This window comes from Alteromonas sp., from assembly GCF_984505615.1.
On sequence record NZ_CFHOXV010000014.1, the window covers coordinates 1 to 42671 of the forward strand.

Genomic DNA, 42671 nt, shown 5'->3' on the forward strand with positions numbered 1-42671 from the left:
ATTGCCTAACTCTAAGACTAGCTTAGAGGTGAGGCGGACCATCTAATTAAGCCCGCTCAGTGGCGGGCCTTATGTGATCAGGTTTAATCGCTATTGCGATTCAAAGTTTTTCAGCAGAATTTCAGCGTTATCGATGTGTTTCAGGATGTCCTGAATCATCTGGCATTTGCCCTGCTGACGAAAAATCTGTGTTGTCTCGGTAGCGGTACGCAGCGCCTGACTTTCTTCTTCAAGCCGGTGTCGCAGATACTCTGCTACTTTTGCAGCGTAGAGGCTCTGACCGCGCTTGATGCCGTCGAAGGCCTGCAGCACCTGCTTCATATTGATGTCATTTTGCATTGGCCGGCATCGCTTGTGCGGCAGCCTGTTGCTGCATCATCATTTGTTGTTGAATACGCGCTTTGAGTTCTTCTTTTTCAGGTAGCGTGCGGTCTGTCGGTAAATCCAGATTGCGCAGATATTGCTTGTAAATTTCGTAGCGCTCATCGGTACCGAAAATTTGCTGGTCTACCTGGTTACCGGTCAGTTGCAGCAGCTCCTGCTGGCGCATTGCGATAGCTTCTTTATACATCAGAGAATCAGAGCCGCGGGCTTTGACGCAGGCATCGCCTTTGATGTCATCCGGCACGGACGGGTCAAGCATCAAGGTGTTGTACAGCGTTTCAATAACCGGTTCGATAACGCCAAGGTCGATGTTCCTTACCATGCCCTTCATGGTCTTACTGGCTGCATTCATCAGCATAGAGAGACCGGAAGCGGTTTTCGCTGCGCCTGCACCACCGTCAGAGCCGAATGCATATTGCGGGATCCCCGACTGTTCGTCGGCATAACGGGCAGCACGTTCGTAAACATTCAGCAATTCATTGGCTTTGGTTTCCGGCATGAAGAACGATACACCGGGACCGGGTGCCCCGCCCTTATTCGAATCATAGGCGAACATTTGCCATGGTCTGATTTTAGGGGGAGATACCTGCCCTGTAGGTAATTTTGAGACGTCGTATGCCACCATGGGACCGGAGGCCATTGCCATATTGTTAATAAGGCTCCGTGCTGTGGCATTACACCAGTCTTGTGTATCGGCAATCATTTCCGGCAGCGCTTCACCCCAGAACGAACCGGGTACACTACGCAGGCTTGCCCAGTAGTAATTGATTTTGCCGGCGGGATCCGGATTGATGATGGCGCGGATGGTGTAAGGACCAATACAAATCACCGATACGGGATATTCTTCCATGGGGTCAGGTACACTTTGGGGATTCATACCCCAGTCAATGAGCATTTTGCCCTGCACCGTGCCTGAGAATTTGATGCCGTCAATCAGGTCGTAATTCTGTATCAGGTAGCTTTCACGGCCCTCAAGTCGGTCCCGTTCGCCTTCATTAAACAACCACTCACGACGCCCGCCGTTACGGAACTGGTTTAACACCTCGTAGATAGCCTGTTTGTCATAGCCGGGCGCTTTACGTAAACCGGCAAGGGCTTCAGGTGTATAGCGTACATGCTGAATAAACCATGTCTGACGACTGTTATCTGTCGTTGGTGACGGATAAGCATCAAACGGGCTTACACGCTCAAACTCGCGGCTGATAGTATACTCTTTTCGTGGTTCGTGTTTGCCGCCGATGCTTACCCACTTTATCTTTTTGCGCTGACGGAAATTGATGCCACCGATGATTGCTGTGGGGTAAGTCACGAAGTCATCAAGAAAATCATCAAATACCTGACGCCATTTTCCTTCAACCAGAACATCATCGATATGCTTGCTCATCCCGTCCATGCGTTCTTCAGCAATCTGGAAAAGCTTCGACTTGATTTGCTTTTCGTGCTTCTTCATCAGCCCGAACGCTTGTTGTTCTGACACAGCCAAATTCGGGTTACCCTGCTGCTGCGCCATCATGTTCAACTGCTGCATCCCCTGCATAGCGGTCATGATGAGTTCTTCATGGATTTCAGGGGGCAAATCAGGAATAGGAGTCGGAGATATTGAGAACGGCCGGTCAGAAGAGAATATATCACCCAGCCAGGCTTTAGCACCCACACATTTATTGCCGGTGATATTCATATAGATATCTGAACCACCGACTGACTCAATGTCAGCTTTCTTTTGCGGGTCGTAAATACCACGCCGGCGGCGCAGGCAGTCTGTCAGGCGGTCAGTGATGTCATAACGATGTGTTTTCGCTATCTCCCACTTGCTTTGTACATAGCGGGCCAGATTATCAATGACCGGTGATTGCTGACGCTCACGCATCTCAACGTCTTTTGCTATCTGCGCCTGCTTTTCATCTTCGAGCTGTTGCGCTGACTTAAACGTGATCATACAAATCCTGATGCGTTGACATCGTCCTGATAGACGACGGCGGTTTCATAGAGATTGGAAAGCCGGTGTTCCAGTTTCCGTAATGCGGTGGCAAATGTTCTGAATCCGTCTGCGGTGTGGCTGGCTTCATCGTGCGCCGGGTGATTCTTCCAGACGCCAAATTTGTCATCCCACTCTTTGCGGTATGCCTGCAATTTGCTCACGCCTGCTTCACAGCGTGACTCATCAAACCAGCACATTGGCAATACCGCCCGGCATGCCTCAATGCCGTCTATCACAGACAGCTTAGGCGCGACTTCGAAATTGATACCGAGTGTTTTGGCCTGCTCTAACCGGGATAAGCCGGTACCGAGCTCACGGTGACTAATATCGTGCGGCGCTACGTGTAATCCGTAGCGGTAACCCAGTTCAGCGGCCTTTTCATCCAGCATGCGCTTGTAGAACGGCAGGCCTTCACCGTGGTTTTCATAGTAATCGATAACACGATATTCACGACCAACCTGCTGTATGAACCAGCAGGTCATCATGTCGTTAACGCCGAGATCCCAGAATGTGTGAACCAGTGCGCTTGATTCATGCGGCACACTGGTTATCTGGTTGCGCTGATGTAACTGAGTAAACTGGCGGGCAAAGTAAGCACCGGCAATGGTCTGCTCAAACGCCTCTTTCGGTGACGACGGGTATTCCCGCTTCATATCATCGCCGAGGGTCTTTTCTTTTACCGCGTACCAGGCTTTCTGCCCGTTGGTGAGCGTGATATCCAGTTCAGCGCAAATCTTCTCGAAATACTCGAGTAATCGCTGCGGTATCACGCCGTTGTAATCATCGAGCGTATAATTCGGATCTTCAAACCATGGGAAGAAAAAGAATTCCCACTCAAGCCGGGATAACTCTTTACCTGAAAGCAGGTTCGCTTCAGCATCCTGGCAGTAGTTGAAGAAGTAGCCCTGCTTACCTTCGGCTGTGGACTCAATGGTAATTACGCAGTTTTTACCTACCGCCTCAAACGCACCGGTGACAATCTCACGGGCTTTGTGCGGGTACTTAGCGCATATCTTTCCGAATTCACTCACATGCAAATAAACCAGCGTACCGCCCCGAAATGAGGTACCGACACTGATAGATGAGTCATTCGCAAAGACCAGCTCCCCGCCAGTGTCTTTTACCGCCGGCATTTGTGCCCGGATGGTTTCTGGCAGGTTGTCATAAGCGAACTTTATCTTTTCCCTGAACAGTCGTTCTGCATCGAACTTCGTGTGCGCAATCACACCGCATTTGGTGTTGTTGTTGAACAGGGCCGCGTCAAGCATGAAAATCATCTTGAACGTGGTAAAACCCAACTGGCGGGCTTTTAAGATAATGTTCCGGTAGTGCATCCATCGGAAATAGAAAGCCTGGGCGCGATTCAGTTTGAACAGCACCTTGTTGCCATCTTTATCGATGATGTAATACAGGTTGTTAATTCGCCAGAACCAGTCGCGCAGCAACTCTACCCCGACCCCATCCACTTTCTGCGGGTCGATGGCTGCTGTTGTCATTTACTGATCTTTCGGGAAATTAATGTTGTCTTTAGGTAGTGGACTCACGCGTTCTTCTGCGTTGCGCTTGGCGATGTCGTTCATGGTGTCGGCCAGGCTTACCGTTGCATCCAGTAAGCGCTGTTCACGGAATGCCTGAACGTCGATGTGCTTACCGAGCAGTTCAAGGTTTTTCACCTTGTCGGGCCATTTGATTTTGCGCAGGACCGTTTCAACGTCACCCGACATGATTTCCTGAATATCCAGCCCGGAAATGGTTCTGCGCCATGCTTTGGGCCAATCTCTGATAGGGAGCATATTGCCGGTGTTATCCAGAATATCGATAACGTCCATTTCGTCGATTTCAACCAGGCGTTTTAGTACATAGTCGGCGTCGACTTTTGTGCGTTCGAGGCGTTTTTCTTTGCCTTCGGAGATGGCTTTTTGGATTTCAGGTTTTTTCAGTAACTTAAAACCTTCTGCGCCAGCCGTCTTTTCGCTTTTGCAGGAATACTTTGAACGCATGTAAGCCTGCGTTGCATTCAAGTCGATAAGATACTCCGCAACAAACGATTCCTGCTTGTCGGTGAGAGTCTTATTCATGTGATTATTCAGTTTATGAAGTATAACCCCCTAGATTTTGACACTCCGTGAATAGTTATTCACAGATTCAGTGTTTTATTCAGGGCGTTATTCAGTTTATATGTTCTTCCGACACTTCGTTAACGCTATCTTCCAGTAGGCGTTGCACTGTAAGTTTATGCAGTTCCTGCTGGCGTTTGTCTTCGCGTCGTTTGTAGTCGAGTTCTTTACGTTTAAAGTAGTAATTGACGGCTAAGCCTGCGACACCTATCACCACACCGGCGACAATGCCAAATGCCTGGGTGGTAACGAATCCCCACCCTGCTGTTAGCACGCTGCTGATGAAAGTCACAGCTGAAGCTTTATCTGTCATGGCGTGGTAATCGTTCTGTTGTGGGAGTGTGTGCATAAATTTGCCTGAGGCGAGATATCTATACCAGCAAACTACTGTATAAATAAACAGGCTTAAATTATCAATTAGTCGAAGTTTTCTTTTCTGCCTTGCGGTCCATCATCTTTTCAACGACAGGCCAGGCGTTTGTCAGAGCGCGTTCACCGAAGAGAAAACCAAGCACTAATGCGTTAATCAAATAAATGGCTGATTCCTGCTGCGCTGTGAATTCTCCCCATTTGCCTGAGAAGTAACAAGCATCCATGTAGAGTGTAGCGAATCCCCATACCGGGCGCTGACAACCACGAAAAAACAGGATTATCCGGCCAAGCCATCCAGCCTGAAGTAGATCAGATGCTGTCCCTTCCAGACTTTTGATTCTGTCAGTCAGCTGCTGGCGTTCTTCTGCCCATGCTTTATTCGCTGCTTCAGTGGCTTTCCGTGTCTCTTCTTTGATAGCCAGTTCCATCGTAGCTTTCTCAGTGTCTGTCATCGATGGCGGAAAGTAGGCTTTCACTCCATCCAGAATGGTTTCACCGATACCGCCGGTAAAGAAGTCAGCAACTTTGGTAAGTACATTCATTGCCATTCCCCTGTGAGCATCTGATCGTGCATGAGTTGCGCCCGTTCTGGTGTGTCCGTACGGGCGTATTTGGAATCCATCAACTCTTCAGCTGCGTCAGGGTAGTTTTCTGACTCATAGAATGCGATGGTCTTTTTGAATTTGAGCAGGCCTGTAATGCCGAACTGGAACGCCATATTGATGATGACAGCGCGGCGGGCATCGTTACCGGTCATTTTAATATTGCGGTAACAGGCCTCTTCCACTTTCGTCAGGTCGTTCATGAACAGGGTTTCAGACTGGTGTGGCGTGATTTTCTTTGTCTTCAGTCGCGCAATGACAACGTCAGGCGTTAATATCTCGCCGAAGATCATGTGACATTCTGCGTCACTGAGTCCGTTGGTTTCCAGATTACGGCCGATACCGATGGTCCAGAAGCCTTCAGTACACAGGTATGCGGTGAGCTTTTCGCCTTCGCACTGTTTAAGTTGCTGAATGAGCTTCTGGTAATCCATGATTTTCGGGCACAAAAAAAGCCCCGAGGCGTGAACCTTGGGGCTTGAAGTAGACTTTGGGAAGTATGGGGAAATAGTACGTAAAAGTGGCTGGTTAGTCAATAGTCTATTATTCGTTCGTATGCCCCCAGATGTGCGCCATGACTTCTGAGTTCAGATTGCAGATTTCCTGATACAGTCTGGCGTAGGTTTCCCGGTGAATTTCTTTCACGCTGCTGCGATTTACCCCGATACGGTCAGCGAACTGGCGGGCGGATAATGGCTTGATAACCGGGTCGCCCTGCTCATTGGTGATGAGTCCGCCGTACCGGTCTTTCTTATGCTCGGGCTTGGTGTATTCCCGTATTGCGGCGTTTACCATCTTCAGAAGCGTGACATCATTAATACCCTGAGCGTCCTCTTCGCGTAGTGCGGCCAGTAGTGCTGATTTAACCCTTACTTTGCACATAGCGTCACCACAGTAGAGGAATCGGGCGAGATAATAAGCCTTTTTGCTCAGCTTTTCTTTTGTGTCCGGATGCGGCAGAGCGAGTATGCCGGCAATTTCCAGATTATCCGGTGCCTGCCCGCCGAACCCCATACCGTCGATTTGTTTTGACTTAGTTGTCAGCTTTGCCAACTCTTTGATTGGATGCGCCATTGGATACCCTCAGTTATTGTTATTAATTATGCGAGGCCAGGCCTTTAATCGCTGGTCACGTTGTAGCTGCTTAAGAATCGAACTTACTGCCTCGTACATTTCAACGGGTACTTTCACGAATTTGTCTTCGTCATCGTTTTTAATGGTTTCGACAGTCTTGAACTTCGCTTTACAGGTTAAACACCTGCGCCACCTGTAAGTATCGCGCGATTCGAGAACCTGCGTATTACCGCCACACTCTGGGCAATGTAGCATTCTGTTTCCTCTGATTTAGCGCACGGCTTACGCCGCCTTTTGTTTTTCCAGTCCCCGGGTCTTCGCCCGATACCTGGCCTTTAATTCTATTATTTCGGACACCTGGTAATGTTTTGCCGGATGATTACCTTCCAACCATTCTACTTTTTCGGTTCCAATCTTCTTTATCAGGTTGATCCTGTACTTCACCAGGTTGCCTGAAAGGTGGTTATTGCATGCCGAACACTGCTTATGGCAATTTAGCTCCTCAAATCGCAATTCAGGGTTCGCCCCGACCGTTCGGTAATGTCCTGCATGGTACTGCCCAGTATGAAAGCGACCGCAACTGATACACGGCTCATTTGCATCCCTCGCTCTGATGAATGCGTTGAACGCCGTTTGTGCGTCCCGTAGGTGCTCGTTACGGGTTTTAAGCTTCTGCTTTTTCTCTTTGATGCGCTTTCTTTCAATCTTCCGTCCTTCCTTAGCCAGTGCCTTTCTGTTTGTGGCCGCAAATTCAATGAAGTGGTCCCGATTGCAGAACGCTTTCAGGCCATTAAGATACATCCCCTCTGCTGGTCCACGTTTCTTGCAGTGGGCGCACTGGCGGCGTTTCAAAGAAGTTCTTCCCTGACAATGATGCGCGTACTTTTTCTAAACGGTGGGTAGCCCCAAATTAAAGCTGTCCTTATATATTCCGGGATCGTTTTCCAGCTTCCATCCAGCATACGGACATAACAAACCGTCTTTGTCGGTGTAATCACGCTGCCATCCTCTCGTTCATGGTGGCTTCAAAATACAAATCGTCACCGGTGGTTAGTTTGTAGCTGCGTTCTGTGAAGTGCAGTTCGACTTTATTCAGGTAGCGGGCAAACTCTTTGACAGTGAACAAGCTGGTTACCGGCATATCGAATGGTGCAGTCATGAGTTTTAACCGGGTTTCGTAGTCCAGTGGCTTGAACACGGTTTCTATTTTGGCGCGGCACTGCTCATCTTCGATGAGAATAGGAATACCAAAGTGGTATTTGCAGAATGCCCGGTAATAGTCAGGTTCATTTCCGCTTTGTTCTGCCAGTTCGCGGTACCAGTGGAAGGCAAGCCGGTTTTGCTTTTCTTTCCGGCCTTCTTCATGGTTGCGCATTTGTATTTGCACCATGCCATGTTGAAGCAAGTCCTCAGCACCCCGAAAGATGCTGATAAGCTGTTGCTTGCTGGTAGCGGTTGCTGTTTGCCAGCTCATGACCCGCCCTTACGCTTACGATTGGGCCCGATGGCTTTACAGAAACTTTTACCGATAAATGCACCGAGTAACCCAATGAGCAGCATGAATAAGAGCTGCTCTGGTGCGAACAGCCTGGTTAGGGACAACAAGCCGGCAAACGTCATAAAGATAACGGCGAAGATTAATATGATTGCTAAATCTGCCCTCATCACGCCACCACTGCTTTGTAAGTTTTAGGCAGAGCATCAAAGGCTTTAATCGCCTCGTCTACGTCAGCATCTGCACTGATGCTGAATGGCACGCCATTAAAATTGAATGTCACAAACGCCAAGTGAAAAAAGCTGGCTTTCTGCTTTGCTTCTATAATCGCGTCCCGAAGACTGGTTCCCGCTAGGAACTCAACAGCCATACTGGCATTGCGATATGGCTCGATGGTGCCTGAAATAATTTTCGAGCCGTCCAGTTTGACGATCCATTCAGAAGGCTTAACTTCAGCCTGACGCTCAATAAACAGATGCTTGAACTCATGGATATTGTCAGACTTGTTCCACTTGCCCTCATCCCAGTAGCAGTAGTCGGCCTGCTTAACCTTATAAAATAGAGCTCTGAAATCATCGTTCCCAGGAAACCACAAAGTTGCTGAAGCCGGAGCCTTTGACCAATCTGGTTGATTCATAACACGTTTCCCCAAGCCAAACCGTGAAGAACACCGGCAACATAGCCACCGAATACAATACAAAAGGCAGTTGCTGCCCGTTTCCAGTCGATTTTTCTCACGCTACATCTCCTAATTCTTCCCATAGTTGCTGAAATGCTGATTCATCACCGTCTGCCATGTCTTTTGCCATCTGGCGGCGTTCGTGCTCATCTGCCGCCTGTTTCTTTAATTTCTGGCGCTGGCTTTGGCTGGCTAACATGTCCTGCCGAAAGCGCTCTTTTTTTCGTTGTTCCGGTCTCACGCTGCTTGCTCCTTACTGTCGATAGCGATGCTGTTATCAATCTGGTTGCCGAAAACATCCCAGCCCGGCGCTGATGTTCTGGCGAACATTTCGAGGCGTGGGACATCACCGCATAGTTGCTCAATGTCATTGCGGAAAATGGCCGGCTTCTCGCTGTGAATGCCGACCTTGGCCTCACGAACTGAGCGAACACCGTGGCTTTCGATTAAGTTGCTGAGCTTTCCGCGACTGGCAATTAACGCGCATTCTGCTCCGGCACGCGTGGTGTAACCCATTCCGAATACCGGATTGCCTTTAGTGGTAAGCTTGCGCCATACAAAACCTGTCATGGTGTTAAGTTTGAATCCCCAGGCATTAACCAGATCAAGTGCTTCCTGTGGCTGGCTGCCCACCCACCACATAACGAGCAGGCAATCTGGTGCCGCAAGTGATTGCACATCCATGCCTTTCATTTCTTCAAGGGACATAACGTCATACTTCTGTGCAGCCCCTGATTTCATTGAGCCGCCAGACTTTTTGCTGTTAAAGGACCAGGGCGGATCTGCGTAGATAACTTTGTACTGGTTCATAATCCCTTACCCCTCAAACTTCTCAGCAAATGCCTTTTTCGGCTTTGCTTCTTCGCCCACTATCCATTCGTTTTCACCCAGCGGGGTAAACTCGCTGAACAAACCACGAAACTTTGAACCGGCCATGCCGATTTCACCCATACGTGCCTTGCCGACAATCAACTCTGCTTTTCCCTTGTCCGCAGAATTCTCGTTGTAGACTTCATCGCGGTAGATAAAGAGGATTTTGTCTGCGTCCTGCTCAATTTGGCCGGACTCGCGCAGGTCTGAATTGCGCGGGCGTTTGTTGTTTCGGGTTTCCAGTGAGCGGGATAACTGCGATAACACAACCACCGGGCAATTGAACTCTTTCGCCAGCGCTTTAATGCCGCGGCTGATTTCGCTTATCTCGTTGGTGCGGTTGTCGGTCTTTGTGGTACCGCGAATGAGCTGAAGGTAATCCACCATGATCAGCGTAGGCTTGCCGTGTTTCTTCTGGTACCGGCGGATCTCAAGACGCATGCGCGGGATGGTCATGTATGCGTCGTCGATGATTTCCAGCTTCGTCTGCTTCAACTGGGCCATAACCTGAGAGGTTTTAGACCAGTAATGGTCTGTCATGCCCTCTTTGCCGTTCGGGCGCTGCAGAGAACTGATAGGGATTTGCCCCAGGCTGGACATCATTTTGTACATGAGCTGTTCGCGGGGCATTTCCAGGCTGAACACCACAGGGCGGCCGCCTTCACGGATAGTTTCTTTCGTCACCATGTTCATGGCAAAGGTGGTTTTCCCCATCGATGGACGGGCAGCGACAACGACCATGTCAGCGTCTTCAAGACCGTTTATCATTTTGTCCAGATCGGGAATGCCCGTAGACAAACCGGCGATTTCCCTTTCAGACTCTACACGCTTTTCAATCTGCGCGATGGTTGCCGCCATAGCTTCGTGAATTGAGTAATCCTGCTCTTTGGTCAGTAGTCGTTCAGATACTTCACCGATTAGCTTTTCAGCGTTACCCAAAATTTCAATCGCGTCGCTACCGTCAGAGTGATAGCACTGCTCAGTCACATCACTGGCCGCGCCGATTGCCTGGCGAAGCATGGAACGGTTACGGACCACGTTTGCATAGGTCTGTAAACCAGCCTGAGAGCCCGAAGCCATTGCGAGCTGATACACAGTCGATTCCCCGCCGATTTCATCCAGTTGGCCTTTGGTGCGAAGGTGATCAGGCAGTGTGGTCATGTCAGCTACCATTGCCATGCCGGCCATTTCCAGAATGCCTGCAAAAATAATTCTGTTGGTCGCTGTGTAAAAATCATCTGCCGTGATGATGGGCGCTACCAGATCCAGTCGCTGGTTGTCTGCCAGAACCGCAGCGATAACGGCTTGCTCTGCCTGCAGGCTGTGCGGTGGTACACGCAGTTGCTCAACGTTTTGGCTGAATGGGTTTTGTTTATGCATCATCGCCATCCTCCGACACTTCCCATTCGTTGTTTTTGATGAATCGCGCCATTTCCATTCGGCGATACTTGTCGAAGCTTGAACGTTTCCCCTCAGTATCTTTTTCGTGAAGATCAGCAAATGCTTTCTGAATGAGCTCGCCCATTGCTGAAATTTCTCTACGGATGAAATCGACACCCTTCTCGTTGATGTACTTGTTGCTGAATCGAGGAACAAACCGGTCTGTGAAGACAGCAGCTTTTGGTCCGGTCACGCCATCAGATGTGAGTTTCTTTCCTGCAAGCCAATGCTTCCAAAGATACGCGTATGCTTTCTCTCGAATTTCTTGACACTCACGCTGGGTCAACGACCCTGCATTAAGATCATTATTACTAGAAACATTATTGTTTTCTTGGTCACTTGATTGGTCAGGGCATTGGTCGCAACCGCCATTAGACCCCTTTGAATTCGCGGCCTGTGGTTGGTCACTTGATTGGTCACTTGATTGGTCGGTTTTTTGCCATTTTTGCCAGTTAGCGAAGGTTACGCGCTGTCCTATGCTGCGCTTACCTTTCTTGATTGTCTCCCGCCGGATAATGCCAAGATCTTCGAATTGTTGCAGAACACGCTTAACTTTAGAGTCGTTTACACCCTGGTCGACAAAGTGCTTACGTTTAGTAAAAAGTTGTCCTGGGTTCAAGAAAATGGTTACGCCATCCACTTCAATGCGTCTGCTTTTGTGTTGCGCGTCCAGAAGCATGTCTGTGAACATTCCACGGGCTATAAAGTCCTTGTAGAAGGGCTGCTTCTTAATGTCCCGCCACAGGCTTATGTAGCCGTTTTTACTGGGCATAGCTTGCTGCCCCTTGTTGAATTGATAGACGTTCTCTGCATTGCTAGCCATTGCGCTGCTCCTTAATGTTTGCCAGATAATCAATACAGCTATCCAGCGCATGCATGAGCGCTAATGCTTCACCGGCATCCATGACCAGAGAACGGCCTGTAATGTGGTCTTTGACAATGATGGTGTCTTTACCATGCACAGCGGTTATCTGGTGCCGCTTATTGCCTATTCTTTTAATATCGTTCATACTGAACCTCGCAATTGGAACCCCGTAGCCCTGCCAGGCGATGACCGGGGTTTTCTTTCGTCTAAAATTCGCGGCCCGTAACGTGGGCCATTCGAAAGCGTTGCCGGTACTGAACTCCGGCTTTCTGAGCACTCCCGCTTATTACACGGCTCTACCCGCCACTACAGGGGTTTTCGCTCAGCGTGGTTTTCCTGTCAGCCCAGGTGTTAACGCTTTGGTGAAAGGTGCTATAAGCGCACAGTGCACTCATTCATCGGAATGCGCTGGCTCCTATAAACGCTCAACAACACCCTTCCCAAAACGCCCCACAGATTACGCACTGTGGGCTGCGTGGTTGGCACCCCTAATTACTTTTCAGCATGTCCACGTTTGCGCCTACAGTCGTTAGCGCTTCAATTGGCAGGAACACCTTGCTTGATTCATTTGAATTAGCAGCAAGCGCCTGAGCCACTTCCAGACGTTTTAATTCCAGCAATTCTTTGGTGACACCTTCACCAACAATCAGGTTTTCATCACGAACAGCTTTGGCCTTGGTAATGCGCACCTGGTAATCAGCTTCTGCCAGTAAGCGTTCGTTTTCTTTTTTGGTCATTTCGATTTCTGCCTGTGCCTGCTCTTTCGCTATTGCAAGGCGGCGCTCTTCAGCTTGCTCGATGGCCTGAGTGACTACATTGGGGTATTGAATATTGCCGACTGCTACGTCAGAGATTTCTAGCGGTGTATTTGCCAGTGCCGGAATGAGCGCTTTACTGATCTCACCGGACAGGCGGGCGTAATTTTTATGAACTTCATCAACGTTATATTTACTGACGATTTCACGGGTCTTGTTCTGCACAGCCATACGGCCATAGACGCCATAAACATCATTGAAAACTATGCGATCATCAGAGCCGGCCAAAATGTCATTAAACATGGCATTAATAACCGCCTCGCTACCGTCGATTCGCCCACGGAATCGCACCTCAACATGTAGTGTTAATTTATCCTGCAGAATAACTTTCACGTTTTCGGTGTAAGTGCCGGTTTGCGTCTCAATAAGCACAAGATTCTCACGCATGCCTTCCCAGTACTTGCCTGCTTCCAGTACTTCCGGCTGGTAGCCTGACGACGTTAAAAACTTACCTTTGTGAGCAGGCGGCACCGTAACAGGCGCGCAGGCGCTGACAGTTAGTAAAACCAATACAACGCTAATTAATTTCTTCATTTCTCAAATCCTGTGATTGTTGTTTCAGTTGTTTAAATTTATTGGCTTGGTGAGCCTGGAAACTAACCTGCTCCACCGTCTGCTTCTCACTTTCAACTGGCGCCGTGACAAACCGCGATGATGCGTTTTTGCTCGTCAGATTCACCGGCACTAAGAAAATCATCAGCCCCATCAAGCCAGCGGGCGCGAGGAACATCTTTTTCTTAGTTCCAACCCACTTCCACACACCCCATACTGCGGCTAGGAAGGCGACGAACTGGAGCGCGTCAAAGTAGTAAAAATTCACACATCACCTCGTTGTTATTATTCAAAAACACTCTGATGCAGATGGCTGGTTACCGGTCCAGCGCCCCGCTATGGGCAGATACACTGATAGAACACGACATTAAAATTCGGCGTTTCATCTGCTCAGAATGTTCTTAGTTCCCGCTATGTCGCCACCGTCGCGGTATTCGGCTAATGAGGGTGAAAACACACAAAACCCTGGCTTGTTCTTTGATGTTGCCCGCTGTCCAACTGCAAAGCGCGGTAAGGACTCCCCGCTTTTCGGTACACCGGCATCGTGCAGAACCACACACGTTCAGGGCTTACACCCTGCTTCCAGGAATATGCTTTTAAAAAATGCCAGCTGACTCTCTGGTCTGGTTTTACCGGCAATCCTCTGAACCACCTGTTTTTACCGGGTCAGACTCCCGCTTATGGCTTTACTGGACGGTTAAGCCTTAATTCTGTAATTGCTTTAAGTCACCGATGATTGACTGAAATAAATCATCGATGGTCGGATCTAAAATTTTGCCGAGGAAGTTGAGCGCATAAACCTTGTCGTCAAAGTTCACGACTTCGCCTTTGCTCAATTTATGCTGCACACGCAGAAGCGCATCGTTCAGTGAGCCTGCCAGTTTGGGGTCGTCCAGCTTATTCACCGCTTCGCGTTGTTTTTTCGTTGGCTCACTAAACACCGGTGACTCTTCTTTCTTTTTCGTTACCTTCGGAGCTGCCTTTGAAACCTTCGGAGCTTCTGGCTTAGTGTTCGCAGGTAATTCAGAACCGCCGGCCAGTTTCCAGTCTCGCGAATCAGGCACTTTCACAATCAGGCCGTCATCGCGCATTCTGTTCAGATGCTTGCCAAGCTCAGTCTTGCTGCTGATGTCATAAGCGTTCAGGCTCTTCGCAATGGTTTCGCGGGAAACACTCTCGCTAAGCCTGAATAAGTCCAGAATTTCGGAATCGTTGAACATCAGTTAAATCCTCTTGCTACCGGATAGCTGTATCCCTTTCGAAGCGGATACGTCGTACCGAAATTAGTTTGAACAGCCAGCACCAACAGCACCGCCCTTAATTCAGCCCACATGGCTGCCACTTTGATAAAGAGAAAGCAGAACCGGCATCAGCATGAAAATGGCAATTGAGAAGCCTGCCACTAATGATGCAAATGACTTGGTTTTGTCACTGACTTTGCCCCACTGCTCTCTGTAATAAACTGATAACGCTGTATCGGTATGACGTTGGTTCATGCTGCTCTCCTTTGCGGCTGGGGTGCCGGCTGTGTTTTGCGTTTGGGAAATGGGATTACTTTGCTCATGGATTGCTCTCCCCGTTGTTGGGTCACCCCGCTGTCTGTACACTGAAATCGGACAAAACCAGATAACAAACAACGGAGTGAAAATGGAATCGTCTGACAAAGACTTTCTCGAAAAAGCAGGTGACAAACTCGCATCAATCCTCCCCTCCATGCTTAAGCAGGCGATTAAAACAAGAGACGCACTTAAACTTGGCGAGATCGAGCTGGCGTTTAACCGCGAAGTAAATGCCCTGCTCGCTGCCGTTCGGCAGGCTCAGCAAGACGGGATTAAGATGAATAATCAGGTTGTTGAGCTTGAGCGCGAGATTGAATCCCTTAGAGAGCAACTTAAACGCAAAAAGCCATACGCGTTGGTGCAACCGGCTCCGGGATTCTTTTGCTTTATTGATAGTGAATTCACTGGCCTTTATGAGGACGCTCGAAAACTTTGTTGCGATTGCTTCGAGAGTGGTACTTATTCCACGCTTCAGCAGGATCGTTACAAAGACCCGGAAACCAACGGCGTAGTCTTTGACCTGATTTGCAACTCGTGCAAGACGCAGCACAGAAGAATTAATTACGTTGCGAAGGGTGATGGCTTTGCATGAACGACGAGATAAAGGAATATGCTTCACGATTCTTCCCCCACTTGCCCGAAGAACTGATCAGTGATTTTGTTTACCCGCTGCTTGCCGATTCTTGTTACCCCGTCACGGATGAACCCGCTTTCAGTAAGTGGCGAGCTATAGTTGCCCCCTTCACTATCAGCGAATTCCGCGAATTCAGATGGAGAAAATGTTTCGTTGCTTATGGCGATCTTCGCATGCACCCGATCACGCAGAACGACATCGACATTGTTGTCGTGTGCCACACGCCAGATGTTGGGACAGTGATGAGCTGGAGTCGCGAGTTCGTGATCGATAACGTCATGAGAACGAAATTTCAGGTAGAGTGTATTGAGTCCACAGGTAACGTTTATGCATCTATCGCAGCAGCGGTCACGCCAGAAGGCTTCGTTAAAGTCTTTGATGGTATTCATCGACTCGCTGCTCTGCGCCTCCTGCAAATGCCGGTGAGTTTCAAAATCCCCGTATGGATAGGCAGCCCCGCCTAACATCATGTTCAGGCGAAATGGGAATACGAAGTGATAGCTGGATGTATCGCGTCCGTATGGGTCTGCTGGGATTTCGAAATATCGGCTCATGCCGCCTTGTCCTGTTCTGCGAAACTACTATTAACAAATCCGGCACTCTGATACTTCTGAAGCGGAATGCTCCGGCAAGGCTTTGTACCAACCTCGCCAGAGCTATTTCCCGAAGCGTTGCATAGGCGCTTCACTTTTCGTGGTAGCTGCGTGACTTGCCGGGTTACTCCACCGCCTGTAGACTGAAATCCGTCAAGAACAGCCAGCAGGCAGCGGAGTGAAAAATGGAAACCATAAGCATTTCTGGCGATGCGAACCGCATTGCCCATAAGGAACAAAACCTCATTCGTCTTAACTACCGGCGAGTAAACAAGAGAGCTGAAGAACTGCTTAAAAATGAATACTGTATTCATAGTGAACCTACCAACCCTTTCTCGTTTGAAGGAGGAAGTACAATCCGGCTAACTTGGACTTTGGGAAGTAATCAGTATTAGATATCTCTGTAGCCAATCCCGGAGTGCCTTTTTGGCTGAAAACCAAATAAATGCCGATACCATCATCACTTGCAGCTTTCTTAATCTGGCCGATGATCTGGTTCACCTTGGCATCTGGCTCCAGAGATGGGAATAATGCTGTTTTATTAGCGACCGTTACGGTTTTCCGCGCACGCTGAAGGTCAAGTTCGTATAACTCACCGGATAACTTAGCCAGAAATGCGGGAGAAGCGCCTGGCTTAACACCGACGCAATTAACGCCAAAAGCACTCCACAATGTGTAGTTATCAATCGCCCCTGTGTACGAAGTGATTACCTGGCTTTTGTTTGAATTGCGTTTCGTGAATACAGCAACAACCTCATGGTCGAACTTGGCTGCTTCATGAAAGAGGTTCTTGCACAGTAAGCCCACTTCTCCAGCCGGGTTTATCAAGCCATCAGTCAGCGTAATCGCGTTAGCCTTCTCAGCATTATCAATCATCGGCTGAATGAGCTTTCTTTCCTGACGCCATGCGAGTTTTTTAACGGTAAACGACAGACCCGTTGCGCGGATAAGCTTTGCCAGTGTTCTCATGCGGCTTTGTCCTGCTCGGAGAAATGCCCGTAGGTAGTTAGCTTCATGAGTTTTGAAAACGGCATCCTCAACCAGCTCTACAGGTATGCCGTTCTTCTTAACAATATCCCCTGCTTTTAATGTGAAGATCTTCATGCGGCTTTACCCTGTTCTAATTCTTATTCTGGCCTTTTGAGGCCCTCAATATGCCCTTTAAAGCCATGGTTGTAGGAGATATCTCCCCTAAGAGCTTTTGCAGCCCTTCATTAAAAATGACCTGTCCGGCTTCTTCGAAACTGATATTTCTATCTTCAGCAACTCGGCTAATAATTTGGCGTTCCTCTTCTGAGAGGGTTATCGTTTCTTGCATTTCTTAGCCCCTGAATAGTCTGGGTTTAGAACCTCTTTGGGCTCTTCTTATTGCGCTTGCGCTGAAGTAAGCTTGCTGCAAGTTTTAACCACAGACTCTTCTAGACCACGCATGAAAATATCTCTAACGATCACAGCCTTTTGTCCGCCAGTTGTTTTTACCAGCGCTTCAAGAAGCTCATTGACGTCATCATCCAACCTGACCTTCACTTCGTTCTTCTTCACTTTCCTTGGGTCTGCGTACATTAATAAAATCTCCTTATTAACTGGCTTGTTTGTATTCTTTTGGCGGATAAATATCAGGGCGAAGCTCATAACGAGGAACTCCAGTGAGCTTTTCCAGCTCAAGAACTCTGTTTACAGGCACTTGCGTCCTAAACCACAGGTACACTGCTTGCTTGGATATGTTGAAGTGTTTTGCAATTTCAGCGGTATTCATTTCCCACCCTTAGATAAAGCTAAGCTTTATAAAGTATCGCTTTATTCAAAACATCAGTCAAGTTCTTTATGATTAAAGAAATACTTTACAGGCGAAGATTGATGAGCGAAGAGCTTGCCAAGAGAATAGATAAAGCAATTGCTGAGTCTGGATTAAGCAAGGCAGAAATTGCCAGAAAGCTTGATGTAACACCTCAGGCGGTAAATGGCTGGGTAAAGAAAGGAAAGATTACAAAAGAGTATTTGGCAGAGCTCTCCGGCTTGATAGGTACTACACCTAACAAACTACTGTTCGGTTACGAAAGCCCTGGAATGGAAATTGGAGAAGGAAAAGGAGAGCCCTATCTATTTTTAAGCCAGATACAGAAAGACAAAATCGAAAGAATAGCCCAAGAAACTGGGGAAACTTTTCAGGAGGCGACACAGCGACTTTTTAACTTGGCGTCTCAACATTTGAGTAATATGGCCGATCATTTAAGCAGTGATTCTTCTGAATATATCGGCCACATTGACGCATGGGATAGCAATACTCCGCTGGATGAGGATGAAGTTGAATTGCCTTATTTTATGGATGTTGAGTTAGCGGCAGGAATTGGCGCTGATGCAGTAACGGAATCAAACGGCCCTAAGCTTAGATTTTCAAAGTCCACACTGAGACGATGCGGCGTTGACGAGAGTTCGGCAGCTTGCGTTAAGGTATCGGGTAACAGCATGGAACCTCGGCTTTATGATGGTGACGTTGTGGGCGTCAACACGGCTGACACGTCGATAATAGATGGTAAAACTTACGCCATAAATCATGACGGCCTGCTACGTGTGAAGAGACTTTACCGGCTACCCGGTGGTGGCGTTCGTGTTAACTCAATGAACTCTTCAGAATATCCCGACGAAACCTACTCTTCCTATGACACGGCTCGCATCAAGGTGATTGGGCGAGTTTTCTGGCATTCGAGTATTTGGTAATAATTAAAGGATTGACGTGATCTATTTTCTTTCATTTACTATAATTAACCTATAGGTTAACATCTTGCGCCTTTTCCTACTTGAAGAGAAAAATTGGTCGGTCCTTTCTGCATCAACAAAAACTGATGAGAACTTGATTATTGATTACATATGCAACTGTAATGATAGCGCTGCAGCCGGTCTCTTCGCGATGTTTAGGCGGTTTGCAGAGCTTGGCCATGCTGGCTTTAACAGCAGTCAACTGCATGAGGTTGATAAAAGTGAAAGTATTTATCAGTTAAGTAAAGGTAGGCATCGTATACTTTTTTTTAATATGAATGGTAGAGCAATATTATTATCCTGTCCTCATATTAAGAAAGGCGCAAAAGTTGATAGCTCTGAAGTAAAAAAAGCTATCAAAATGAAGAAAGAGTACGAGCATGCTCTGCAAAGGAATACTGTGGAAGTTGTCAGGGGGTAAACATGAATTTTAAAGAGATTAGAGAAAAACTTCTATCAACTTGGAGTGGTAAAGCAGAAAATGCGAAGATGGATTTCGCATTTCAAATGACTGATCTGATGAAAGCAAAGTGCATCAGCAACAAAACGCTCGCTGACAAATTAAAAACTTCAGCTGCGTATATAACAAAAGTATTAAGGGGAGATCAAAACCTCTCAATTGAAAGCATTTACAAGATTGCAGACGCATTAGACGCAGACGTACATTTAAAGATGGTCGATAAGCACAGTCAAAGCCTGCACACCCTGAATGCAAGAACTGGACAATGGATCGAATCGATTTCAAATCAAAAAAGTCATGTTTCTAGAAACATAAACTTACGCCATAAAGGGCGTGTAATAGACATTCGCGAATTCGCTTGCAATGGCGATAGAAAATATGCGTAAAATTGAATACGTAAATAGCTACTTCCCTACCCTTTCGGTCAAGGCAAATGACATCGAACAGTCGGAACTAATTGCAGAGCGCGAGCTTGATGTCAGAGCGCAAATCAGAAAGTCTACGGAAGAAAATTGCTATATAGTACTGGTTGACGTTGAAGAAACCTCTGAAGAAGCACCTTACCAATTTCAAATTTTAGCCGTAGGAACATTTGAAGTTAGATATGAAGATGATGCGAAATCTGAGGTTCCAGAGGCGCAGGAAGTAGCATTCAATGGAGCGCAAATATTATATGGTCAAATAAGAGAGCAATTAGCTGTGATGACCAGCCGCAGCGTTTATGGAACATTGTTTTTACCTGCATATTATTTTTCAAATGAAAATTTTATTGCAGGCCAAGAGTTAGATGAATAAATATAGTTGATAGTCTCAAGGTTTGAGATAAAGGCGAAGAAAAGGAACACTCTTATTATACTATCATTCAACTTGTAGCCTTTTCCAAAAGTTAATACTTAGCAACCAAACCGCCTACATGGCGGTTTTTTTGCGCCACAAAAATAAAGTAAAACTTTACTTGACTAGTAATTAAAGCAGTGCTTTAATTTAAGTATAAAGCAAAACTTTATAAGGCGCAAATAGATGGCTGACATAATCCCATTTAAATTCGACAGAAATGAGATCCGCACGGTTCAGATAGGTGATGAGCCTATGTTTGTTGCAAGGGATGTTGCTGATATTCTCGGCTACTCCAATTCTCGCAAAGCAATTAGTGATCATTGCAAGGGGGTAACAAAATGTTACATCCCCACTTCAAGCGGCAAACAAAATGTTTCTCTGATTCCTGAGCGAGATGTTTACCGCTTAATCATGCGATCAAAAATGCCTGAGGCTGAGAAGTTCGAAGAATGGGTTGTATCTGAAGTTCTTCCGTCCATCCGTAAAACAGGGGCTTATAAAGGCACCCAGCCTCAAGTGCCTCAAACTCTACCTGAAGCGCTGCGCTTAGCTGCCGATCTCGCTGAAAAGCTGGAATCTGCCAAACCCAAGATTCAGTTTGCAGACGCTGTGAACGACTCGATTAACTGCGTGACCTTCCAGGACTATGCGAAAGCTGTTGGTACAGGCCAGAACAGACTTTTTAAAACTCTCCGCGAACACGGTTTTCTTCAGATTAGAGATGGGCAGCGAAATAAGCCATACCAGCAATATGTAGATCAAGGTTTATTCAAGCTCGTCGAGGGAACTTACAGGTGAAGTTCAAACCTATTTCAGGACGGTAATTACCCCCAAGGGCCAGATCTACATTCAGCAACGATTTTTCAGTGAGAGTGCAGCTTAATGAAGAGGCCCTCAAAAGTCCCGAACTCTAGTTTTTAAAATCACAACCGGAGCAACCCCATGATCAACATATTCCTGAAGAAAGGCCGCACAGCGCAGGCAAACGGCCAGACCTACACAGACACAGATTGTATCTGTACCGGGTTAAGTGAATCAGAAGCGCGGGCAATTTTAGGTGATGCAGTGGAATCGGTAATTGATGACCGTCAATTTCACCCGCAAGCCCATGCGCACCGGTTCAGCGGATATAAACATTTAAAGAAGGAAGCAGCTTAATTGCAGCAAAACAAGCTGGCTAAAGAGAAGAATTGTTAGAACCGGCCCCCGAAAGGGCCATAACCAACCAGCTGGCGAAAGTTTGGCGACCGAACCAGCTGATCAACCTCAAGGATATTACGTGATGAAAATATTCAAGACAAGTACACCGGGTTTATTTAGCCTGGTTCTGGAAGATAAGCAGGGTTATGACTCTGGCAGTATCTTCGATTCTGTGAGCTTTATCGGTACCAACGTAACGGTTTCGTACAAGGGCTTACTTGGTCCTACCATCGAATGCAATTCACATGAGAACGCTATACAGCTTCACAACGCGATTACTGCGCTCTCCATTCCATGCACCCTTAAACATTGCACTTTCATCACGCCAGCCACGGACGGCACTCCCGCTGATGAGATTGGGGAGAAGGCGGCATGAGTGACAAACTTAAAACTTACTTCGATGCCGTCAGTAGCAGAAAGGCAGCCGAGAAATGGTCGGCAATGGCGAAAAACGGTGGCGGCAGAAACGGCGACTCATTTTCGATGAGCACCGCTCACTCGTTAGTGAAGTTAACGCGTTGTGGCCAGTATGACACTGGCGGAAAGAATTACTGGGAGACTAGTAAAGAGTTCAATGACGCGATCGTGCAATGGATTAAAGAAAACCTCGAAGATGTGCAAGCAGGAGCAATCGAAATTTTGAAGCAAAAGGAAGATGCCGCGCTTCGTAATTGCCAGTCCTTTTTAGATGAAATGCAGCAAAAGGTAAATGAAGTTAAGCGGAGGGATTCTAAGTGATTTCAAAACTGTTCGTCCACAAAACTGCCAGCGCAGCCAATAAGTGGTGCCGCACAGCTAACTCTTTCAACTTCGTTCAATTCACTGTCGTTCCTGTCGCTTCCGGCTGGATCGTGACTACTGCTAAAAAGGAGCAGGCAAATGGATAATCAAAATTTAGCGCCGATTGATATGTTTCGCCGCGACCTGCAAAAAGAAGGTTCGCGTTTAAAGGCCAGCTTGCCTGCTCACCTCCCCCTGGAGCGCTTTCAGCGTGCGGCCATGATTGCCGTTGAAAACAACATGGAACTGCTTAGTTGTGATCCGCAAAGCCTGATGACTTCATTAAGCCGCTGCGCCCAGGATGGTCTCGTTCCTGACAACCGCGAAGCTGCGATGGTTATCTTCAACACCAAAAGCGGTAATAACTGGGTGAAGAAAGCCCAGTACATGCCAATGGTTGACGGTGTGTTAAAGCGTGCACGCCAGTCGGGTGAAATCAGCACCATCACGGCTCGGGCCGTCTACGAAAACGATGTGTTTGACTACTGGATTGACGAGGACGGAGAGCACGTTCAGTTCCGCCCTAACCTGCATGGTGATCGCGGCGCCTTCAAACTGGTGTTTGCAATGGCAAAAACCAAGTCTGGCGAATTGATTGTTGAGCCTATGTCGAAAGACGAAGTTGAAAAGGTTCGCATGTCATCGAAGAACCCGGATAAAGGGCCGTGGAAAGACTGGTATGAGCGCATGGCCTGCAAGTCAGTTCTGCATCGCCTGTCACGACGCCTGCCTAACAGTAGCGAAATCATGGAAATGCTGAAGCACGACCATGAAGGATACACCTTTAACGACCGCGAAATGAAGGACGTCAATTCAACACCTTCACGCGATATCTACACCATGGACAGTTTTACTGCTGAGCGTAACAAACTGGCCTCAATGATTGATTCAGGGCGCCAGACAGCACAAAGCATTATTGCCATGAAGTCGAGCAAATACGACATCCCTGAAGATGTACGTTCCGAAATCCTTTCTCTCGAAGCGGAGACACAAGCATGAAAATCCATTCAGACATTATCCAGGGCAGCGACACCTGGCACGAACTGCGTGCAAGCGTAGACGGTACAGCAAGTGAAGCCGCAGCGATGCTCGGCCTGTCAAAGTACATGAGCCGTAGCGAACTGTTACGCCAGAAAGCAACCGGCGAAGTGGAAGAAGTGACACCGGCTAAGCAAAAGATTTTCGCTCGCGGACATGAAGTTGAAGAACTGGCCCGCCCAATTGCTGAAGCGCATATCGGCGAAGAACTTTATCCGGCGACTATCACCAATGAAATCGAAGGTCTGAATCTACTGGCATCGATGGACGGCATGACCATGATGGGCGATGTGGGTTTTGAGCACAAAATGACTAATGCTGAGTTAATGGCGCTGGTTAATGAAGGAACGGTACCCGACACCCACTGGCCGCAGCTGGAGCAACAGATGATGGTTTCTCAGGTAGAGAAAATTCTGTTCGTGGTGTCCGATGGCACCGAAGAAAACCGCGCACAGTGCTGGTATGAATCGGTACCCGCCCGCCGCAAGCAGGTAATCGAAGGCTGGAAACAATTTAAAGCCGACCTTGAAAACTACGTACCTGAAGCAAAAGCCGAAGTGGTTGAAGCAGAGCCGGTGCGCGAACTGCCGGCCATCCGATATGAAATGAACGGCCTGGCCCTGTCGTCAAACCTTGAAGCCTACAAACAGGCGGCAACGGATTTAGTGGAAGCATCCAAAGCCCCGCTTGAATCAGACCAGGACTTTGCCAACGCCGAAGCCCGTCAGAAGATTTTCACCAAAGCAGAAAAGGCTTGTGAAGAGATTTGCGAAAAAGCATTGGGCGAAGTGGCTTCTATTGATGAATTCGTCAAAGACGTTCGTTTTATCAAAGAGCAAATGCGTCAGGCCCGACTTGCGGAATCTAAACAGATTAAGGCCCGCAAGGATGAGATTCGCGGGGAAATTCTACACTGGGCGCAGACTGAGCTGCAAAGCGCCATTGCCCACGCGAACGCCAAAATCGGCGCAGAAATTCCAGCGTTGAAAGTGGATATTGCTGGCGAAATGAAAGGTAAGAAAACCCGCGAAAGCCTGAAAGACGCAGCAATGACTGAGCTGGCAAACGCCAAGATGAAGATTGCTGAATTCAAGGGCATCGCGGCTGATAACAAAGTCACTCTGAATGAACATGACGAATATAGATTCCTCTTCAACGACTGGGCACAAATTGCCTTTAAAGCTCCGGATGATTTTAAAGCCCTGGTCACTGCCCGTATCGCTGAATACGAACAGCAGAAAGCCGCGGAACTGGAAGCAGAACGCTCCCGCATCCGTGCTGAAGAAGAAGCAAAGGCAATGCGTGAAGCCGAAGAAAAAGCCCGTCAGGAACAAGCGCAACGTGATGCAGAGCTTAAAGCACAACGTGAAGCTGAACTGAAAGCCGAAGCAGAACGCGCCCAATCCAACCCAGCAACCGCCGACATGGCAGAGCAAGCAGCACGGGAAGACGAAGATGAAAAACCGGAAACGCAAACAGCGAAGGCAGCGGAACCAGTGGCTATTTCACATAGCGGTTCAAAAGCAACCGCACCGCGCAAATTAGCCCTTATGGAAGTTAACGCCGTGGTGAACTTCATCGCATGGGCAAAAGTGGAAGACAAGTCCATCGCAGACACGCTGGACAACCTTTATTCGCAGTATTTAGAACAACGTGAGGCGGTATAACTAACCGCTATGCTGATCAGATAGAACACGAACAAAACTATTTAGGAAACGAAGCATGTCACAACAAAAGCAAACTGATGTAGATGAGTTCGTAAGCGAACTTGAAGCAGGCATTTTCAAAGATCGTCTTGCAATGATGCTCACTGAAACGGCCTTGGGCGCAGTCATGTTTAACCGTAAAGGTAAGGTGTCAATTGAGTTTGATATCTCCCGCGTTAACGAATCAGGTCAGGTGATGATCAACAGCACCTTAAAGCATAAGAAACCCACTAAGCGGGGTGAAGCAACAGAATCAGTTATCAGTCAGACGCCTATGTGGGTTGGCCGTGGTGGAGTTATTACCATCGATCAGCCGAAAGAAGATGTTCACGGACAGTTTTCACTGGTCCATACCAAGTAATTACAGGAGAAAATCACGATGTCTATGGATAAATCAGCTATCGAACAAATCCAGGCTTCTGAGGCGCTGGTCATCGCCAACAATGAACTTGCAAAACAATCAGTCCCGGGGCTGCTTATCAGCAACGATAATCAGGGGCTTGTCGATCTTGAACGTTTCATGCCAGTAAAACGACATTTCTCACTCGGTTTTTCAACTCGCATTATCGAAGAATTTGAGCGCTACATTCTGGAAAACGCTAACGCTGACAGCGGAATATTCATTAATGATGAGCGCCTTACCGCACAATGTATTATCGACCTGGGAGCCGCCGACAAACCGTTGCATAAAATGCATACCAGCGAACTTACCTTAAAACGCACCGCATGCTTCAGCGCTATGAAACGCATTGATGGTACACGCATCGCTCAAAAGGATGCCGCGGAGTTTATCGAAGACTGGAAAGAAGAAATTCACAGCATCACAACACAGTCGGGCGAAGCAATGACACTTGGTCAGGCAGCTGCCGCGATGCGAAACGTCACCATTGAACAGGCTCGTGAAGTTAATTCAAAAGTTGATGATTTCGGCTATCAGGCAAGTGCTCAGGAGCGTCTGGAAGCTAAGAACAAAGACAAGCTACCAGCTTTTCTCACTTTCGCTGTTGTCCCCTATCACGGCTTAAAACTACGCCACATTGTTTTTCGTTTAGGTATTTCCACGAGTTCAGACACGCCGGCAATCTCTTTCAAAATGATGGGTGCAGAAGCACTTGAAGAAGAATTGGCGCGGGAGTTCAAAGAATTACTCGAGCTGGGCCTGAAAGATTCAGCAGCAACCATCTATATCGGAACAATTTAATTTGTGAGCCCCTTCGGGGGCTAAGGAATAGTGATGAATTTTAACTTGGTAGAAATCCCCACCCCGGATCAAGCAGAAGAAAAGTTCGCCACGGCAGCAGACGGCATTGAGCTGTGCCGAAAGCTTAAGCCAGTGCTTGAAATTATAGGTCTTTATCCAGCTTTGACAGGCGGGGTTTTATACAAAGATGGTCGCCGCAAAGATATTGATATTGTCATTTACCGGAACCGTCAAGAGGTCCGTAGTTTTGAACTGAATGATAAAAATGTTGAGCTAGCCCTGAATGCCGCAGGCGTAGAAATCACAGAGTACTTTGGTTTCGTGACGAAAGCGAAATGGAATGGCTTCACTGTAGATATTTTCAATCCCGAGACAGTCGTTGATATGGGTGAGGGATACGGAGAATAAGGCGCATGAAAATCACAATGCCTAAAGCCTGCATCAGTTGTAACCACTTTACTGGTACTGGTTATAAAGCTGACAGCATAAACCCTATGCGCGATCAATTTGGTGGCCGAATTTCCAGAAGTCAGTTCGGAAGTTGCTCTGCTCACTGCAAAGATGTTTTCGCCACTGAAATCTGTGGTTCATTCGAGCATGACGAACTCATTGCTGTCGTTGAAGTCGAGAACCGGGCAGAACCGATGCAGCCGCATCAGGAAATGATGGGGTTTTAAATATGAACAGACAACAGCAAATAGCAGAACACATGCTGAAAACCGGTAACTGGTACACCGCCGGCTCACTGGCTGCAGAATTCGGCATCACCAGCCATGCAGCAACCGGCTACCTGTACAACCTTCGTCAAGCGAAGCGATATGAAACAGAGGAAACACCACTGCCAGGCAGAAAAGTTCGTGTTGTAGCTATAGCAGGAAGAAAGCGCTCATCGTCAGCTCTGTGGAACCTGGCTCTGGGAGTAAAGGCAGCATGACCAAAATGATGAAACTGGCTATTTACATGCTTGAAAATAAGCGCTGGTTTTCTGTTGAAAGCTTAGCAAATGAACTTGAAGAAACGCGAAGTGATATTTCCAACCGCCTGAATAATATCAAGCGCACCCGCAAAGACATTAAGGTGAAGGAGCGTTTTGAATCACCCAAACTATTTAAAGTAGCTTCCATACGTGGTTATGGGGAAAAGAAAGCAGGTAAGGCTAACAGAGTCACTGTGCCGCCAATCGACGTAAAGCCAATTTTGGCAGCCGCAAACGTCACGCTTCCCGATAAAGCACAGGAACGTTTATCCGCCATGCTGGCAGTGGATTACCAGTCACATCAAATAGCGAATGGCCTGGGTATCAGGTTAAGCATAGCCCGCAAAATCCGGACTGTGCACTTGGAGCAACAGCAGGAACTGGAGGGTGTGGCGTGAGTGATACAGCAACAATAAACGGAAGCTCTCCGGCTATGCCGTTGAGTGATGACGAAATGTCAGTGATGTTATGCCAGGACGGTATCAGTCCGAATGGTCTGACAAAGCGTGAGTATTTTGCGGGATTGGCTCTTCAGGCGCTTACTTCCAACTCGGCTGCATCTGGAACAAGCGTTGAATTTGCACAGGCCGCTGTAATTTGCGCTGACGCACTACTGAAGGAGCTGGCCAAGTGAACGATTTAATAAACCAGCAGCGTGAGCGTATTGCGGAGTTGGAAGAACAGCTTAAAACGGCCACAGCATCATGGAATTATGAAGCTGGAGAGTGCGCCAAAGCTGAGCAACGCGCCGAATCCGCAGAGCAGCGGGTGAAGGAGTTGGAGAATCTTAACAACAGGCTTGAAAAAGCTCTAGCTATTACTGCTGATGAATTATTTTTGTCTATATCTCAGGTTAAAGAGGCAAAAAAGGCGATTGGTAAGATTGAAGTAGAGTGTGTTGACGTGCTATTTGATTTTTCGGCCATGAGGTGTCAGAGAGGACTTAAACTTCCTTTTGACGAGCAACCACAAGAGATTAAAGGGGCTATTAACTTATTTGAACAACTCCGCGCAAAGTTGGGAGGTGAGTGATGAAAAGACTAACTAAAGAGCAAGCGGTAATCATAAGCGCGTATACCGGTATTCTTCATGGCCCTGTAATGTCAGAACTTCATGAGTATATTGAGACTAAACTGGGCAGGCCGGTTATGACTCACGAAATCCCTTCAGTTCTTGAGCAGGTGAAAAATTTAGCAAAAAAGGATTTTCTTGATATCTGCTACAAGGAGCCTAACCAATGAACAAACAACAATACTACGAAGAGGCCACCAGAGGGCAAAGACAATGAGCATATTTAGCGAATTATCAGAGCGAAATATGAAGTGCGAATTATGCGGAAGCGCCACAGTTTCTTTGCCAGGTGGCGGTTGGGACAATGACCGTATCTACTGCTCAAATAGAGACTGCACTGCGGAGTATGTTTTCCCTACTACCACGGATGTTGAGGACAAAGACAATGATTAACCTGATAAAACTTTGGTGGTTTTCGCTAACAAATAAAAGCATCAACTCCCCAACTTTGGAGCAGTCCATTTCTCATTATGTGGATGATGAATTTGTTTCTCATGAGGACAAAGATAATGAGTAGCAGGAAAATTCGCGCAGCACTTGAGAAGAAGGGGTACGAAGTTAAATCCATCGAATATGTGAGAAACGACCCTACTCCCTCGGGATATGCGCGTGGTTATGACTTAGAACTCGAATGGTCAGAAGCTATTGAAGACACCGTTTTTGACACGAACCCAGACCTCGAATTCAGCCAATTCATGCAATTCGATGATGCAGACAGCGCTTTAGAGTGGGCTAGTGAATTGCCGGACATAAGAGAACAAAGACAATGAGTGAAATTAAATCAATACCATTTAACAGTTTTTGTGGGCCAGCCATAACCCGCTCAGAAATGCCGGTAACGTTTCGTTTAGCAAAATACCCAAACGGAGAAACATTCATCCAGGCCGGCTACCTCGTTAACGAAGGATTTAAAAACTGGATCGAATGGCAAAAGATGGATTTTGTCGATGTTGATGAGAATGGCCGCGCAGAGGGTGACTACTTGGAGAAAGGCGATGCTTAAGAAAATATCCGACCAGATTAGACAGGCATTTGCTCTCATCGTAGTTATGGCGGCATTAGGCGTAATGATTAAATACCATTATGACGCTTCTCAGTGTGATGGTGTAGCTGTCATGGGTGTTGTGTGGGTCGAATGTATGGAGAAAGGCGATGCGTGAAATTAAGTTCAGAGTTTGGAATAAAAAACTGAACCGCTTTGCGCCGGACTCTTGCAGCATTAATCTGCAAGGCGATGATGAGGGCGTATGGTTCGATACGTTTACCGGTAACTTTGATGTCGAGTTCTGGCCGATGGAAGATTGTGAGTTGCTGCAATTCACCGGCCTGAAAGATAAAGACGGCGTTGAGATTTATGAGGGGGATGTATTGCGATATGTGTGGAAGTCAAAGATAGAAACCATAACCAGAGAGGTCTTATTTATTGATGGGTGCTTCGCTGTAAAAGAGAGTGATAATTGCGACCATGCCCTTTGCGGAATATGCTCTGATGAAAACCATAAAGGCTCTCACGTTGGATTTGTGATCGGCAATATTTATGAAAACCCTGATTTATTGGAGGCAGCATAATGTTAGCACTTGAAGTTCACAAAAGTTTTTACGTTCACCGTGGCCCGTACCTTATGACGCGGGAACAAATGTTTCAGGTGCTGAATATCAGCCAACGTACATTCAACGAAATGACGGACCCGAAATCAGATAAGTACGATCCGGACTTTCCAAAACCGTGCAAGCTGTTTACCGGCAAAAAGTTGCGTTACTCATCCGTTGACGTAGACGCCTACATCCTGAAATTAAGTAATGCGTCTTGATGCTTCCTGAGCCGCTTCGCTCAACATTCTGCACCAAAGTTCGTATGCTTCCCGCTGGTCGTCTATCCAATCATGTTTGTTGTAGACGGCCATTATCCCGCCCAGCTCATGCCCGAGCATCTTTTCAGTAACATGGGGTAAAATCCCCTGCTCTGATAATCTGGTTGAAATCGTCCTGCGGAAATCGTGCGGGGTAAATGGCGGGATCTCGTCCGTATCCATCATGTTCGCACGTAAGCGCCGGATAAACCTATTCAGCGAGTAAGTTGTCATGCAGGTACCGCGATGCTGACCCGGTATCAGATACCCGCCATAGCCATAGGCATCGTCTAACTCTGAAATAATAGCAGCAGCTTTATCAGGGATTGGCCGGCGCAATTCCTTGCCTGTCTTACTCCGGTCAGCCGGTAGCGTCCAGAGCCGTCTTTCCAAATCGAATTCACGGCGATCAGCTTCCCGTATTTCTGAGTTTCTGGCACCGAAAATAAGCAACAGCTTTACGCATGACTTTATTGCCGGTGTTGCTTTGGAGCGTTGAACCAGAGACCAGAGCAACCCCACTTCATGCATCTGCAGATTACGCTGTCCCTGCTTACTTCTTTCCCCTACAGATGAAAGTGAAATGTCCAGCGCTTCAGAGCCGGTGATCATCGAGCGTTCTTTGCACCACCTCAGCATTGTCTTAAGGGACTTCAACACAGTGCCGGCATTAACGGCTGATGTTTTATCAGTGATCCTGTCAAAGAAATTCACCCACTGATCACGCCGCGCTGTCTGGACATCGCAGCCAAAGAACTTGCGGGTAAAATAAATCTTTGCGTGCGAGTTGTATAAAATCTGCGTGTTATCCCTGAGGCCGGATACTTTTTTGCTTAGCCATTCAGTTGCACATTCATCGATGTAAACAGGCTGTTGTTTATCACGGTTACTCTTGGGATCTTCCCCGTCTATCAGATTACGGGTAAACCCCGTCACCTTCTCGCGGGCATCAACAAGATTAATGGCCGGGTATGTGCCGAAGGTAAGGCGCTGCTGCTTCCCTTCATACCGGTAGCGGAATACCCAGCTGACTTTTCCATTCAGTCCGCAAGAGGCATAAAGCCCGTCACGATCAGGAACAAGTTTAGTGGATTTATTTTTCTTACCGTGCAATGCTTGCAGCTTAGATTCTGTAAGGGCCAAGGGCGATCATACCATTTCGACACAACGTGAAATAATTTCGCCACAGCTTAGACACAAATTCAAGATCTATCTGATGTTAAAAGATGGTATTTGTTATCGCTCAGAGTCGAAAAACAGGGTAGAAAAGGCTTAAAAATAGGGGTTGTAGCCGGAAAGATGATGAAAGAAAGCGAAAGTAATGCATTAACGATGCTATGGCACGATTACGAGACCTGGGGCGCTAACCCGCTCAAAGATACCCCTTCTCAATTTGCTGCCATCCGTACCGATGCAGAATTAAATGTTATTGGAAAGCCCGTTAATATCATGGCGCAAATTGCCAATGATGTGTTGCCCCACCCTCAGGCGTGCCTGATAACCGGCATCACACCACAGCAATCACTGCGTGACGGTATGATTGAGGCAGATTTCGCCAGACGTATCCATGAAGAAATGAGCCAGCCGAACACCTGCGTGGTTGGTTATAACAGTATTCGCTTTGATGATGAAGTCAGCCGCACCCTCTTTTATCGCAACTTTTATGACCCTTATGGCAGAGAGTGGCGAAACGGCAATTCCCGCTGGGATATTATTGATCTCGCCAGGGCCTGCTATGCCCTGCGTCCTGAGGGTATTAACTGGCCGGTGAGAGACGATGGTACACCGGTATTCAAATTAGAAGAACTGGCCAAAGCCAATGAACTGGAACATGGTCAGGCTCACGATGCACTTTCGGATGTCCGCGCTACTATCGCGCTGGCAAAATTAATACGGCTGCATCAGCCAAAACTTTATGACTATGCGTTTTCATTGCGCAGCAAACATGCCGTGTTAAAGCAGATTAATCTGCAGCAGCCTTCTGTGCTGTTGCATATTTCATCTAAAATTCCCGCCAGTCAGGGTTGTTGCACGTGGGTAATGCCAATCGCTATGCACCCCGTTAACAGTAACGCCATTATCGCCGTCGATTTGTCTCAGCCTGTTGAACCATTACTAAACGATGATGCGGATACTATTCGTGAAAAGCTGTACACACCGGCATCAGAGCTGGGGGATGAACCCCGTCCCGGCCTAAAGCTTATTCACATCAACCGGTCCCCTTTTGTCACAACGGCGAAAGCCATGACAGAAGAAAATGCTGAACGGCTGGGGCTGAACAGAGACCAGTGCCTGGAAAATTACAAACGGTTAGCGGCCAGCGATATCACACAAAAGCTGTCTGACGTGTATAACACGCCTCATGATGACGTTGATAATGACGCCGATCATTCCCTTTACAGTGGTGGATTTTTGTCAGATGAAGAGCGCCGCTGGTGTGAGCAGGTGCATGCCAGCGCACCGGAAGCGCTTGACCGGCTGGCATCACAAACACAGAACCAGACCTTAAAAACCCTGCTGTTCCGTTATCGTGCACGTAATTATCCTTACACGCTGAATGCTGATGAAATGCACCGCTGGCAGGCACACAGACAATACAGGCTGACTGATAAAGATTCGCCCGCCACGGTTACCCTCGAACTGTTTATGATGGAACTGGAAACGCTGGCGCATGAGCATCAGAACGATCCGAACAGACAAGCTATACTCAGGGCGCTATATCAATACGCTCAAAACCTTTGACCTCATCGCAACTGTCACTATAAAGTAGACTAAAGACGTAGTAGCAGTTTGCCGATATGGTATTGGCGTAGTCTCATGGAACAGAAGATGAAAGGTATTTCTTTCAGTTACAACAGCGATACTCAGTTTGTCACCCTTAGCTTACTTCCTGCCGAAATGGAAAAGGAAGCAGATCTGAGCACCATTAAATCTGAATTAGCCAGTGGTGCTTACAGCGATTTTTATCTGTCAGAAAAAGCCCTGAAATCAGCCTGTGACAAAGCAAACCTCTATCATAAAACCGGCGACAAGACACCGGTTACCGCAGACATTGCTGAATTGCGTCATGCAGAAGTCGACTTTGTTGTCAGTGAAGACAACATGCACGCCACTTTGCGGCTTACAGCTCCCTACGGCGGCAGAATGCCTAATGCCATCACTATCCGTAACCTCGCCTGGAAACAGCGCATACGCCGTGGCGTTGGCATGCGCCACATCAATATGCTATTGAAAGAAGCGGAAAAAGCAGAACCTGGCCAGGTGCTCAAGGCTGTAGTGGCCAAGGGGCTCCCTCCCAGAAATGGAAAGGGTTCAAGATTTATACCGCTGGTCCCGAATGCACTTGAGCGGGTCCTCAAGCCTCAGACCAGTGACGGCGAAAAAGCGGATCTCCGGAATCTTGGCGACGTCATTTGTGTGAAAACCGGCACACCGGTAGTGCGCAGAACAGCACCGACTCAAGGCCGTAAAGGCTATGACGTTAAAGACACGGTACTTTACCCCAAGCCCGGTGAATGGCTGGAATTTAAAATGGGTTCCGGTACCGCCGTCAGTAATGAAGATGAGAACATGCTGGTGGCGACGATTTCCGGGATGCCGAAATACCATGAACTCCGCATGAATATTGACGACACCTTTATCTGCAATGGTGTCAATGTGGGCAGCGGACATGTCACCTATGACGGTGCTGTTCTGGTGAATGGTGATGTTGCAGAGAAAATGAAAATCAAAGCAACCAAAGACATCACGATTAACGGCTTTGTTGAATCTGCAATCATTGAAGCCGGCGGCGATATCATCATCACTGAAGGTGCAATGGGTAAGGTTACCGATAACGCTGAAGGTTATGCATGCACGCTTATCGCAGGCGGCAGCATTCACGTTCAGCATGGCCAGGGGCTGGATATTATTGCCGGTAAGAATATTACCGTGGGCAGACAAATGGCCTACAGCCGCCTGAAGGCCGGTGGTTCTGTCACTATAGGAAACATATCCAAACCAATGGGTAATCTGTTTGCCTGCGAAATCGTCTGCGAAGACAAAGTTGAAGCCGGCACACTGGGCGCGATTTCAGGCAGTACGCTGAAAGTTGATTTTACTGCGGGGATGAGTGCATTGATGGAGCGTAAAGAAACCATTGATGAACTGCTACGTCAGTTACGGGAGAATAACTCCCGCCACAGAGAAAAGCTGGAGGTCATCTCCGGTCGTACCATCCATAAAGATTTAAAGCACAAAATAACCGAAGCAAAATCTCTTCTGAATAATGAAACAGCGTTATTAAACTGGCTGGAACTGAAAGCGTCGGAATTGAAGAAGCTGAAAACGCAATATGAAAACCGAATTCAGCTGAAGGCCAACAAACGAATTTACGCCGGCGTATCAGCCAAACTAAACAACCGTAACTGGCGCTCAGAACGGGAATACGAACGCTGCAAAATCCGCTATGAAGGTCATCAGTGGCACTATGAACCGGATACCTCCGGCTAAGCCTCTGCCGGCGTTACTCTGCCAGCGCCTACTCTGCTAACGCGACTACGTTGCCACCCTGACGACGGGAAGCACTGAGAGCTCTGTTAAGGTCATCGTTCCATTCGGAATAACGTTGCCCGCTCTGCAATTCAGCCACTCCGGTGATAAAAATGATTGTGGGATCTGCTTCCGCTTTCAGGCACTCAAGTAAACGGTTTGCCAGACTGTCACCTGCCGCAAGGGTCGTTTGTGGTGATAAAATCATAAACTTATCAGGCTCGCACCTTGCAGTAATATCCACATCTCTTACCGTGGTTAAACAAGCACTGGTGAGTCGTTTACATAAACTGTCTGTGTGTGCTCCGGCCCTGAGTTTATTGCCGTTTTCAGTAATTTCAATTGCAATCAGTGTGCAGGGGGTCTGGAAACGCAGATGCCTGGAGATCTCTTCTTCAGCCTTTTGCATAAAATAATTGCGGTTATATAAGCCGGTTACTTCATCCCGCGTGGATAAAAACTCCAGTGTCCGGTTCTTTTCGAGTAACGAGGACTGCAAGCTTTCAATTTCATCGTTTTTCTGGCTGATTTGGCGCTGGTAACTGCTAATTACCCGTTTTCGCCAGGCGGCTACAGCAACAAGTGCAATAGCGATAAACACGATACCGAGCACAAACCCATACCGGCTCTGTTTTACCTGACGAACAGCATTCCAGCGTTTATAAATATCAACTTTACGGGATTCAGGTATAGACGAAATCGCCTTATTCAGTAAAGGAACCAGTTCGGCATGATTTTTATTCACACCAAAGGAAAGCATATCAAAAGGCTCGGCAAAACCGACAATTTGCAGATCTGAAAAGTCGTGAGCGTTAATTGCAGAATAAACGCCCATCAGTGAACCCACCATCAAATCGATGTCACCTTTAGATAGCTTCTGTAACCCGCTCACCTCAGAATCAACATATTCCGTAAGCAAATCAGGATAGTAGCGGGCAAGGTATTCCGCATGCCTGAAACCGCTGACCACCCCGACGATACGATTGCCGACACCTTCAAACCCCTGAACCATAGGCGTACCATTACGGCCTACCAGTACGTTAGGTACTTCTATATACGGGGTAGTAAAGTTCAAAAAGTGGCTTCTTGAGGGGGTACGGTTGATCATTGTCGTCACCATACACGCGCCGGACTCTACGGCCGCAAGCGAATCCTGCCAGCTCTCCGTGGGGATGAGTTCGAACTTAAGATGAGAGAGCTTACTGATTACATCGAGATAATCTGCGGATATCCCTATATGTTTGCCGTTACGCATGGCTTCATAAGGCATCCAGTCCGGGTCGATACAGTAGGTTACGACCTGTTCTCCGGCAGCATAGGCCACCGGCAATTTGCCGGCTAAAGCGGCCAGCGCAAGACACAGGAATAAATACCGTTTTGGCAAACAAACAACCTCGGGGAAAAGAAAAACTACCGGTGGCAAACTCACTGAACGCCAACGGGTACAGGTTAACGACTTATTCTTAATAAGGAAAGTGCCGGAACAAAGATCATAGTATCTCCCGGCATATACAAGTGATGCAACGGTTGCGCCGGACCGACATGCTTAACGGACTGAGCAGATAAAGTGGAGAAGTTTCATGAGTAATAAAAAAAGGCCTTCATCGGGAAGGCCTCAATCGTAGTGGTAAACTGCTTACGCGCGACGACGGCGCACCATCATGCCACCGAATGCCAGAGCAAACAGTGCCAGCACTGAAGGTTCAGACAGACTTACTGAGTTAACAACCATTACGTCATCTTCAAATGCTTCTAACTGATAATCGCCGGCAAAGAAGATAGCTACGTAATTACTATTTGTAGAAAATGCATCGTAAAAAACGCTGTAGTACCAGGGGAAATCATCCTCTGCATCTACGTATAAAAATTCAACGCCCGCGAAGATGTTATCTACATCGATAACAGCTTCGAAATCGTTCATAACCGGGTTCCAGCCGTCTGCCAGAGGGATATAGAAATCAACCAGGTTAAACGCCAGGCCATCATAAGTGCTGATTGCACCCATGCCTGAATTGATCAGGCTGTTATCCAGTTCGAGGTCATAAGAGATAATTTCAAGACCACCAACATATACAGACTGAGAGATAATTGCAGCCTGACTTTGCGCTGCAAACATCATTGAACAACAAGCCAGAACGGCTGCGCTAAAGAGTGCTTTTAGTTTTTTCATGTTACTTCTGCCTTTTTTAATGTGTGGGTACAGTGAAAATCACTGTACCCGTTTCCTCTGATTATTGTTTTACAGCTTCAACGATCGTGGTGCCCTGTTCCTGGCCATCACCATCGAAGAACGTCACGGTACCCATGTAAGGTACGCCTGACGCAAGACCGCGGGTAATGATACGAACGTCATTAAGGCGTCCGTCAACTGCACGGGATGACATGCTGAAACGGCTGCTGCTGTCTTTACCACCGGCTACCCATACAGGCATCTGGAAGTCAGTTTCCGTTGCGCCATTCAGATCCCAACCGTGAACCCAAACGATATAAACATCACCAACGCCCACATTGGCTGCCGGCTCAGGATTCATCAGAACAACATCTTCATCAGAACCACCGAATGCAGATACACCAACCTGTGTACATAACCAGCCTTCACAGCGGTAAACGTAAAGGTCAAGGTCAGTACCGCTTTGTTCTACCAGCTCATCACGTAAGCTGAAACGGGCCATGGTGGTCCCTTCAGGGATGTGGAACAAGGTAGTAGACAAACCGTCTTCGTTGAATGCGAACGAACTGTCAGGATCTTGCTCAACGGTGCTTGTAACCACTTCAGGTGCAACCAGACTTGCATAGTCAATACTTGCACGACCGGTATAGTTCATTCCCACTGAGAAGAAACCACGGCCACGGGAGTTCAGACCTACAGAAACGCTTTCAGGTGCAGAAATGTTCTCATCCGCTGCCGGCATAATTGCTACCGGGCTGCGAACAACTTTACCGTTATCACCCTCAAGTACCACTGCACCGAAGATCCATTCATCAAGAACAGTTTCTTCTGTTTTCGCTACTGTGAGTGCGAATGCTGAAGTGCCGTTTGCTGCAACTTCAACCACACCGCCCTGAACCGGCGTAAGGTCGCTGTTATAACCCTGAACAGAAACATCCAGTGAATCCAGACCTTCAATTGAAATGGTGTAAGTACTGTCTGCACCAGTTACGTCAGAAACATAACGGTAGATAGTTTCAGCACCGGACAATTCACCGATAGCAATTGACGGATAGTTCAGCTGGCTTGGATCAGTCGGGAAGTAATTGGCCTCATAAGTGGCACAATCGTAGCCTGACTCGCTGATAACAAATGATTCTTCGTCCAGACCACACATAAAGCCCATGTAATCGAAGAAAGAAGCATCAAAGGTTAAGCCGGGTTCCATAGCAGAAACCGGTGCAGCATGACCAGCACCAAAATCAAACGGATCAGCCGGTGTGCTGCCGTCTTCTTTGGTGACATCCTGATACGCAGTAGTCATTAGTGCAGATTTAACCTGAGCAGGAGTCCAGTCAGGGTGCTGATCGATAAGCAGTGCAGCCATACCGGCAATATGCGGGGAAGACATTGACGTACCACTTAAGTAAGCCACTTGCTTGCCCTGCTCGCCGAACATTGGCGTGTCAGAGGTTGCTGCCAGGATGCGAACACCCGGAGCAGTGATATCCGGCTTAATTACATCCAGTGTAGAGGCATTCGGACCACGGCTTGAGAAATCAGCCATGATATTGCCTGTTTCCTGTTGTTCAACGTAGGTACCGGCACTCATTGTCACGGTCACATTGCCGCCTTCAACCGCTGAAGAGTTCAGCATGCTGCCCACAGCTTCAGTAACCATACCGCCGGGGATGCCGCCGACAAAATCGCCGCCCATTACGGTAACACCGCCACCATTGTCATAAACCACGACAGCAGTCGCACCTGAATCCAGTGCACGGCTAACTTTTTGCGAAAACGCACAGGAACCACGCTGAATTAACGCAATGTTTCCTGAAATATCAGCAGCGTTATCAAGTGGCGTAGATGCTGCACCGTCAAAACAGGCCAGCAGTGGTTCAGCTACAACCAGTGAACCGGTCACAGGACCTGTTTCACTCAGTGGTTTTGTAATTGAACCTTCGGTAAACGCAACTGTACTGGTTTCATCGAACTGGGTGACTTCAAGACCATTTACAACAGTTGTACCGTCATAAGTCGAGGCGCCTACTGTGGTTACCCAGGGAGCAGGTGTGCCGGTGGTAGATGCTGCAGGGCCAGAGTTACCGGCTGAAACTGAAACAAATACACCAGCCTGTGCCGCACGTAACATGGCTGCAGTAGACGGCACGGTCAGGTCAGTCAGACTGCCACCGATGGAATAGTTGAGTACATCCACACCATCAACAATAGCCTGTTCAATTGCAGCCATACTATCGCCGTAGAAACAGCCGGCTTCGTCACCGCCTTGCGGGTTAACGTAGTCAGAGTTCCAGCACACTTTATACATGGCAACACGGGCACGCGGCGCGATACCGGACATTACGCCAATTTCAGTGCCGTTCATAACAGCAGACACGCCTTCGTTACCGGCAGCAGTGCTGGCTGTGTGACTACCGTGACCATCTGCGTCACGGGGAGACATAAATTCACCTAACTCTGTTTGAATGTCATAAACAGACTGGAAAGTCTCAGGGAAGAAACGTGCACCGATAAGTTTGTTGTTACAGGCAAATGTGCCTGCCTGTGCTTCTTCACCGGTATCACAGGCACCCTGCCAACCGATGTCAGCCGGATCGGAGTAAGAGCCGTCATCAGCAAAACTTGGGTTTTCCGGTGTAATACCCGTGTCAAGAATACCGACAATCACATCTTCACCTTTAATACCCAGAGTATGCTGTCCACCCGCGCCGGTAAGGCCGAGGAACTCAGGAGTATTAGCCGTGTCTACTTTCACCATCTGGTCTTCCCAGACGCTGGCGACTTCAGGATTAGCGCGTAATGCTTTTGCCTGGGCAGGCGTTAACTTTGCTGAAAATCCGTTGAAGCTGTGAACGTAGTTATGGATGATTTTAACGTTACCTACGGCTGCTGCTGCGGCGCGCTGGTTGCGTTTCAATTTGCTGGTGTAATTGCGGATTTGTTTGGTGTCTGAGGCGTATTGGTTACCCCTCGATGCGACGTGTTGTTTATTTGGGATGAGCTCCCCGATTTCCTCTGCGTAGGTGATACCTGGTGCCTGCTTCATCTGGATGATGTAAACACCGGAACCCTTTTTGACATTAGCTTGGTTTCCTGAAACAGAAAACTTCGTCAGGTCCTGGGCTGGAATCTGCTGAGCAGTTACTGTGGTAGTCATACCCGCGGTAACAGCCATAGAAACCATTGTTCCCAATAGTTTTTTCTTAAATGTCATTTATTGCGTCTCCCATTGACACTTTTTTTGTTTTGCGGCTTCCTTCAGGAGATAAAACATCAGTTTTACCGCATCGGGAATTATTCCTGCCTGAATCTGCGTTAACGCATTTACAAACGTGGAACCCGCTTTCTGGATTTACTGCATTTATTATTATTCCCCGATGTTTATTTACTTCTTCCATGTCATCGGAGGTCTGATATTTATACAAAATTCACACCACGTGTTCTATCTTCCTGATCTTTATAAGATATATCAAGCAGGAATATATAACCTGTTGCTAATTTGTAAATTTTCTTGACGCTGAAAAGGTTATTTATTAATCAAATCATAGAGATAAAAAAAGGCAGTACATGACTGCACTGCCTTTATATTCAGTAACTAAGGTACGCAACCATCAGCACATTTCAACGGCAAGGGCTACACCTTCGCCACCACCGATACATAAAGAAGCAATACCTTTCTTCGCTCCTTTGTTAGCCAGTGCGTGGATAAGCGTCACCAGAATACGAGCACCGGATGCACCAATAGGGTGACCTAACGCACAGGCACCACCATTAATATTCACCTTCTCTGCATCCAGACCCAGCTTTTGAATGGCCAGCATGGTTACCATGGCAAACGCTTCATTGATTTCCCAAAGATCGACGTCTTCTTTAGACCACCCGGCCTTATCGAGCACTTTTTCCATTGCACCTACAGGAGCAACAGTGAAGTTTTCCGGTTCAATGGCATTGGTAGCGTGCGCCACCACTTTAGCCAGTGGCGTCAGGCCAAGTGACGCTGCTTTCGATTCAGACATCACCAGCAGGGCTGCAGCACCATCGGAAATTGAGCTGGAGTTTGCCGCTGTTACCGTACCGTCCTTTTTGAATGCAGGACGTAATGACGGAATCTTATCAGGACGGGCTGAACCCGGTCCTTCGTCAGTATCAACCACCACATCGCCCTTACGGGTAGAAATGGTAATAGCAGAAATTTCATTGGCAAACGCACCGGTGTTGATAGCTTCGTTCGCACGGGAAAGTGAAGTTAACGCGTATTCATCCATCTGACCACGGGTCAGTCCTTCACTGTCAGCGGTATCCTGCGCAAAGCACCCCATGGCTTTACCATCATAGGCATTCTCAAGTCCGTCCAGCATCATATGATCAAGTACCTGACCATGACCCATACGGTAACCTGTGCGAGCTTTTGGCAACAAATACGGTGCATTACTCATACTTTCCATGCCACCCGCTACGACGACTTCTGCGCTGCCTGCTTTGATCAGATCGTGGGCCAGCATCACGGCTTTGAGTCCGGATCCGCACACTTTATTGAGGGTAATTGCACCGGCAGATAAAGGCAGGCCTGCTTTCAATGCAGCTTGTCTGGCCGGCGCCTGACCCAGACCGGCAGGTAATACACAGCCCATAATGACTTCATCAATCTGACTTACATCCACATCAGTACAAATTGACTTAATCGCTTCAGCACCCAGCTCCGTCGATGGCACAGAAGACAAACTGCCATTGAATCCACCCATAGGGGTACGTTTTGCTGCCACAATTACTACCGCTTCATTGCTCATAGTTGTATTGCCTCACTTATTTTAGGAAGTTCAGGTACTGCACAAATTATATTCAGTACATCATATATCACCGGAAAACGTAACAGAAACTTTGCACTTATTGACGTTACATTTTTCTTACTTTACCTTAACGTTAACTACAATTTACGTTAACGTAAACCTGTATTAAGACAGTTTCTCAGTCGTCATGCCTGTTACGGGCCGGGCATACAGGTTAACGACACCGACAAGGCACAGTCATGACAAACAGCAAAGAAGAGCAAACTTTTACCATCGGAGAACTGGCAAAGGAGTTTGATATAACACCCAGATCCATCCGTTTCTATGAAGAACAAGGACTTATTACACCTTCAAGAACCGGGCAGAACCGCATCTACAATAACAAAGACAGGGTGAGGTTAAAGCTAATTTTACGTGGTAAGAGGTTGGGCTTCTCGCTGGCGGAAGTGAACAACCTTTTCGAACTTTACGACACAAATCCGGATTCAGCCATCCAGCTGGAAACGATGCTCAGCATGACGGACCAAAAGCGTGCGGTACTTCGTCAGCAACTCGAAGACATTCAGATGCTGATGGGTGAACTTGATGAAGTTGAAGCACGCTGCCGTGAAGAGCTGGCAGAATTAAAACGAGGACACGACAGATGATAACACCCTACCCCACATTGAATTTTGGTCTGGGCGAAGAAATCGACATGCTCAGAGAACATGTGCATCAGTTTGCTCAGCAGGAGATTGCACCGCTGGCGACAGAATCGGATGAAGTAAGCCGTTTTCCCAATCAGTTATGGACAAAATTTGGTGACATGGGGTTACTGGGTGTCACAGTAGATGAAAGCTTTGGCGGCGCCAACATGGGCTATCTTGCACACACTGTCGCTATGGAAGAAATCAGCCGCGCTTCAGCCGGAATTGGTTTAAGTTACGGGGCACACTCGAATTTATGCGTAAACCAGATTTTCCGTAACGGCTCCGGGGCACAGAAAGAAAAATACTTGCCGGCTCTGGTGAGCGGCGAGCGTATTGGTGCACTGGCGATGAGTGAGCCCGGTGCCGGTTCTGATGTGGTATCCATGAAGTTGAAAGCCGAAAAGCGTGGCGACAAATACATCCTCAACGGCAATAAAATGTGGATCACAAATGGTCCTGATGCCCACACCTTTGTTATCTATGCAAAGACTGACACACAGGCTGGCCACAAGGGCATTACAGCGTTCATTGTTGAACGTGACTTCCCGGGATTCAGCCGTGCCCAAAAACTCGACAAGCTGGGTATGCGC

61 protein-coding genes are annotated in these 42671 nt (G+C 47.7%); 30 read left to right on the forward strand and 31 right to left on the reverse strand.

What is annotated here, in order from left to right; genetic code table 11:
- Nucleotides 1-90: 90 nt before the first annotated feature.
- From AC4PME_RS09960 to AC4PME_RS10060, 21 genes are all read right to left on the reverse strand, one after another.
- Nucleotides 91-321: a hypothetical protein gene (locus AC4PME_RS09960; protein ID WP_491045459.1), complete on the reverse strand. Its 231-nt coding sequence runs from the start codon at nt 319-321 to the stop codon at nt 91-93.
- Nucleotides 322-328: 7 nt separating this feature from the next.
- On the reverse strand, nt 329-2320 hold the full coding sequence (locus AC4PME_RS09965; protein WP_491045460.1) for a portal protein: 1992 nt from the start codon (nt 2318-2320) through the stop codon (nt 329-331).
- Entirely contained in the window at nt 2317-3858 is a 1542-nt protein-coding gene (locus AC4PME_RS09970) for a terminase (RefSeq protein ID WP_491045461.1), read from the reverse strand. The genes AC4PME_RS09965 and AC4PME_RS09970 overlap by 4 nt, the downstream gene beginning before the upstream one ends.
- Nucleotides 3859-4440, reverse strand: coding sequence for a terminase small subunit (locus AC4PME_RS09975; protein ID WP_491045462.1), 582 nt, complete (start codon nt 4438-4440; stop codon nt 3859-3861).
- Between the two features lie 91 nt (nt 4441-4531).
- Nucleotides 4532-4828: a phage holin gene (locus tag AC4PME_RS09980; RefSeq protein ID WP_491045463.1), complete on the reverse strand. Its 297-nt coding sequence runs from the start codon at nt 4826-4828 to the stop codon at nt 4532-4534.
- Nucleotides 4829-4892: 64 nt separating this feature from the next.
- Nucleotides 4893-5393: a hypothetical protein gene (locus AC4PME_RS09985; RefSeq protein WP_491045464.1), complete on the reverse strand. Its 501-nt coding sequence runs from the start codon at nt 5391-5393 to the stop codon at nt 4893-4895.
- Nucleotides 5390-5887, reverse strand: a complete 498-nt coding sequence (locus AC4PME_RS09990; protein ID WP_491045465.1) for a glycoside hydrolase family protein — start codon at nt 5885-5887, stop codon at nt 5390-5392. Before AC4PME_RS09990 ends, AC4PME_RS09985 begins: the two co-directional genes overlap by 4 nt.
- A 109-nt stretch (nt 5888-5996) precedes the next feature.
- Nucleotides 5997-6527, reverse strand: a complete 531-nt coding sequence (locus AC4PME_RS09995; RefSeq protein WP_491045466.1) for a hypothetical protein — start codon at nt 6525-6527, stop codon at nt 5997-5999.
- Nucleotides 6528-6536: 9 nt separating this feature from the next.
- A complete protein-coding gene (locus AC4PME_RS10000; RefSeq protein ID WP_491045467.1) occupies nt 6537-6782 on the reverse strand; it encodes an NrdR family transcriptional regulator in 246 nt (81 codons plus the stop codon).
- 27 nt (nt 6783-6809) lie between these two features.
- Entirely contained in the window at nt 6810-7379 is a 570-nt protein-coding gene (locus AC4PME_RS10005) for a recombination protein NinG (protein WP_491045468.1), read from the reverse strand.
- A gap of 142 nt (nt 7380-7521) precedes the next feature.
- On the reverse strand, nt 7522-8001 hold the full coding sequence (locus AC4PME_RS10010; protein WP_491045469.1) for a hypothetical protein: 480 nt from the start codon (nt 7999-8001) through the stop codon (nt 7522-7524).
- Nucleotides 8002-8191: 190 nt separating this feature from the next.
- Complete coding sequence (locus tag AC4PME_RS10015) at nt 8192-8659, reverse strand: hypothetical protein (RefSeq protein WP_491045470.1); 468 nt, start codon at nt 8657-8659, stop codon at nt 8192-8194.
- A gap of 97 nt (nt 8660-8756) precedes the next feature.
- On the reverse strand, nt 8757-8900 hold the full coding sequence (locus tag AC4PME_RS10020) for a hypothetical protein (RefSeq protein WP_491529580.1): 144 nt from the start codon (nt 8898-8900) through the stop codon (nt 8757-8759).
- Between the two features lie 38 nt (nt 8901-8938).
- Nucleotides 8939-9511 (reverse strand): MT-A70 family methyltransferase, encoded by a 573-nt coding sequence (locus AC4PME_RS10025; protein WP_491045472.1) that lies wholly within the window; start codon nt 9509-9511, stop codon nt 8939-8941.
- A gap of 6 nt (nt 9512-9517) precedes the next feature.
- Nucleotides 9518-10954 (reverse strand): replicative DNA helicase, encoded by a 1437-nt coding sequence (gene dnaB / locus AC4PME_RS10030; protein WP_491045473.1) that lies wholly within the window; start codon nt 10952-10954, stop codon nt 9518-9520.
- Complete coding sequence (locus AC4PME_RS10035) at nt 10944-11834, reverse strand: hypothetical protein (protein ID WP_491045474.1); 891 nt, start codon at nt 11832-11834, stop codon at nt 10944-10946. Before AC4PME_RS10035 ends, dnaB begins: the two co-directional genes overlap by 11 nt.
- Entirely contained in the window at nt 11827-12021 is a 195-nt protein-coding gene (locus AC4PME_RS10040; protein WP_491045475.1) for a hypothetical protein, read from the reverse strand. The genes AC4PME_RS10035 and AC4PME_RS10040 overlap by 8 nt, the downstream gene beginning before the upstream one ends.
- Before the next feature lie 343 nt (nt 12022-12364).
- The gene (locus AC4PME_RS10045) at nt 12365-13225 is read right to left on the reverse strand and encodes an SPFH domain-containing protein (protein WP_491045476.1); all 861 of its coding nucleotides are present in this window, start codon (nt 13223-13225) and stop codon (nt 12365-12367) included.
- Nucleotides 13209-13511 (reverse strand): hypothetical protein, encoded by a 303-nt coding sequence (locus AC4PME_RS10050; protein ID WP_491045477.1) that lies wholly within the window; start codon nt 13509-13511, stop codon nt 13209-13211. Before AC4PME_RS10050 ends, AC4PME_RS10045 begins: the two co-directional genes overlap by 17 nt.
- Nucleotides 13512-13947: 436 nt before the next feature.
- Nucleotides 13948-14463 (reverse strand): hypothetical protein, encoded by a 516-nt coding sequence (locus tag AC4PME_RS10055; protein ID WP_491045478.1) that lies wholly within the window; start codon nt 14461-14463, stop codon nt 13948-13950.
- A 102-nt stretch (nt 14464-14565) separates the two neighbouring features.
- Entirely contained in the window at nt 14566-14739 is a 174-nt protein-coding gene (locus tag AC4PME_RS10060; RefSeq protein WP_491045479.1) for a hypothetical protein, read from the reverse strand.
- A gap of 151 nt (nt 14740-14890) precedes the next feature.
- Here AC4PME_RS10060 and AC4PME_RS10065 point away from each other — a divergent pair, with 151 nt between their 5' ends.
- Nucleotides 14891-15394 carry a hypothetical protein gene (locus AC4PME_RS10065; protein WP_491045480.1) on the forward strand — a complete coding sequence of 168 codons (504 nt, stop codon included), beginning with the start codon at nt 14891-14893 and terminating at the stop codon, nt 15392-15394.
- The gene (locus tag AC4PME_RS10070) at nt 15391-15900 is read left to right on the forward strand and encodes a hypothetical protein (RefSeq protein WP_491045481.1); all 510 of its coding nucleotides are present in this window, start codon (nt 15391-15393) and stop codon (nt 15898-15900) included. Before AC4PME_RS10065 ends, AC4PME_RS10070 begins: the two co-directional genes overlap by 4 nt.
- Nucleotides 15901-15986: 86 nt before the next feature.
- Here AC4PME_RS10070 and AC4PME_RS10075 read toward each other — a convergent pair whose 3' ends face one another.
- The 5 genes from AC4PME_RS10075 to AC4PME_RS10095 are packed head-to-tail and all read right to left on the reverse strand — an operon-like array spanning nt 15987 to nt 17785.
- The gene (locus AC4PME_RS10075) at nt 15987-16343 is read right to left on the reverse strand and encodes a hypothetical protein (protein WP_491045482.1); all 357 of its coding nucleotides are present in this window, start codon (nt 16341-16343) and stop codon (nt 15987-15989) included.
- 7 nt (nt 16344-16350) lie between these two features.
- Complete coding sequence (locus AC4PME_RS10080; RefSeq protein ID WP_491045483.1) at nt 16351-17133, reverse strand: hypothetical protein; 783 nt, start codon at nt 17131-17133, stop codon at nt 16351-16353.
- A 16-nt stretch (nt 17134-17149) separates the two neighbouring features.
- Nucleotides 17150-17347 carry a hypothetical protein gene (locus tag AC4PME_RS10085; protein WP_491045484.1) on the reverse strand — a complete coding sequence of 66 codons (198 nt, stop codon included), beginning with the start codon at nt 17345-17347 and terminating at the stop codon, nt 17150-17152.
- Nucleotides 17348-17394: 47 nt separating this feature from the next.
- Nucleotides 17395-17661: a hypothetical protein gene (locus AC4PME_RS10090; RefSeq protein WP_491045565.1), complete on the reverse strand. Its 267-nt coding sequence runs from the start codon at nt 17659-17661 to the stop codon at nt 17395-17397.
- Entirely contained in the window at nt 17609-17785 is a 177-nt protein-coding gene (locus AC4PME_RS10095; protein ID WP_491045485.1) for a transcriptional regulator, read from the reverse strand. Before AC4PME_RS10095 ends, AC4PME_RS10090 begins: the two co-directional genes overlap by 53 nt.
- A 101-nt stretch (nt 17786-17886) precedes the next feature.
- Between AC4PME_RS10095 and AC4PME_RS10100 the strand changes: the two genes are divergently transcribed.
- The 24 genes from AC4PME_RS10100 to AC4PME_RS10215 all read left to right on the forward strand — a co-directional run bounded on the left by AC4PME_RS10100 (nt 17887) and on the right by AC4PME_RS10215 (nt 29866).
- Complete coding sequence (locus AC4PME_RS10100) at nt 17887-18747, forward strand: S24 family peptidase (RefSeq protein WP_491045486.1); 861 nt, start codon at nt 17887-17889, stop codon at nt 18745-18747.
- A 64-nt stretch (nt 18748-18811) separates the two neighbouring features.
- On the forward strand, nt 18812-19207 hold the full coding sequence (locus AC4PME_RS10105) for a hypothetical protein (protein ID WP_491045487.1): 396 nt from the start codon (nt 18812-18814) through the stop codon (nt 19205-19207).
- Nucleotides 19208-19209: 2 nt separating this feature from the next.
- Complete coding sequence (locus AC4PME_RS10110) at nt 19210-19632, forward strand: helix-turn-helix domain-containing protein (protein ID WP_491045488.1); 423 nt, start codon at nt 19210-19212, stop codon at nt 19630-19632.
- Complete coding sequence (locus AC4PME_RS10115) at nt 19625-20041, forward strand: hypothetical protein (RefSeq protein ID WP_491045489.1); 417 nt, start codon at nt 19625-19627, stop codon at nt 20039-20041. The genes AC4PME_RS10110 and AC4PME_RS10115 overlap by 8 nt, the downstream gene beginning before the upstream one ends.
- A gap of 225 nt (nt 20042-20266) precedes the next feature.
- Nucleotides 20267-20881 carry a BRO family protein gene (locus tag AC4PME_RS10120; protein WP_491045490.1) on the forward strand — a complete coding sequence of 205 codons (615 nt, stop codon included), beginning with the start codon at nt 20267-20269 and terminating at the stop codon, nt 20879-20881.
- Nucleotides 20882-21025: 144 nt separating this feature from the next.
- Nucleotides 21026-21241 (forward strand): hypothetical protein, encoded by a 216-nt coding sequence (locus tag AC4PME_RS10125; RefSeq protein WP_491045491.1) that lies wholly within the window; start codon nt 21026-21028, stop codon nt 21239-21241.
- A gap of 124 nt (nt 21242-21365) precedes the next feature.
- Nucleotides 21366-21659 carry a hypothetical protein gene (locus AC4PME_RS10130; protein ID WP_491045492.1) on the forward strand — a complete coding sequence of 98 codons (294 nt, stop codon included), beginning with the start codon at nt 21366-21368 and terminating at the stop codon, nt 21657-21659.
- Nucleotides 21656-22021 carry a hypothetical protein gene (locus tag AC4PME_RS10135; RefSeq protein ID WP_491045493.1) on the forward strand — a complete coding sequence of 122 codons (366 nt, stop codon included), beginning with the start codon at nt 21656-21658 and terminating at the stop codon, nt 22019-22021. The genes AC4PME_RS10130 and AC4PME_RS10135 overlap by 4 nt, the downstream gene beginning before the upstream one ends.
- Before the next feature lie 141 nt (nt 22022-22162).
- Nucleotides 22163-23062 (forward strand): recombinase RecT, encoded by a 900-nt coding sequence (locus AC4PME_RS10140; RefSeq protein WP_491045494.1) that lies wholly within the window; start codon nt 22163-22165, stop codon nt 23060-23062.
- The gene (locus AC4PME_RS10145) at nt 23059-24768 is read left to right on the forward strand and encodes a YqaJ viral recombinase family protein (protein WP_491045495.1); all 1710 of its coding nucleotides are present in this window, start codon (nt 23059-23061) and stop codon (nt 24766-24768) included. The genes AC4PME_RS10140 and AC4PME_RS10145 overlap by 4 nt, the downstream gene beginning before the upstream one ends.
- A 55-nt stretch (nt 24769-24823) precedes the next feature.
- Nucleotides 24824-25168 (forward strand): YfdP family phage-associated protein, encoded by a 345-nt coding sequence (locus AC4PME_RS10150; RefSeq protein WP_491045496.1) that lies wholly within the window; start codon nt 24824-24826, stop codon nt 25166-25168.
- 18 nt (nt 25169-25186) lie between these two features.
- On the forward strand, nt 25187-26008 hold the full coding sequence (locus AC4PME_RS10155; protein WP_491045497.1) for a DUF2303 family protein: 822 nt from the start codon (nt 25187-25189) through the stop codon (nt 26006-26008).
- A 33-nt stretch (nt 26009-26041) separates the two neighbouring features.
- Entirely contained in the window at nt 26042-26416 is a 375-nt protein-coding gene (locus tag AC4PME_RS10160) for a hypothetical protein (RefSeq protein ID WP_491045498.1), read from the forward strand.
- 5 nt (nt 26417-26421) lie between these two features.
- Nucleotides 26422-26685, forward strand: coding sequence for a hypothetical protein (locus AC4PME_RS10165; protein WP_491045499.1), 264 nt, complete (start codon nt 26422-26424; stop codon nt 26683-26685).
- A gap of 2 nt (nt 26686-26687) precedes the next feature.
- Nucleotides 26688-26942, forward strand: coding sequence for a hypothetical protein (locus AC4PME_RS10170; protein ID WP_491045500.1), 255 nt, complete (start codon nt 26688-26690; stop codon nt 26940-26942).
- Entirely contained in the window at nt 26939-27382 is a 444-nt protein-coding gene (locus AC4PME_RS10175) for a hypothetical protein (RefSeq protein WP_491045501.1), read from the forward strand. Before AC4PME_RS10170 ends, AC4PME_RS10175 begins: the two co-directional genes overlap by 4 nt.
- Nucleotides 27379-27618 carry a hypothetical protein gene (locus AC4PME_RS10180; RefSeq protein WP_491045502.1) on the forward strand — a complete coding sequence of 80 codons (240 nt, stop codon included), beginning with the start codon at nt 27379-27381 and terminating at the stop codon, nt 27616-27618. The genes AC4PME_RS10175 and AC4PME_RS10180 overlap by 4 nt, the downstream gene beginning before the upstream one ends.
- Entirely contained in the window at nt 27615-28016 is a 402-nt protein-coding gene (locus AC4PME_RS10185; RefSeq protein WP_491045503.1) for a hypothetical protein, read from the forward strand. The genes AC4PME_RS10180 and AC4PME_RS10185 overlap by 4 nt, the downstream gene beginning before the upstream one ends.
- Nucleotides 28016-28225, forward strand: a complete 210-nt coding sequence (locus tag AC4PME_RS10190; protein WP_491045504.1) for a DUF7736 domain-containing protein — start codon at nt 28016-28018, stop codon at nt 28223-28225. The genes AC4PME_RS10185 and AC4PME_RS10190 overlap by 1 nt, the downstream gene beginning before the upstream one ends.
- A 339-nt stretch (nt 28226-28564) precedes the next feature.
- A complete protein-coding gene (locus AC4PME_RS10195; protein ID WP_491045505.1) occupies nt 28565-28825 on the forward strand; it encodes a hypothetical protein in 261 nt (86 codons plus the stop codon).
- Nucleotides 28822-29058 carry a hypothetical protein gene (locus tag AC4PME_RS10200; protein WP_491045506.1) on the forward strand — a complete coding sequence of 79 codons (237 nt, stop codon included), beginning with the start codon at nt 28822-28824 and terminating at the stop codon, nt 29056-29058. Before AC4PME_RS10195 ends, AC4PME_RS10200 begins: the two co-directional genes overlap by 4 nt.
- The gene (locus AC4PME_RS10205) at nt 29051-29215 is read left to right on the forward strand and encodes a hypothetical protein (RefSeq protein ID WP_491045507.1); all 165 of its coding nucleotides are present in this window, start codon (nt 29051-29053) and stop codon (nt 29213-29215) included. The genes AC4PME_RS10200 and AC4PME_RS10205 overlap by 8 nt, the downstream gene beginning before the upstream one ends.
- Nucleotides 29208-29624 carry a YopX family protein gene (locus AC4PME_RS10210; RefSeq protein ID WP_491045508.1) on the forward strand — a complete coding sequence of 139 codons (417 nt, stop codon included), beginning with the start codon at nt 29208-29210 and terminating at the stop codon, nt 29622-29624. Before AC4PME_RS10205 ends, AC4PME_RS10210 begins: the two co-directional genes overlap by 8 nt.
- Nucleotides 29624-29866, forward strand: a complete 243-nt coding sequence (locus tag AC4PME_RS10215; protein ID WP_491045509.1) for a hypothetical protein — start codon at nt 29624-29626, stop codon at nt 29864-29866. Before AC4PME_RS10210 ends, AC4PME_RS10215 begins: the two co-directional genes overlap by 1 nt.
- Here AC4PME_RS10215 and AC4PME_RS10220 read toward each other — a convergent pair.
- Entirely contained in the window at nt 29849-31048 is a 1200-nt protein-coding gene (locus tag AC4PME_RS10220; protein WP_491045510.1) for a tyrosine-type recombinase/integrase, read from the reverse strand. The two genes, AC4PME_RS10215 and AC4PME_RS10220, sit on opposite strands and share 18 nt — an antisense overlap.
- Before the next feature lie 159 nt (nt 31049-31207).
- Here AC4PME_RS10220 and sbcB point away from each other — a divergent pair, with 159 nt between their 5' ends.
- Nucleotides 31208-32647 carry an exodeoxyribonuclease I gene (sbcB, locus tag AC4PME_RS10225; RefSeq protein WP_491045511.1) on the forward strand — a complete coding sequence of 480 codons (1440 nt, stop codon included), beginning with the start codon at nt 31208-31210 and terminating at the stop codon, nt 32645-32647.
- Between the two features lie 87 nt (nt 32648-32734).
- Nucleotides 32735-34396, forward strand: coding sequence for a flagellar assembly protein A (locus AC4PME_RS10230; RefSeq protein WP_119501557.1), 1662 nt, complete (start codon nt 32735-32737; stop codon nt 34394-34396).
- A 28-nt stretch (nt 34397-34424) separates the two neighbouring features.
- Here AC4PME_RS10230 and AC4PME_RS10235 read toward each other — a convergent pair whose 3' ends face one another.
- The 4 genes from AC4PME_RS10235 to AC4PME_RS10250 all read right to left on the reverse strand — a co-directional run bounded on the left by AC4PME_RS10235 (nt 34425) and on the right by AC4PME_RS10250 (nt 41392).
- Nucleotides 34425-35819 carry a transporter substrate-binding domain-containing protein gene (locus AC4PME_RS10235; RefSeq protein WP_491045512.1) on the reverse strand — a complete coding sequence of 465 codons (1395 nt, stop codon included), beginning with the start codon at nt 35817-35819 and terminating at the stop codon, nt 34425-34427.
- Between the two features lie 252 nt (nt 35820-36071).
- The gene (locus tag AC4PME_RS10240; RefSeq protein WP_119501559.1) at nt 36072-36605 is read right to left on the reverse strand and encodes a PEP-CTERM sorting domain-containing protein; all 534 of its coding nucleotides are present in this window, start codon (nt 36603-36605) and stop codon (nt 36072-36074) included.
- 61 nt (nt 36606-36666) lie between these two features.
- The gene (locus AC4PME_RS10245) at nt 36667-39819 is read right to left on the reverse strand and encodes a S8 family serine peptidase (protein WP_491045513.1); all 3153 of its coding nucleotides are present in this window, start codon (nt 39817-39819) and stop codon (nt 36667-36669) included.
- Between the two features lie 397 nt (nt 39820-40216).
- Entirely contained in the window at nt 40217-41392 is a 1176-nt protein-coding gene (locus AC4PME_RS10250; RefSeq protein WP_491045514.1) for a thiolase family protein, read from the reverse strand.
- Between the two features lie 239 nt (nt 41393-41631).
- Here AC4PME_RS10250 and AC4PME_RS10255 point away from each other — a divergent pair, with 239 nt between their 5' ends.
- Nucleotides 41632-42039, forward strand: a complete 408-nt coding sequence (locus tag AC4PME_RS10255) for a MerR family transcriptional regulator (RefSeq protein ID WP_491045515.1) — start codon at nt 41632-41634, stop codon at nt 42037-42039.
- The coding region (locus AC4PME_RS10260) for an acyl-CoA dehydrogenase family protein (protein ID WP_491529582.1) at nt 42036-42671 on the forward strand (636 nt) is incomplete at its 3' end. The genes AC4PME_RS10255 and AC4PME_RS10260, both read left to right, overlap by 4 nt.

Bases quoted from the DNA above. Each gene is read 5' to 3' on its own strand.
- AC4PME_RS09960 (WP_491045459.1), bottom strand. From the start codon at position 321: ATGAAGCAGGTGCTGCAGGCCTTCGACGGCATCAAGCGCGGTCAGAGC.
- AC4PME_RS09965 (WP_491045460.1), bottom strand. From the start codon at position 2,320: ATGATCACGTTTAAGTCAGCGCAACAGCTCGAAGATGAAAAGCAGGCG.
- AC4PME_RS09970 (WP_491045461.1), bottom strand. From the start codon at position 3,858: ATGACAACAGCAGCCATCGACCCGCAGAAAGTGGATGGGGTCGGGGTA.
- AC4PME_RS09975 (WP_491045462.1), bottom strand. From the start codon at position 4,440: ATGAATAAGACTCTCACCGACAAGCAGGAATCGTTTGTTGCGGAGTAT.
- AC4PME_RS09980 (WP_491045463.1), bottom strand. From the start codon at position 4,828: ATGCACACACTCCCACAACAGAACGATTACCACGCCATGACAGATAAA.
- AC4PME_RS09985 (WP_491045464.1), bottom strand. From the start codon at position 5,393: ATGAATGTACTTACCAAAGTTGCTGACTTCTTTACCGGCGGTATCGGT.
- AC4PME_RS09990 (WP_491045465.1), bottom strand. From the start codon at position 5,887: ATGGATTACCAGAAGCTCATTCAGCAACTTAAACAGTGCGAAGGCGAA.
- AC4PME_RS09995 (WP_491045466.1), bottom strand. From the start codon at position 6,527: ATGGCGCATCCAATCAAAGAGTTGGCAAAGCTGACAACTAAGTCAAAA.
- AC4PME_RS10000 (WP_491045467.1), bottom strand. From the start codon at position 6,782: ATGCTACATTGCCCAGAGTGTGGCGGTAATACGCAGGTTCTCGAATCG.
- AC4PME_RS10010 (WP_491045469.1), bottom strand. From the start codon at position 8,001: ATGAGCTGGCAAACAGCAACCGCTACCAGCAAGCAACAGCTTATCAGC.
- AC4PME_RS10015 (WP_491045470.1), bottom strand. From the start codon at position 8,659: ATGAATCAACCAGATTGGTCAAAGGCTCCGGCTTCAGCAACTTTGTGG.
- AC4PME_RS10020 (WP_491529580.1), bottom strand. From the start codon at position 8,900: ATGTTAGCCAGCCAAAGCCAGCGCCAGAAATTAAAGAAACAGGCGGCA.
- AC4PME_RS10025 (WP_491045472.1), bottom strand. From the start codon at position 9,511: ATGAACCAGTACAAAGTTATCTACGCAGATCCGCCCTGGTCCTTTAAC.
- dnaB (WP_491045473.1), bottom strand. From the start codon at position 10,954: ATGATGCATAAACAAAACCCATTCAGCCAAAACGTTGAGCAACTGCGT.
- AC4PME_RS10035 (WP_491045474.1), bottom strand. From the start codon at position 11,834: ATGGCTAGCAATGCAGAGAACGTCTATCAATTCAACAAGGGGCAGCAA.
- AC4PME_RS10040 (WP_491045475.1), bottom strand. From the start codon at position 12,021: ATGAACGATATTAAAAGAATAGGCAATAAGCGGCACCAGATAACCGCT.
- AC4PME_RS10045 (WP_491045476.1), bottom strand. From the start codon at position 13,225: ATGAAGAAATTAATTAGCGTTGTATTGGTTTTACTAACTGTCAGCGCC.
- AC4PME_RS10055 (WP_491045478.1), bottom strand. From the start codon at position 14,463: ATGTTCAACGATTCCGAAATTCTGGACTTATTCAGGCTTAGCGAGAGT.
- AC4PME_RS10060 (WP_491045479.1), bottom strand. From the start codon at position 14,739: ATGAACCAACGTCATACCGATACAGCGTTATCAGTTTATTACAGAGAG.
- AC4PME_RS10065 (WP_491045480.1), top strand. From the start codon at position 14,891: ATGGAATCGTCTGACAAAGACTTTCTCGAAAAAGCAGGTGACAAACTC.
- AC4PME_RS10070 (WP_491045481.1), top strand. From the start codon at position 15,391: ATGAACGACGAGATAAAGGAATATGCTTCACGATTCTTCCCCCACTTG.
- AC4PME_RS10075 (WP_491045482.1), bottom strand. From the start codon at position 16,343: ATGAATACAGTATTCATTTTTAAGCAGTTCTTCAGCTCTCTTGTTTAC.
- AC4PME_RS10080 (WP_491045483.1), bottom strand. From the start codon at position 17,133: ATGAAGATCTTCACATTAAAAGCAGGGGATATTGTTAAGAAGAACGGC.
- AC4PME_RS10085 (WP_491045484.1), bottom strand. From the start codon at position 17,347: ATGCAAGAAACGATAACCCTCTCAGAAGAGGAACGCCAAATTATTAGC.
- AC4PME_RS10090 (WP_491045565.1), bottom strand. From the start codon at position 17,661: ATGAGCTTCGCCCTGATATTTATCCGCCAAAAGAATACAAACAAGCCA.
- AC4PME_RS10095 (WP_491045485.1), bottom strand. From the start codon at position 17,785: ATGAATACCGCTGAAATTGCAAAACACTTCAACATATCCAAGCAAGCA.
- AC4PME_RS10100 (WP_491045486.1), top strand. From the start codon at position 17,887: ATGAGCGAAGAGCTTGCCAAGAGAATAGATAAAGCAATTGCTGAGTCT.
- AC4PME_RS10110 (WP_491045488.1), top strand. From the start codon at position 19,210: ATGAATTTTAAAGAGATTAGAGAAAAACTTCTATCAACTTGGAGTGGT.
- AC4PME_RS10115 (WP_491045489.1), top strand. From the start codon at position 19,625: ATGCGTAAAATTGAATACGTAAATAGCTACTTCCCTACCCTTTCGGTC.
- AC4PME_RS10120 (WP_491045490.1), top strand. From the start codon at position 20,267: ATGGCTGACATAATCCCATTTAAATTCGACAGAAATGAGATCCGCACG.
- AC4PME_RS10125 (WP_491045491.1), top strand. From the start codon at position 21,026: ATGATCAACATATTCCTGAAGAAAGGCCGCACAGCGCAGGCAAACGGC.
- AC4PME_RS10130 (WP_491045492.1), top strand. From the start codon at position 21,366: ATGAAAATATTCAAGACAAGTACACCGGGTTTATTTAGCCTGGTTCTG.
- AC4PME_RS10135 (WP_491045493.1), top strand. From the start codon at position 21,656: ATGAGTGACAAACTTAAAACTTACTTCGATGCCGTCAGTAGCAGAAAG.
- AC4PME_RS10140 (WP_491045494.1), top strand. From the start codon at position 22,163: ATGGATAATCAAAATTTAGCGCCGATTGATATGTTTCGCCGCGACCTG.
- AC4PME_RS10145 (WP_491045495.1), top strand. From the start codon at position 23,059: ATGAAAATCCATTCAGACATTATCCAGGGCAGCGACACCTGGCACGAA.
- AC4PME_RS10150 (WP_491045496.1), top strand. From the start codon at position 24,824: ATGTCACAACAAAAGCAAACTGATGTAGATGAGTTCGTAAGCGAACTT.
- AC4PME_RS10155 (WP_491045497.1), top strand. From the start codon at position 25,187: ATGTCTATGGATAAATCAGCTATCGAACAAATCCAGGCTTCTGAGGCG.
- AC4PME_RS10160 (WP_491045498.1), top strand. From the start codon at position 26,042: ATGAATTTTAACTTGGTAGAAATCCCCACCCCGGATCAAGCAGAAGAA.
- AC4PME_RS10165 (WP_491045499.1), top strand. From the start codon at position 26,422: ATGAAAATCACAATGCCTAAAGCCTGCATCAGTTGTAACCACTTTACT.
- AC4PME_RS10170 (WP_491045500.1), top strand. From the start codon at position 26,688: ATGAACAGACAACAGCAAATAGCAGAACACATGCTGAAAACCGGTAAC.
- AC4PME_RS10175 (WP_491045501.1), top strand. From the start codon at position 26,939: ATGACCAAAATGATGAAACTGGCTATTTACATGCTTGAAAATAAGCGC.
- AC4PME_RS10190 (WP_491045504.1), top strand. From the start codon at position 28,016: ATGAAAAGACTAACTAAAGAGCAAGCGGTAATCATAAGCGCGTATACC.
- AC4PME_RS10195 (WP_491045505.1), top strand. From the start codon at position 28,565: ATGAGTAGCAGGAAAATTCGCGCAGCACTTGAGAAGAAGGGGTACGAA.
- AC4PME_RS10200 (WP_491045506.1), top strand. From the start codon at position 28,822: ATGAGTGAAATTAAATCAATACCATTTAACAGTTTTTGTGGGCCAGCC.
- AC4PME_RS10205 (WP_491045507.1), top strand. From the start codon at position 29,051: ATGCTTAAGAAAATATCCGACCAGATTAGACAGGCATTTGCTCTCATC.
- AC4PME_RS10210 (WP_491045508.1), top strand. From the start codon at position 29,208: ATGCGTGAAATTAAGTTCAGAGTTTGGAATAAAAAACTGAACCGCTTT.
- AC4PME_RS10215 (WP_491045509.1), top strand. From the start codon at position 29,624: ATGTTAGCACTTGAAGTTCACAAAAGTTTTTACGTTCACCGTGGCCCG.
- sbcB (WP_491045511.1), top strand. From the start codon at position 31,208: ATGAAAGAAAGCGAAAGTAATGCATTAACGATGCTATGGCACGATTAC.
- AC4PME_RS10230 (WP_119501557.1), top strand. From the start codon at position 32,735: ATGAAAGGTATTTCTTTCAGTTACAACAGCGATACTCAGTTTGTCACC.
- AC4PME_RS10240 (WP_119501559.1), bottom strand. From the start codon at position 36,605: ATGAAAAAACTAAAAGCACTCTTTAGCGCAGCCGTTCTGGCTTGTTGT.
- AC4PME_RS10245 (WP_491045513.1), bottom strand. From the start codon at position 39,819: ATGACATTTAAGAAAAAACTATTGGGAACAATGGTTTCTATGGCTGTT.
- AC4PME_RS10250 (WP_491045514.1), bottom strand. From the start codon at position 41,392: ATGAGCAATGAAGCGGTAGTAATTGTGGCAGCAAAACGTACCCCTATG.
- AC4PME_RS10255 (WP_491045515.1), top strand. From the start codon at position 41,632: ATGACAAACAGCAAAGAAGAGCAAACTTTTACCATCGGAGAACTGGCA.